At 54.5% G+C, this 57,140-nt stretch carries 52 protein-coding genes, 1 other RNA gene and 5 pseudogenes (2 of these 58 running past the window's edge); 38 read left to right on the top strand and 20 right to left on the bottom strand.

What is annotated here, in order from left to right:
• A protein-coding gene (locus tag FG166_RS06410; RefSeq protein WP_035431171.1) for an RsmF rRNA methyltransferase first C-terminal domain-containing protein crosses the window boundary here: on the top strand, positions 1-58 show its end. 1,316 nt of this gene lie to the left of the window's left edge; the window shows 58 of its 1,374 coding nt (coding positions 1,317-1,374); the start codon falls outside the window, past its left edge; it ends in the stop codon at positions 56-58.
• 50 nt (positions 59-108) lie between these two features.
• Here the strand turns inward: FG166_RS06410 and tnpA are convergent, their stop codons facing one another.
• A complete protein-coding gene (gene tnpA / locus FG166_RS06405) occupies positions 109-564 on the bottom strand; it encodes an IS200/IS605 family transposase (RefSeq protein WP_137876780.1) in 456 nt (151 codons plus the stop codon).
• A gap of 73 nt (positions 565-637) precedes the next feature.
• Between tnpA and FG166_RS06400 the strand changes: the two are divergent.
• A pseudogene (locus FG166_RS06400) lies at positions 638-1,240 on the top strand (helix-turn-helix domain-containing protein); the annotation flags it as partial.
• A 45-nt stretch (positions 1,241-1,285) separates the two neighbouring features.
• Here the strand turns inward: FG166_RS06400 and FG166_RS06395 are convergent.
• Both FG166_RS06395 and FG166_RS09720 read right to left on the bottom strand, forming a co-directional pair.
• On the bottom strand, positions 1,286-2,170 hold the full coding sequence (locus FG166_RS06395) for an IS3 family transposase (protein WP_107760586.1): 885 nt from the start codon (positions 2,168-2,170) through the stop codon (positions 1,286-1,288).
• Positions 2,158-2,514: a helix-turn-helix domain-containing protein gene (locus FG166_RS09720; RefSeq protein ID WP_021353571.1), complete on the bottom strand. Its 357-nt coding sequence runs from the start codon at positions 2,512-2,514 to the stop codon at positions 2,158-2,160. The genes FG166_RS06395 and FG166_RS09720 overlap by 13 nt, the downstream gene beginning before the upstream one ends.
• A 425-nt stretch (positions 2,515-2,939) precedes the next feature.
• Between FG166_RS09720 and FG166_RS06385 the strand changes: the two are divergent.
• A pseudogene (locus FG166_RS06385) lies at positions 2,940-3,593 on the top strand (RNA-guided endonuclease TnpB family protein); the annotation flags it as partial.
• Between the two features lie 195 nt (positions 3,594-3,788).
• Positions 3,789-4,547, top strand: a pseudogene (locus FG166_RS06380) (phosphate ABC transporter ATP-binding protein).
• Between the two features lie 156 nt (positions 4,548-4,703).
• On the opposite strand, the gene fni reads toward FG166_RS06380, so the two are convergent.
• Genes fni through mvk form a run of 4 tightly spaced genes read right to left on the bottom strand, consistent with a single transcriptional unit; the run spans position 4,704 to position 8,900 of the window.
• Complete coding sequence (fni, locus tag FG166_RS06375) at positions 4,704-5,789, bottom strand: type 2 isopentenyl-diphosphate Delta-isomerase (protein ID WP_003683262.1); 1,086 nt, start codon at positions 5,787-5,789, stop codon at positions 4,704-4,706.
• A 55-nt stretch (positions 5,790-5,844) separates the two neighbouring features.
• Positions 5,845-6,954, bottom strand: a complete 1,110-nt coding sequence (locus FG166_RS06370; protein ID WP_003683263.1) for a phosphomevalonate kinase — start codon at positions 6,952-6,954, stop codon at positions 5,845-5,847.
• A 19-nt stretch (positions 6,955-6,973) separates the two neighbouring features.
• Positions 6,974-7,963: a diphosphomevalonate decarboxylase gene (gene mvaD, locus FG166_RS06365; protein WP_003683264.1), complete on the bottom strand. Its 990-nt coding sequence runs from the start codon at positions 7,961-7,963 to the stop codon at positions 6,974-6,976.
• A 1-nt stretch (position 7,964) separates the two neighbouring features.
• Positions 7,965-8,900, bottom strand: a complete 936-nt coding sequence (gene mvk / locus FG166_RS06360; protein ID WP_003683265.1) for a mevalonate kinase — start codon at positions 8,898-8,900, stop codon at positions 7,965-7,967.
• Positions 8,901-9,129: 229 nt separating this feature from the next.
• Here mvk and FG166_RS06355 point away from each other — a divergent pair, with 229 nt between their 5' ends.
• From FG166_RS06355 to FG166_RS06335, 5 genes are all read left to right on the top strand, one after another.
• The gene (locus FG166_RS06355) at positions 9,130-11,970 is read left to right on the top strand and encodes a helicase C-terminal domain-containing protein (protein WP_003683266.1); all 2,841 of its coding nucleotides are present in this window, start codon (positions 9,130-9,132) and stop codon (positions 11,968-11,970) included.
• A gap of 50 nt (positions 11,971-12,020) precedes the next feature.
• Complete coding sequence (locus tag FG166_RS06350) at positions 12,021-12,539, top strand: cell wall elongation regulator TseB-like domain-containing protein (protein ID WP_003683267.1); 519 nt, start codon at positions 12,021-12,023, stop codon at positions 12,537-12,539.
• 26 nt (positions 12,540-12,565) lie between these two features.
• On the top strand, positions 12,566-13,861 hold the full coding sequence (gene asnS, locus FG166_RS06345) for an asparagine--tRNA ligase (RefSeq protein ID WP_004563225.1): 1,296 nt from the start codon (positions 12,566-12,568) through the stop codon (positions 13,859-13,861).
• 91 nt (positions 13,862-13,952) lie between these two features.
• Entirely contained in the window at positions 13,953-14,681 is a 729-nt protein-coding gene (locus tag FG166_RS06340; protein ID WP_003683269.1) for a DnaD domain-containing protein, read from the top strand.
• 99 nt (positions 14,682-14,780) lie between these two features.
• The gene (locus FG166_RS06335) at positions 14,781-15,788 is read left to right on the top strand and encodes a DUF1002 domain-containing protein (protein ID WP_003683271.1); all 1,008 of its coding nucleotides are present in this window, start codon (positions 14,781-14,783) and stop codon (positions 15,786-15,788) included.
• Between the two features lie 733 nt (positions 15,789-16,521).
• On the opposite strand, the gene FG166_RS06330 is transcribed toward FG166_RS06335, so the two are convergent.
• A complete protein-coding gene (locus tag FG166_RS06330) occupies positions 16,522-17,541 on the bottom strand; it encodes an aldo/keto reductase (RefSeq protein WP_003683273.1) in 1,020 nt (339 codons plus the stop codon).
• A gap of 122 nt (positions 17,542-17,663) precedes the next feature.
• On the opposite strand from FG166_RS06330, the gene FG166_RS06325 reads away from it, so the two are divergent.
• Positions 17,664-18,575: a DMT family transporter gene (locus tag FG166_RS06325; RefSeq protein WP_003683276.1), complete on the top strand. Its 912-nt coding sequence runs from the start codon at positions 17,664-17,666 to the stop codon at positions 18,573-18,575.
• 114 nt (positions 18,576-18,689) lie between these two features.
• Here the strand turns inward: FG166_RS06325 and FG166_RS06320 are convergent, their stop codons facing one another.
• Together FG166_RS06320 and recU are read right to left on the bottom strand one after the other, a co-directional pair.
• On the bottom strand, positions 18,690-20,954 hold the full coding sequence (locus tag FG166_RS06320) for a transglycosylase domain-containing protein (RefSeq protein WP_003683277.1): 2,265 nt from the start codon (positions 20,952-20,954) through the stop codon (positions 18,690-18,692).
• The gene (recU, locus tag FG166_RS06315) at positions 20,947-21,582 is read right to left on the bottom strand and encodes a Holliday junction resolvase RecU (protein WP_003683279.1); all 636 of its coding nucleotides are present in this window, start codon (positions 21,580-21,582) and stop codon (positions 20,947-20,949) included. Before recU ends, FG166_RS06320 begins: the two co-directional genes overlap by 8 nt.
• 91 nt (positions 21,583-21,673) lie before the next feature.
• Here recU and FG166_RS06310 point away from each other — a divergent pair, with 91 nt between their 5' ends.
• The 7 genes from FG166_RS06310 (at position 21,674) to FG166_RS06280 (ending at position 28,123) form a co-directional block, all read left to right on the top strand.
• Positions 21,674-22,270, top strand: coding sequence for an SLOG family protein (locus FG166_RS06310; protein WP_003683288.1), 597 nt, complete (start codon positions 21,674-21,676; stop codon positions 22,268-22,270).
• A gap of 107 nt (positions 22,271-22,377) precedes the next feature.
• Positions 22,378-22,737 (top strand): cell division regulator GpsB, encoded by a 360-nt coding sequence (gpsB, locus tag FG166_RS06305; protein ID WP_015639179.1) that lies wholly within the window; start codon positions 22,378-22,380, stop codon positions 22,735-22,737.
• 22 nt (positions 22,738-22,759) lie between these two features.
• Positions 22,760-23,133, top strand: an RNA gene (gene rnpB, locus FG166_RS06300) — RNase P RNA component class B.
• A gap of 137 nt (positions 23,134-23,270) precedes the next feature.
• The gene (locus FG166_RS06295; RefSeq protein WP_003683291.1) at positions 23,271-25,205 is read left to right on the top strand and encodes a GTP-binding protein; all 1,935 of its coding nucleotides are present in this window, start codon (positions 23,271-23,273) and stop codon (positions 25,203-25,205) included.
• A gap of 107 nt (positions 25,206-25,312) precedes the next feature.
• Positions 25,313-26,494: an ATP-binding protein gene (locus FG166_RS06290; protein ID WP_021349973.1), complete on the top strand. Its 1,182-nt coding sequence runs from the start codon at positions 25,313-25,315 to the stop codon at positions 26,492-26,494.
• A 3-nt stretch (positions 26,495-26,497) separates the two neighbouring features.
• A complete protein-coding gene (locus tag FG166_RS06285) occupies positions 26,498-26,947 on the top strand; it encodes an NUDIX hydrolase (RefSeq protein WP_003683293.1) in 450 nt (149 codons plus the stop codon).
• A 42-nt stretch (positions 26,948-26,989) separates the two neighbouring features.
• Complete coding sequence (locus tag FG166_RS06280) at positions 26,990-28,123, top strand: THUMP domain-containing class I SAM-dependent RNA methyltransferase (RefSeq protein ID WP_003683294.1); 1,134 nt, start codon at positions 26,990-26,992, stop codon at positions 28,121-28,123.
• Between the two features lie 210 nt (positions 28,124-28,333).
• Here FG166_RS06280 and FG166_RS06275 read toward each other — a convergent pair.
• Both FG166_RS06275 and FG166_RS06270 read right to left on the bottom strand, forming a co-directional pair.
• Positions 28,334-29,185: pseudogene (locus FG166_RS06275) on the bottom strand (YfcC family protein); the annotation flags it as partial.
• Between the two features lie 151 nt (positions 29,186-29,336).
• Positions 29,337-30,815: an amidase gene (locus tag FG166_RS06270; protein WP_003683297.1), complete on the bottom strand. Its 1,479-nt coding sequence runs from the start codon at positions 30,813-30,815 to the stop codon at positions 29,337-29,339.
• A gap of 796 nt (positions 30,816-31,611) precedes the next feature.
• Between FG166_RS06270 and FG166_RS06265 the strand changes: the two genes are divergently transcribed.
• The gene (locus FG166_RS06265; RefSeq protein ID WP_048340080.1) at positions 31,612-32,328 is read left to right on the top strand and encodes a KxYKxGKxW signal peptide domain-containing protein; all 717 of its coding nucleotides are present in this window, start codon (positions 31,612-31,614) and stop codon (positions 32,326-32,328) included.
• Here the strand turns inward: FG166_RS06265 and FG166_RS06260 are convergent.
• Positions 32,314-33,138, bottom strand: coding sequence for an IS3 family transposase (locus FG166_RS06260; RefSeq protein WP_421648116.1), 825 nt, complete (start codon positions 33,136-33,138; stop codon positions 32,314-32,316). The genes FG166_RS06265 and FG166_RS06260 overlap by 15 nt on opposite strands.
• Before the next feature lie 78 nt (positions 33,139-33,216).
• Complete coding sequence (locus FG166_RS06255; protein ID WP_003688751.1) at positions 33,217-33,504, bottom strand: transposase; 288 nt, start codon at positions 33,502-33,504, stop codon at positions 33,217-33,219.
• A 115-nt stretch (positions 33,505-33,619) separates the two neighbouring features.
• Between FG166_RS06255 and FG166_RS06245 the strand changes: the two are divergent.
• From FG166_RS06245 to FG166_RS06230, 4 genes and pseudogenes are all read left to right on the top strand, one after another.
• A pseudogene (locus FG166_RS06245) lies at positions 33,620-34,324 on the top strand (glycosyltransferase family 2 protein); the annotation flags it as partial.
• 86 nt (positions 34,325-34,410) lie between these two features.
• The gene (locus FG166_RS06240; protein ID WP_012391396.1) at positions 34,411-35,100 is read left to right on the top strand and encodes an amino acid ABC transporter permease; all 690 of its coding nucleotides are present in this window, start codon (positions 34,411-34,413) and stop codon (positions 35,098-35,100) included.
• Between the two features lie 213 nt (positions 35,101-35,313).
• Positions 35,314-36,177, top strand: coding sequence for a transporter substrate-binding domain-containing protein (locus FG166_RS06235; protein WP_003683304.1), 864 nt, complete (start codon positions 35,314-35,316; stop codon positions 36,175-36,177).
• 223 nt (positions 36,178-36,400) lie between these two features.
• The gene (locus tag FG166_RS06230) at positions 36,401-37,003 is read left to right on the top strand and encodes a nitroreductase family protein (protein ID WP_003683306.1); all 603 of its coding nucleotides are present in this window, start codon (positions 36,401-36,403) and stop codon (positions 37,001-37,003) included.
• Between the two features lie 155 nt (positions 37,004-37,158).
• Here the strand turns inward: FG166_RS06230 and FG166_RS06225 are convergent, their stop codons facing one another.
• Positions 37,159-37,560, bottom strand: a complete 402-nt coding sequence (locus FG166_RS06225) for a ribonuclease HI family protein (RefSeq protein WP_003683308.1) — start codon at positions 37,558-37,560, stop codon at positions 37,159-37,161.
• 12 nt (positions 37,561-37,572) lie between these two features.
• On the opposite strand from FG166_RS06225, the gene FG166_RS06220 reads away from it, so the two are divergent.
• The 5 genes from FG166_RS06220 to FG166_RS06200 are packed head-to-tail and all read left to right on the top strand — an operon-like array spanning position 37,573 to position 42,978.
• The gene (locus tag FG166_RS06220) at positions 37,573-38,007 is read left to right on the top strand and encodes an EbsA family protein (RefSeq protein WP_003683310.1); all 435 of its coding nucleotides are present in this window, start codon (positions 37,573-37,575) and stop codon (positions 38,005-38,007) included.
• Positions 38,007-38,444, top strand: coding sequence for a signal peptidase II (lspA, locus tag FG166_RS06215; RefSeq protein WP_003683312.1), 438 nt, complete (start codon positions 38,007-38,009; stop codon positions 38,442-38,444). Before FG166_RS06220 ends, lspA begins: the two co-directional genes overlap by 1 nt.
• Before the next feature lie 40 nt (positions 38,445-38,484).
• Complete coding sequence (locus FG166_RS06210; protein WP_003683314.1) at positions 38,485-39,360, top strand: RluA family pseudouridine synthase; 876 nt, start codon at positions 38,485-38,487, stop codon at positions 39,358-39,360.
• 29 nt (positions 39,361-39,389) lie between these two features.
• Positions 39,390-40,472 (top strand): carbamoyl phosphate synthase small subunit, encoded by a 1,083-nt coding sequence (locus tag FG166_RS06205; protein ID WP_003683316.1) that lies wholly within the window; start codon positions 39,390-39,392, stop codon positions 40,470-40,472.
• Position 40,473: 1 nt separating this feature from the next.
• Positions 40,474-42,978, top strand: coding sequence for an ATP-binding protein (locus tag FG166_RS06200; protein ID WP_003683319.1), 2,505 nt, complete (start codon positions 40,474-40,476; stop codon positions 42,976-42,978).
• Positions 42,979-43,170: 192 nt separating this feature from the next.
• Here the strand turns inward: FG166_RS06200 and FG166_RS06195 are convergent, their stop codons facing one another.
• Positions 43,171-43,806, bottom strand: coding sequence for a carbonic anhydrase family protein (locus FG166_RS06195; RefSeq protein ID WP_003683320.1), 636 nt, complete (start codon positions 43,804-43,806; stop codon positions 43,171-43,173).
• A gap of 228 nt (positions 43,807-44,034) precedes the next feature.
• Between FG166_RS06195 and FG166_RS09625 the strand changes: the two genes are divergently transcribed.
• The 5 genes from FG166_RS09625 to FG166_RS06175 are packed head-to-tail and all read left to right on the top strand — an operon-like array spanning position 44,035 to position 47,411.
• A complete protein-coding gene (locus FG166_RS09625) occupies positions 44,035-44,400 on the top strand; it encodes an aldo/keto reductase (RefSeq protein ID WP_003683322.1) in 366 nt (121 codons plus the stop codon).
• Positions 44,355-44,882, top strand: a complete 528-nt coding sequence (locus FG166_RS09620) for an aldo/keto reductase (protein WP_262350968.1) — start codon at positions 44,355-44,357, stop codon at positions 44,880-44,882. The genes FG166_RS09625 and FG166_RS09620 overlap by 46 nt, the downstream gene beginning before the upstream one ends.
• A gap of 1 nt (position 44,883) precedes the next feature.
• Entirely contained in the window at positions 44,884-45,429 is a 546-nt protein-coding gene (locus FG166_RS09695; RefSeq protein WP_003683325.1) for a DapH/DapD/GlmU-related protein, read from the top strand.
• Positions 45,430-45,459: 30 nt separating this feature from the next.
• Positions 45,460-46,119: a flavodoxin gene (locus FG166_RS06180; RefSeq protein ID WP_003683326.1), complete on the top strand. Its 660-nt coding sequence runs from the start codon at positions 45,460-45,462 to the stop codon at positions 46,117-46,119.
• Positions 46,116-47,411: a ferric reductase-like transmembrane domain-containing protein gene (locus FG166_RS06175; RefSeq protein ID WP_003683327.1), complete on the top strand. Its 1,296-nt coding sequence runs from the start codon at positions 46,116-46,118 to the stop codon at positions 47,409-47,411. Before FG166_RS06180 ends, FG166_RS06175 begins: the two co-directional genes overlap by 4 nt.
• Before the next feature lie 204 nt (positions 47,412-47,615).
• Here the strand turns inward: FG166_RS06175 and FG166_RS06170 are convergent, their stop codons facing one another.
• Positions 47,616-49,307 (bottom strand): NFACT RNA binding domain-containing protein, encoded by a 1,692-nt coding sequence (locus FG166_RS06170; protein WP_003683328.1) that lies wholly within the window; start codon positions 49,305-49,307, stop codon positions 47,616-47,618.
• A gap of 190 nt (positions 49,308-49,497) precedes the next feature.
• On the opposite strand from FG166_RS06170, the gene FG166_RS06165 reads away from it, so the two are divergent.
• From FG166_RS06165 to yaaA, 3 genes are all read left to right on the top strand, one after another.
• A complete protein-coding gene (locus tag FG166_RS06165; protein ID WP_004563204.1) occupies positions 49,498-50,376 on the top strand; it encodes a DegV family protein in 879 nt (292 codons plus the stop codon).
• Positions 50,373-50,984, top strand: coding sequence for a hypothetical protein (locus FG166_RS06160; protein WP_003683330.1), 612 nt, complete (start codon positions 50,373-50,375; stop codon positions 50,982-50,984). The genes FG166_RS06165 and FG166_RS06160 overlap by 4 nt, the downstream gene beginning before the upstream one ends.
• A 273-nt stretch (positions 50,985-51,257) precedes the next feature.
• Positions 51,258-52,001, top strand: coding sequence for a peroxide stress protein YaaA (gene yaaA / locus FG166_RS06155; RefSeq protein WP_003683333.1), 744 nt, complete (start codon positions 51,258-51,260; stop codon positions 51,999-52,001).
• On the opposite strand, the gene FG166_RS06150 is transcribed toward yaaA, so the two are convergent.
• Positions 51,998-52,654 (bottom strand): HD domain-containing protein, encoded by a 657-nt coding sequence (locus tag FG166_RS06150; RefSeq protein ID WP_003683335.1) that lies wholly within the window; start codon positions 52,652-52,654, stop codon positions 51,998-52,000. The two genes, yaaA and FG166_RS06150, sit on opposite strands and share 4 nt — an antisense overlap.
• A gap of 122 nt (positions 52,655-52,776) precedes the next feature.
• On the opposite strand from FG166_RS06150, the gene FG166_RS06145 reads away from it, so the two are divergent.
• Together FG166_RS06145 and FG166_RS06140 are read left to right on the top strand one after the other, a co-directional pair.
• Complete coding sequence (locus tag FG166_RS06145) at positions 52,777-53,418, top strand: NAD(P)H-binding protein (protein ID WP_003683336.1); 642 nt, start codon at positions 52,777-52,779, stop codon at positions 53,416-53,418.
• A gap of 100 nt (positions 53,419-53,518) precedes the next feature.
• Positions 53,519-54,043, top strand: a complete 525-nt coding sequence (locus tag FG166_RS06140; protein WP_004563200.1) for a GNAT family N-acetyltransferase — start codon at positions 53,519-53,521, stop codon at positions 54,041-54,043.
• Positions 54,044-54,274: 231 nt separating this feature from the next.
• Here FG166_RS06140 and thrB read toward each other — a convergent pair whose 3' ends face one another.
• Both thrB and FG166_RS06130 read right to left on the bottom strand, forming a co-directional pair.
• Positions 54,275-55,135, bottom strand: a complete 861-nt coding sequence (gene thrB / locus FG166_RS06135; RefSeq protein WP_003683341.1) for a homoserine kinase — start codon at positions 55,133-55,135, stop codon at positions 54,275-54,277.
• A 9-nt stretch (positions 55,136-55,144) separates the two neighbouring features.
• Positions 55,145-56,422: a homoserine dehydrogenase gene (locus FG166_RS06130; protein WP_003683342.1), complete on the bottom strand. Its 1,278-nt coding sequence runs from the start codon at positions 56,420-56,422 to the stop codon at positions 55,145-55,147.
• A 113-nt stretch (positions 56,423-56,535) separates the two neighbouring features.
• On the opposite strand from FG166_RS06130, the gene thrC reads away from it, so the two are divergent.
• A protein-coding gene (gene thrC, locus FG166_RS06125; RefSeq protein ID WP_035431068.1) for a threonine synthase crosses the window boundary here: on the top strand, positions 56,536-57,140 show its 5' end (the start). The gene runs 904 nt beyond the window's last position; the window shows 605 of its 1,509 coding nt (coding positions 1-605); it begins with the start codon at positions 56,536-56,538; the stop codon falls past the right edge of the window.

Raw genomic sequence — 57,140 nt, 5'->3', positions numbered from 1 at the left:
GGGCAAGTTGGTCAACGGGACCCTGAAGAACTTCTTCCCCAAGGGCTTGCGGTTTTAATTAATATTAGCCGGGAATCCCGTGACTTTAGTCATGGGATGGATAGGCCACTATTGAGCCCCTTTATGGGGCTTTTTGTTTGTTTCTGTATATTTTTGGTTATTGATATATTTCTCGACAACTTCTTTGCTCATATTGCCCAATGTACTCATATAGTAACTCGGCGACCAAAGATGACCGCCCCAATATTGGCTACATCGTATTTCTGGATGATTCTGTAAAAAAATATAGGCACTACGTCCTTTGAGCGCCTTAATGGCACTAGCCGGAGCTTTGCTTGGCGGAAAACTGATCAGCATATGAATGTGATCCGGCATGACTTCCATCTTTTCGATTACGATGTCATTGTCATCTGCAACTTGCTGCAAGATAGCTTTCATTTCGTTAGATAAGACCTCGGTTGTAAAAGTCTGATTGCGATACTTAGTTACCCAGATCAAATGATAATGGAAATTATAGATATAACGACGAGTATAAATGGCATCTTTGATTTTTTCTTTAGTCATAATATGCTCTCCTTTGTTAATACATTGACATCATGATATAATGTTATCATGTCAATAAAGGAGGTGAAATCAAATGAAGTCAATGGCAAAAATGGAATATCATTATGGCCTAAAAATGCGCTGCTATCCTAGTGACCAACAAAAGCAGTTGATTAAAATCAACAGTGACGCTAGTCGCTTTATCTATAACGAAATGGTTGCGATCAATAAGGAACTGATGCAGCTTCGCAGAGTTAAGCTACCGATTGACATAGTTCAGGATCGTATTAAGCAACTAACTATGCGCCAAAACGCTAAGCAAATGTCTAATCACTATCAATTCTTAGAAGATAAACGAATTGATAGTTTGACGAAAGCTAATGCCATTCAGAACTATCGAAAAGCTTGGAATGCTTTTCGGAAGGTTCACGCCACTGGCGTTCCCAAATTTCATCGAAAGAGTTATCACTGGCGGTATCAAACCAATTGTCAATACCCGGGGCAAAAAACTGCGTTACTAACTAACGGTACAGTCTGTTTTCTAGATAATAGTCATGTCAAAGTACCTAAAATAGGACTGTTACGTGTTGCCGGTTCGCAAGCACGGCTTTTGAAAAGAATATGCGAGACTAGAATTGGTACCGTGACGTTGACTAAAGATTCAGCGGATCGCTTCTTTTTATCAATGCAGTTGGCACTGCCCCCTGTCAAGGTAACACTTTAGAAATCTAAAATTATTAAGTTATGCAATCTCACTTCTGTAGTAATCTACAGCGGTGAGATTCTTTCTTTTACCGGATATTTCAACGGTGTTGAAGTACTTAACGCCTTCTGCCACTAACTTTAAGAGTTGGTCATACGTTTGAGGCGCTGGCTGGTGTGCCAGCCACAGATGTTTGAAGTCACACCACCAGCGCTCAATTACCGCATTATCAGCCGGGGTCCCCGGCGCTGACATACTGTGGACGCATTGGTTTTGGATAAGGTAATTACTGAATTCCCTTGAAGTGTAGGCAGATCCACGATCTGTATGAATTAACGGAGCCAACCTACTGGTCTTCTGTTTAGCCAATTCAAAAGCTTTAATTACGTCCTTGGCGGTTTCGGTTGGAGATATGAAGTAACTAAGCGCATAGTTCCCATACAAATCTATGATTGCGTGCAGTCGTACCTTGTTTCCACGACCGTAAGTAAGTTCCGTAGTATCAGTCACCCAGACCTTATTAGGCTGGTCAGGGGCAAATTGGCGATGTAATACATTGTCTTCAAGGTACTGTTGTTGTTCTTTAACCCGGTTACGACGCGGTTGGCGAATGTCAGCTTTGATCCCGTGCTCACGCATAATCCGCCGGACCCGTTTAATGTTAATCGGGAAGTCGAAGCTAAAAGTGTACTCTTTAATCTTGCTGGTATCGCTATTAAGAATGGCCGTGACCTTCCGGTAACCCGCACAGTTCAAATGGCGTTTCTCGATTTGACGAATCGCCGCCAAAATCTTCGCATTCTCGATTTCTTGCTGGGTCTTGATCTGCCTTTTCTTGAGCCAAATGTAATATGACTTACGCGACGTGTTTGCTACCGCCGCCAACTCGGTCACTGTGTAACCTTCCTTAACTAGTTCCTGAATCGCTTCGTATTTTGCGGATCGTCCACCTCCCGATTGCGTATTTCTCTCAATTTTTTTGCGAAAGCTCGCTCCACTTCTAAGCGCCGAACTTTTGCCTTGAGTTGTCGGTTCTCTTCTTCTAACTGTTCTTCGCGCGTTAAAGCGTCACCTTTGGGACGCGGCTTTTTACCTCGCCGGTCCTTTAAGACTTCCCAGTTACCGGTGGCCTGATATTTTCGAACCCAGTCATACACTCGGTTATACGAAACGTCGAACTCCTTAGCTGTTACTTGGTAATCACTGTCATGATCAAGTGCCCACTGGACAATCTTAATCTTTTCGTCGTAACTGACTTTCCGTCCCATTTTCCTAACCCGCTTTCCTGCGCCTTTCGGTGCTAGTAGTTTGCCACTATTGTACCGAATAACCCAGTCGGTTAGTTGAGAATTACTGCGAATATTGTACTTATGAAGCACTTCCTGGCGTGATAAGCCGTTATCTTGATAGTCGACAACCGCTGCCACTTTTAGGTCAATTGAATACCGGCGGTTGGTCGCGCTCCGCCTAACCCCCAGTACTCCTTCCTGAAGGAATCCTTTAATCCAACGACGTAATGAACCATCGTGGATCCCGTTGTAATCAGCGAAAACCTTGATCGAAAGATCCGAATCCTGATAACAACTTAGAAAATATAGCCGATCTAGTGTCGAATAGCTTGGCAAATAAAAATCCCCCTAGCGATAATAAGTCTTGGGTTTCATACTTGTTACCTTTAAGGGGATTATAGCCGTTAGCTTCAGATGAATCTTTTGTTAAAGTGTCCAAAGCTACTCATGGACATGTTGGAATTGATCTTAATACTGATAACTTCTTAACCGACAGTGAAGGCAACATAGTTCCTAATCCACGATATTACCGCACTATTAAAGGCAAATTAGCCAAAGAACAGCGCATTTTATCTAGACGGCAACAACGTGCAAAAAAAGAACATCGTTCTTTACGAGATAGTAAAAATTATCAAAAACAGCGCTTGTTAGTCGCTAAACTCCATGCCAAGGTAATGAACCAAAGGCATAATTTTCTCCAACAAATTTCTACCGCATTAATCAAGAACCACGATTTAGTAGTAGCCGAGGAGTTGCGTAGCAAGAATTTGCTTAAAAATCATGCTTTGGCACTTAGTATTTCTGACGTTGGCTGGCGAACATTTCTTGGCATGTTGGCTTATAAAGCAAAGCTTTATGGGCGTCAATTTATCACAATCAACCCAAGAAATACTACCCAAACATGTCGCGATTGTGGCTTTGTAATGGGCACTAATGGGACGGACAAACTAACATTAGATGATAGAAACTGGACTTGTCCTAATTGTGGTATTCACCATATTCGTGACTGGAACGCAGCTAAAAACATTCTTGATAAGGGAATAGCTAAACTAGCCTAGCTTATCTGTCCCTATGGCAACCTGGGGACATAAAAGGCGTTGGTAATTAGACGACCGCTGTTTGATTACAATTTCAGTTGGTCAAATAAGTTGTCCCTATCTACGCAAATTGTGGTTCGAAATCCGTGATGATATTCGGCTCACAAGCCACTGACTTTAGTCAGTGGTGGTTGACACGAAACCTACACCGTTGCCGTGGCGGGACCCAGCATCTTTCACACCGAAAAGGTTTGCGTCTACTACCGCCCGGACAAACCGTCGCTGGTGGAGACCAGCCTGATCTTTCCCAAGAACCAAATTGCGGCCTTAATTGGCCCCTCCGGCTCGGGGAAGTCGACCTACTTGCGGTGCTTAAACCGGATGAACGATGAGGTGGCCAAGGTGACCGGCAAGATCATCTATGACGATGTCGATATCAATACCGCCACCACCGACGTTTACCGGGTGCGCCAAAAGATTGGGATGGTCTTTCAACACCCCAACCCCTTTGCCCGCTCGATCAGGGAAAACCTCTTGTTGGCGCCCAAGCAGTACGGGATGAAGGATAAGCAGGAAATGGATGCGACCGTTGAACGGGTCTTAAAAGACGTCGCCCTTTGGGATGAGGTCAAAGACGACCTGGATAAAAGCGCCCTCGCCCTCTCGGGGGGCTAGCAACAACGGCTCTGCATTGCCAGGACCCTCGCGGTCGACCCGGACATCTTACTCTTGGATGAGCCGGCCAGCGCCTTGGACCCGCTGTCGACCGCTAAGCTGGAAGAAACCTTGGCCCGCCTAAAGGAGGGGCGCACGATCATCATCGTCACCCACAACCTGGAACAGGCCTCGCGGATCAGCGACTACTGCGCCTTTTTCCACATGGGCCACATGCTGGAATATAATGAAACCGCCACTATGTTTGCTAAACCCCACCTCCAAGCGACCGAGGACTACCTAACCGGGAGCTTTGGGTAAAAGAGGGTGGCCAATCCACAAAAAAGAAGCTGGGAGAAAACACGGTTTTCTTCCAGCTTCTTGCTGTATATCCGAATGTTAGGTAAAAAGGGGGACAATCACCGTTCGTCCAAGTTTACTTACGGCCTGTCGGGAAGGTTGTTTGCCAAGCTCTCTTTAGCCAAGCGGGTTAATGAGGTGGGCGGTATTCCCCATCCCCCGTCGGTTGACTAAGCCGCGTTGCCGGGTGAACGATTCCAGTTCTGGGCTCAACAGGTAGTCAACTAGGTAGAGGTCATCCCAGTTGCGGACCCCCACCAAGGTCATTAACCGGGGTAGTTCAACTTGCCAGCGGTGCAGTTCCTTGGCTAACCCTTCTTCGCCCTCTTTGATCAGGAGGTGGAGGAAGTAACCAGCCACCCCAACCGCCTTGGCGCCCAGTACCCCGGCCTTGATTACGTCCAGTGGGCAGGTGATGCCACCACTAGCAATCAAGTGGGTGGAAGGCGACTTTTGCTGGGCTTCCAGGAGGCTTTCGGGGGTGGACAGCCCCCAGTTAACCAGGTCACTCAGGTCGAGTTCGTGGTTACGCCGGTCCTCAATCCGGGCGAAGTTGGTTCCCCCGGTGCCGGCCACGTTGATCCACCGCACGCCAATTTGTTCTAATTGAGAGATGGTTTGTTGGCTCATGCCGAAGCCGACTTCCTTGACGATCACCGGGATGTGGAGGCGGCTAACTAAGCCGGCCAATGCTTCCAACCAGTAAAATTCGCGGTCGCCCTCCTTCATGATTAGTTCTTGAGCGGGGTTTAAGTGGATCTCCAAGGCGTCGGCGTCAATGAAGTTAATCACTTGACGGGCCTTTTTAAAATCGGCGCCCGCCCCCAGGTTGGCCATTAAAAAGCCGTCCGGGTTTTCCTCGCGAAGGACGGCAAATGATTCCTTGGCCGCCTCGTCGTTAAACATCACCGACATCGAACCGGTAGCCATCGCCAAGTTAAATTGCTTGGCTAAGCGGGCGAGGGAGGCGTTGACGGCGGTGGTCCGTTGGCTCCCCCCGGTCATGGCCTCAATGTAAAAGGGCCACTCAAAGGGCAGGGCCAAGCCCGCTGGCTTGAGCTTGACTTCTTTAACCGCCATTTCGGGGAGGGCATTCGGTATTAAGCGCACCTGATCAAAGGGGTGAACCTGGTGATTGAGCGCAAAGTCTTTTTCGGCGAGGGAAAGGTGTTCATTTTTACGTTGGGCGTGAGCAGATTCCATTGCAAAAACCTCCTAAAAAAGGCGGGTCATTATCGACGCCCGCCTCGTGGTTGGATTAGCGTTGCTTAACTTGTAGGGTGTAGCGGCGGATGTTGTTGACGAAGTAGACCGACAGCGGTAGGTGTTCGATGCGACTCTTAGCCCAGGAATCGAGGACGGCGGGCAGGTCGGCGTGACCATCGATGGCCACGATCCCACAGTCACCACCCCCAGCCCCGGAGGTCTTAGCGGCGCCGCCAAATTCTTCGGCGATTTGGCACAGCTTCTTTAATAACGGGGTTTCAATTTGGACCCCGGAACGGTGGGCCAATTCCTGCAAGAGGTTACGGTTGTAGCGGATTTCTTCTTTGATCTTATCGAGGTCACCGGTGTGAAAACCGTCGATCATCCGGTGAATGCAGGCCTTGCTACGGTCCAAGAAACGGTGGTACTCGTCTTGTTGCTTGGCCTTAAAGAGTGAAATCTTATCAACCAGGCGTGAGGTGGAGGCTGGTTTGCCGGTCCACCCAATCAGCAGGGCTAGGTTGGCCGGGGCATCGAGTGGTTCGATCTTGAGGTCCGGCCACGGCAGTGAAAGCAGGGCCGGTAAGTCGAGGTAGTGGCGCTGTTCGGACAGCCACTGGCGGTCAAAGGACCGGTAGGCGATCCAACCGCCGTAAACGGAGGCGGCCACGTCACCCAGCGAGCCGTTTCCCTGCACGTCGAAGTGGGCGATCGAAGACAGCTTAAAGATCATTTCCTTGTTGACCGGCAGTTGGTAGTATTCGCACAGGGCCTTAACGGTCGCCACCGTGACCGCCGCCGAAGAGCCCAGGCCGTACTTCTTGCCGCTTTGGGAATCGAGCTGGCTGTCGATGCGGATGTTGTAAATCCCCAGGCGCTGGTTGAGGCTGCGGGCAAATTCTTCGGTCACGTTAATCGCCGACAGGATGTAGGAGAAGGGGTTGTCGCGCTTGTCAACCACCATCTGATCGCCACGGCGGCGCCACTGCAAGGAGTTATCGTGGTACTGGCGGCTAATGATTTGGCCAACCTCATCCTTGGCTTCGGTAATCGTGCAGGTAACAAACTGGTTTAAAGCAACCAAAATTGCGGGGTAGCCATTTTCAACCACCGCATATTCGCCGGCAATGTAGAGCTTGCCGGGAGCTTTTGCAGTAATCAACTTAGTTAGATCCTCTCATTTAAAATTTCATTACCGGTTCTGTGAGGAATTCAATCCCCGGGCCCGGTTTGGCAACCACCAGTCGCTCGGCCCCAAAGAGCGGGGTGAGGGCGTTTAAGAGGTCGTCTTGGTCCTTCGGGTCAAAGATCACCTTGACGTTGGGACCGGCATCCATCGTATAGTAACAGTTTAAGCCTTCCTCACGCAAGCGATCAATGGTTTGCATGGCCAGGATCGTTTGGCCGTCGAAGTAGGTAAAGCCCGGGTCGGCGGCCAAATTGAGGGCGTGCATCCGCAGGGCGTTTTCCTGGGCGATGTGGCCAATCGTTGGTAGGTCACGGTTGGCAATCGCCTCTTTAATCGCCACCATGTCACGCTTAACGACTTCGCGCCAGGCCGGGTAATACGGTGAGGTTTCCACTACCAGTTGCATGCCGCCGCGCGAGGAGACCTTTTTTTGGCTGGTATCAACGAGGATCGCCAACATGGCAATGTCAAAGTCGGGGACTTCTTGCACCGGTTCGGCAAAGGAAGTGGCGTCATCGACCCCGCGGTGCCATTCTACCAGGCCCCCGTAAACGGAACGGGTGGCCGAGCCTGACCCGCGCCGGGCCAAGCGGCTTAGGTCTTTTAAGGAGAGGTCCAGGCCGGCATCCTTAGCGGCGGCCCCGGCCAAGGCGGCAAAGGCCGAGGCCGAAGAAGCCAGCCCGGCCGCCATCGGGACGTTGTTGACCGAGGCAATCTGGGCGTATTCGGTTCGTCCGCTCAGCTGGCGCACCAGGTCCATGAACTTGACGACCTTTTGGGCCTTGTTGGCGCTCACCAACTCACCGTCGAGGTAAAACTGGTCCTCGTTAAGGGCCTGGTTGAAGTTGACGGTGGTGGTGGTGTAAAACTCGTCGAGGGTCAAGGATAGCGAGTCGGTTTGCGGAAGCATCAGGGCGGCGTCGCGCTTGCCCCAGTACTTGACCAGGGCAATGTTGGTGTGGGCGCGGGCGGTGGTGGTCATGTTAATGGTCTCCTTTCAGGGGTTGAATCCAGGTCGCGGTGGCGCCGTTTTCCTTTAGGACGGCGGCTAGCTTGCGGGCCCCCATGGCGGTAGCGGTGAGGGCGATCATGCAACCGCCCCTGCCACCCCCGGTCAGCTTGGCGCCGCGGGCCCCGTTTTGCTTGGCCACGGCAACCAGGTGATCGAGGGCCGGCGAAGAAACGCCAAGGGCCACCAGGTCTTGTTGGCACTCGTCCATCGCCGTGCCGAGGCGGGTAATGTCATCGGTGGCTAGGGCCACCTTGGTTTCTTCGACCAGGTGCCCCATGTGGGCGAAACGGGCCTTGGTTTGAGCCGGGTTGGTTGTTAGTTGTTCTTTAACGGCGGCGATCGCTTCTTTGGTCGCCCCCTTGATGCCGGTATCGGCGATTACCAGGGTGGCGGACAGCTCCATGTCAATGGCTTGGCCGGTTTGCCCCTTCACGTACCAAAGCGGGGTGCTGGAGGAAACGGTGGCGGCGTCTAGGCCGCTGGGGCTCCGGTGGGTAACTTCTTCTTCAATGTCGGCCCACTCAAGCAGCTGCGCGTGGCTCAGTTCCTCGTGATAAGCGGCGAAGAAGGCCCGGATAATGGCGATCGCCGTGGCGGCTGACGAGCCCATCCCGCGTTCGGCGGGGAGGTCGCTTTCGATCGTCAGTTCCCAATTATCGTCCGGGCTGAAGCGGTCGGTCAGGGCGTTGAGCAGTTTCAACACCCCGGTCATTGAGGCGGGAAGTTCCTCGATTGGCCCCTGAAAATAGCGTGACGTCAGGCGCTTTCCCACGCCACCCCGGGTTAATGTTGCCACCGTGGCAACGCTGGGTAGCGGTAGGGCAATGGCGGGTTCTCCGTAGACAACGCTGTGTTCGCCCATCAAAATAATTTTTGCGTGGCTCTCACCACTGACGCTTGCTTGCATGAAGTCAAACCTGCTTTCTATTGAGATGCCGTTTTTTTTCGGGTGGTGTCATTACACCTGCAAAACTACATTTTACCACTAACTAGGGGCGGTGGGGCAAGGTTGACTTAGTTGACCAGTAGAATTAGGCAAAGCCCTCACTTTTTATCCACAGGTAAAATCTAAACATTTGTCCTGTCGCCTGGGCAAAGTGTAGTACAATCGATAGAAGAATTTTAGAAACGAAGGGATGGTTAGTTTGGCAAAGAAAAAACGACGGGGACCAGTGTACGCGGTGGTCGACTTAGAAACGACCGGCACCAGCGTTAAGACCGGTTCACGGATCATCCAGATTGGTTGCGTCCTGGTCCAAGACGGCCAGGTCATCAACGAATTTGAAACCAAGATCAATCCCCGTACGGTGGTTCCCTTAACCATTGAACAACTGACCGGAATTAAAAATAACGACGTCAAGGGCGCCCCCCTGTTTGAAGACGTGGCGCCGACCTTAAAGAGCCTCTTAGATGACACTATTTTCGTCGCCCACAACGTCAACTTCGACTTTCCCTTTTTAAACGCCGAATTTGAACGGGCGGGGGAAGCGCCATTGACGATCCCGGCGATCGATACGGTTACCTTGAGTCAGATTTTAATGCCCACGGCGCCCAGCTTCCGGCTCCGGGATCTGACCAGTTACCTGGCGATTGACCACGATCAACCGCACAGCGCTGTTTCCGACGCAGTCGCGACCGCCCACCTCCTAATTGAGCTCTTAAAGCGGCTGGCTGACCTGCCGACCATCACCCTGCAAAGCATCGTTGACTTGCAGTTGACCCTGCCGCAGAAGACGGCCTGGCTCTTTGAACGGGAACTGGCCAAGCGGGCGGTGGAACCTCAGCCGCTCAAAGAGGAGCTGTACGTTTCAAACGGCCTGGTCCTCCACAAGGTCCGCCCGGTTAGCGTGCCGACCGCCCAGGTGGCGGGGAAGTACCCGGCCACCAAGCGCCAAAAGAAGTATTTGTTTGGTGATGACCTCGCCTACCGCCCGCTCCAGTCCAAAATGATGAACGCCATCTATAACCAGTTCTCCCAAGACGAGCCGGTCCGCCAGTTGGTCTTAGAGGCCGGCACCGGGACGGGGAAGACGCTGGGGTACTTGTTGCCGCTGGCCTATTTGACCTACCCGGACCACCGGATCGTGGTTTCAACGGCCACCAACCTCTTGCAACAGCAGGTGGCTAAGCAAACGGTCGCCATCTTAAACGACCACCTGCCCTTCCAGTTGACGGCGGTGGTGGTGAAGGGCAACGATCACTACTTAAGTATTGACCGCTTCGCCCACTCGCTGGCCGTGCACGAGGATTCCCAGCTGGCCCAGGCGCTCAAGGCCCGGATGCTGGTGTGGCTGTTAGAGACGACGACCGGCGACCTCGACGAGTTGAACCTAAACGCCCAGCAGGCGGCCTACTTCATTGAGGTTCGCCACCGCGGGGTACGGACCCTCAACAAGCAGTCGCCCTTTTACCAGGATGACTTTCTGGTTCGCCGGGCGCGCCAGGTGGCCACGGCTAACCTAATCATCACCAACCACGCCTACTTGGTTGCCCACCCCGCTGAACTGGGTGGCGACGATCGGGGCGCCTTTTTGGTCGTTGACGAGGCCCAGCACCTGAGTCGGGCGGTCCTCCGTCAATCGCGGCAGACCCTGACCTTCGCGCGGGTGATGATGATCCTCCACCAGCTCCAAAACCTGGTCAACCAGACCGGGGAGCAGAACCTGGTAACCCTGTTTGAAAACCTTCCCCTGGGTGCTTACAACGTCGAGTTACTAGCGAGCGATCTGCGCGAACTCGAGGGGCGCCTGGTGGACTTTCAACAGGCTCTCTATGGCCTGGTAAAGGGGGGCCAAGATGGGGAATTGGTTGAACAGGCCATCGACAACCGCCAGTTAGCCGGGATGCTAGCCCCGACCAACCCGCTAATGGTCGGGCTAGAGCAGGCCCTGTCGGCGATTAACCTCCACTTCACCGCCCTAAACCACCTCTTTTCCTCCCGCAGCGAAACTTGGTTGGCGACCGATCGTTACCTAATGACCCAGTTTGCGAGCCAGCTGGCCGGGTTGAAGGAAGCCACCAGGATGATTAAGGAGGCTGGTCAGCTCCTGGCTAGCCAACCGGAGGCCTGCGTCTTCTGGTTGACGATTCGTCAGGGGGACGAGCAAAGCACCCTCAAGCTGTCCGGGGGCCTCTTGGTAGCTAACCACTACCTGAGCCGCGAGGTTTACCCCCACTTTTTGAACCACCTCTTCGTCGGGGCGACCCTCTTTACCTCGGGGCGGTCGGCCTACATTTTTAACCAGCTCGACCTCGATCGCAAGCAGGTCCGGGTGAAACGCTTCGCATCACCCTTTGACTACGGGCAAAACGCCCGCCTCTTCGTGGCCAAGGATGCGCCAGCGCCGGGCGCCACGGCGGGCGAGGATTACATTGATTACCTGGCCAAGATGATTTACCAACTGGCCACCAAGACCCAGTGCCAAACGATGGTCTTGTTCAACTCCCTTCTAACGATCGAACAGGTCTACGCCAAGTTGCGTAACACCGACCTCTTTAACCAACGCGACATCTTGGCCCAGGGGATCTCGGGTAACCGGGAAAAGCTTTTGAAGCAGTTTGCCACCGGCACCAATTCACTGTTGATGGGGGCGGCTAGTTTTTGGGAGGGGATTGACCTGCCTAAGGAACAACTGGAGCTCTTGGTCGTCACCCGGCTCCCCTTTGACTCCCCTAACGATGTGATTAACCGGGCCCAAAGCGCCCTCTTGAAGGCGGCCGGCAAGAATCCGTTTTACCAAGTGGAACTGCCGAAGGCCACCACGCGCTTACGCCAGGGGCTGGGGCGGCTCTTGCGGACCCCGCAGGACCGGGGGGTAGCGGTTGTCTTGGACCCCCGCCTCGTCACCAAGCGTTACGGTAAAACCATCCAGGCAGCCTTGCCGAGTGATCTGCCGGTGATCGCCGAAAGTAGCGATTTGATCGTGGTAAAAACCAAAAAATTCCTAAAAGGTCCGGAATCGGCCACGAACGAGTGAGAAATTTGCTATAATAATAAAGATATTGATTTTTAGGAAGGAAGGCTTCTATGCAAAGTCGGCGAGACGTTCAGCGTCAGCAAAGTCGGCGGTTGTTTAAAAAGACGGTCCGCAACATTGTCGTGACGCTTTTGCTAGTCATCTTGGTCACTTGGAGCGTGTACGCCATTGCTAACCACCCGCGGGCGGCCGCCCAAAAGCAGGCTACGGCAATGGCGAAAAAGTACGCGGGGTTAAAGTCCACGAGCGGTTTTTACATCTACAATCGGGACCAAACCTACTACACGGTGGCGGGGAAAAATGCGAAGGGCCAAACTATTTTGGTGGTGGTGCCTCAAAAGGGGGGCGACATCCGGGTCCTCAAGCAGTCCGCCGGATTAACGGCTAGTCAGGCCAAAAGTGAGGTTAAAACGGCCGATAACCCCAAGCGGGTGTTGAAGGTGGCCATGGGCATCTTTAACAACAAGCCGGTTTGGGAAGTGACCTACTTGAACCAAAAGGGCAACCTGTGTTATGACCTGATTAGTTTCACCAGTGGCAAGAGCATCCAACAAATCAACAACTTATAATCAACCACTATTTGGAGGGAATTATTGTGCAAACCATCAACATCATTGATGCGCCCAAGCACGTCAACGAACGCGTGCGCATTGGGGTATGGTTAACCGATAAGCGGTCCAGCGGGAAGATTGCCTTCCTGCAACTGCGTGACGGGACGGCCTTTTTCCAAGGGGTCTTGTTAAAAAACAAGGTCGACGAAGAGACCTTTGAAATGGCGCGCCACCTACGCCAAGAAGTTAGCCTGTGGGTGACCGGGGAAATCCACGAAGACACCCGTTCTAAGTTCGGTTACGAAATCCAAATCGAAGAACTCGAACTGATCGGCGACTCCGATGAATACCCGATTGGTAACAAGGAACACGGGATCGACTTCTTGCTCGATCACCGCCACCTGTGGCTGCGTTCCAGCAAGCCCCAAGCAATGATGCGGATTCGTGACCGGGTCATCCGGGCTAACTACGAATTCTTCGGTGAACACGGCTTCACCAAGATCGACCCGCCGATTCTGACCGGGAACGCACCGGAAGGGACGACCGACTTATTCCACACCGAATACTTCGACCAAGACGCCTACCTGTCCCAATCCGGTCAGCTCTACGAAGAAGCCGGGGCGATGGCCTTAAACCGGGTCTACTCCTTTGGGCCGGTCTTCCGGGCCGAAAAGTCCAAGACCCGCCGTCACCTGATCGAGTTCTGGATGATCGAACCGGAAATGGCCTTCATGCACCAAGAAGAAAGCTTGGAACTGCAAGAACAATACGTGGCCTACCTGATCCAAAAGGTAATTGACGACTGCAGCCGCGAATTAGAAGTGCTCGGCCGCGATCCGGAAACCTTAAAGCCGTTCACCCAGCTGCCGTACCCGCGGATTAGCTATGATGAAGCCATCGAAATGCTGCAAAAGGCCGGGATGGACATCAAGTGGGGTGAAGACTTCGGTTCTCCGGAGGAAACCTACTTAGCCGACCAATTCTCTAAGCCGGTCTTCGTGCTCAATTACCCGAAGGCGATCAAGCCGTTCTACATGAAGGGCCACCCGACTCGCGACGACGTTTACGTCTGTGCCGACCTCTTGGCCCCAGAAGGCTACGGGGAAATCATCGGTGGTTCCGAACGGGAAACTGACTACGAAACCCTGCGCCAAGCCATTGCTGACGCCGGCTTAGACGAAAAGGATTACCAATGGTACTTAGACCTGCGGAAGTACGGTTCCGTGCCGCACTCCGGTTACGGGCTCGGGCTGGAACGCTTCTTAACGTGGATTGCCCTGCAAGACCACGTCCGGGAGACGATTCCGTTCCCACGGCTCTTAAACCGTCTGTACCCGTAATAAATAGCGATAGTTAAAAATTCAAGAGGAGGCTGGGAAAACTGCGGTTATTCCCGGCCTCCTCTTGTTAGCACCTAGTGGGGGAGGAAAAATGGCGGAAAATCAATTCTTGATGACGATGCTGGAGGCAGGGAGCACCAACGTTTCCAACCTCTTGTTGCATCACTACCACGACATCGACATGACCACCGGGGAATTAATGGTCTACTTAGAGCTGAAGTCTTACATTGACCGGGGGAACCCGACCCCCGACCTCGAGCTGGTTGCCGATCACCTGGGGACCAGTTCCAAGCAGGTGTTTGAGCTAGTCCACCAAATGACCAAGAAAAACCTGGTTGAACAGCGCTTGCGCCGCCAACCGGATGGCAAGGAGGACGCCTACTACGACTTCACCCCCCTCTACGACCGTTTGGCCCGGGCCGTAAACCACGAGCGGGTGGTCAACGAACAAAAGCAGGCTGACCTCAGCCGGTCCGAACTCTTCAACCAGATCCAAGTCGAGTTTGGCCGCACGATTTCGCCGATGGAGATGCAAACGGTCAACCAGTGGCTGGATGAGGACCACTACCAGTTAGATTTGGTTCAGCTGGCCCTAAAAGAAGCGGTGCTGGCCGGTAAGTACAACTTGAAGTACATTGAAGGGATCTTGCGGCGCTGGCGCCAGAGCCGCTTGACGACGCCACAACAAGTGATGGCCGATAAGCACCAGTACGAGCTGGCGCGGGAACAACGGGGGGAAGGGCGCCCGGGTTCAACCAGTGATAAACCATTAGTTTTAAAGGCGTCGCTTAAAAAACTGCACCCCGACCAAACTGAGTAGCCGGCAACCATTAATTAATCACTAAATCGTGCTGAAAAAGCCCCCGGTGCTTAGCTAAACGGGTATAATAAGGGTACTTTCATTAACGGAGGAATTACGATGAAAAAAAGAACCCTAATGACGACGCTGATGGTAGCGGCACTCCTCTGTGGCGGGGCCGTGGTCCCCGCCGTGCAGGCCCACGCCGACACGACGACCCAGGCAAGTTCATCATCATCCAGTACCACGTCAACGACCCACACGATCTCCAAATCCTACGTGGTGTACGGTGCGGGGGCGCCGGAGAGTGCCTACTCCACCCTGAATTCGACGATGGGGGTCGACTCCTCGTTTGAAAAGCTGACCGCCACGGCGAGTGACTATGAGAAGTACATCGGCAACGGGACGACCACCAACGCCGCCATGATTTCATCGGTTGCGATCGCCCCGTCCGACCCGGGTTCCGGGGTGCGGGTTAACATCAAGAAGTACGACGGCGAGTCCAACATCACCCAGGTGACGGCCCAACAGTACGCCATGGTGGCCCAGATGGCCGGGGTAACCGACGTTACGATCGTCGTGACCGCCAACCGGGCCGTGTCCGGTGAATCTGCTTTGACCGGGGTTTACAAGGCCCTGGCCGCTGACGGGCAGAACCTGGACAGCCAAAACACCAGCGCCGCCAACCAGGTCCTGGACGCCACCCAGGGGGCAATTAACGAAAACTCGGGCGACTCCTCGTACCCGGGTAAGCTAATGGCCGCCGTCGGGAACGTTTCTAAGCAAGTCGCCCAAGACAAGCAGGACGGCCAAACTGACGATTCCGCCCAGATCCAGGCCATCTTAACCAAGGCCCTGGAGAACCAGGGGATTGCCTCCAAGACCAGTTCTAGCGCCCAAACGACGATCGTCAACGCCCTGATTACCTTCCGGGATTCGCCGATCTCTAGTTCCAAGACCTACGTTAATAACGTGACTAACACGATCAATAACGTTAAAAACTCGACCGGGGATCTGATGAACAAGTCCAAGAACTGGGCCAACTCCGAAGCCGCTAAGACGGCGGTCAAGGACGCCCAAAACTGGTTCCAAAAGCTGATCGCCTGGATCCAAAACTTGTTTAACTAAGAAAGAAAAATAGAGGCTGGGAGAAAACACAGTTTTCTCCCAGCCTCTTGTTGTATTCCCGAATGTTAGACAGAAAACGTGGTAAATAACCGCAGGCCTAGTGCCTAAGCAGGCTGAAGAACAGTGCGTTCCGCACTAACCGTTCGTCCGAGCTTAGTCATACGACCTGCCGAGAAGGTTATTTCCCACTTTCCTAAGATAACGTGCTCCCCACCCGCAGGCCTAGTGGCTAAGTCAGACCACAGAACACCACTGACGCGCTAACCTGTGTCCGAGCCTTAGCCCACGGCCTGCCTTACTGGTGGGTCATCACTGACGCGCTAACCTGTGTCCGAGCCTTAGCCCACGGCCTGCCTTACTGGTGGGTCACACTTCCAATAACGTGCTCCCCACCCGCAGGCCTAGTGGCTAAGTCAGACCACAGAACACCACTGACGCGCTAACCTGTGTCCGAGCCTTAGCCCACGGCCTGCCTTACTGGTGGGTCACACTTCCAATAACGTGCTCCCCACCCGCAGGCCTAGTGGCTAAGTCAGACCACAGAACACCACTGACGCGCTAACCTGTGTCCGAGCCTTAGCCCACGGCCTGCCTTACTGGTGGGTCACACTTCCAATAACGTGCTCCCCACCCGCAGGCCTAGTGGCTAAGTCAGGCCACAGAACACCGCTGACGCGCTAACCTGTGTCCGAGCCTTAGCCCACGGCCTGCCTTACCGGTGGGTCACACTTCCCTATTCCCTTGACCAATCAACCTCCGCCTGGGCCGCCAGAGCAGCGTCAATCGCCGTCAGTTCATCAGCGGTGAAGGCGGGGGCGTTGAGCGCCATGACGTTGGCGACAAGTTGTTCTGGCCGCGACGCCCCGGCGATCACGGAGGCCACCAGGTCACTCCTCAGGTCCCAGGAAAGGGCCATTTCGGCCAGGGTTTGTCCCCGGTCGCTGGCAATTTGGTTAAGCCTTTTGACCGTGGCGAGGGTCTGTTCCACTTGGCTTGGGTGCAAGAAGGGGCTGGTCGTCTTGGCCGCCCGTGAGTCCGCCGGGATGCCGTTGAGGTACTTGTTGGTTAACAGGCCCTGGCAAAGCGGTGAGAAGGCGACCATGGCCTTGCCAGCCCGCTTGAGCTCAGGGAAGAGGTCGCTTTCGACCTGGCGGTTAAAGAGGTTATAGCGATTTTGGCAGACGATGTAGGGGGTCTTCAAGTCGTCAAAAATCGTCGCCATTTCCTTAGCTTGGGCGCCGGAGTAGTTAGAAATCCCGATGTACAGGGCCTTCCCTTGGTGGACCAGCTGGTCGAGGGCCAGGGCGGTTTCTTCAAACGGGGTCTCTGGGTCGGGGCGGTGGGAATAAAAGATGTCAACGTAGTCTAACCCCAGCCGCGTCAGGCTCTGGTCGGCGCTCGCAATGATGCTCTTTTTGGATCCCCACTCACCGTAAGGTCCCTCCCACATGTGGTAGCCGGCCTTGGTGGCGATCACCAGTTCATCGCGGTAGGGCTTTAGGTCGGTCCTCAACAGCCGGCCGAGGTTTTCTTCGGCGCTACCCGGGGTCGGGCCGTAGTTGTTGGCGAGGTCGAAGTAGGTAATCCCTAGGTCGAGGGCGGCCTTGATGATCGCCCGTTGTTGATCGAACGGGTCAACGGAGCCGAAGTTGTGCCAAAAGCCCAGTCCAATGGCCGAAAGCTTGAGGCCGCTCTTGCCGACCCGCCGGTAAGTCATGTTTTGATAACGATCTACTTTTAGTTGCATAATCATTCCTCCGCAAGCGTTTTCTTTTAATAATAGCCCCGCAGGCCGCCCTTGCCAACCAAAGAAATGGCGCCGGCTATTCGTTTATGATAGGATGGTACTCGTAACTAATTTTAGGGGGAACGAACATGAATAACTATCGTCGGATCAGCCGCGGGATCCTGCTGGCGGCCTTGGCATCGGGGAGCTGGGGGATTTCCGGCACGGTTTTGCAACTAATCTCGCAAAACCTGGCCATCCCAGCCCCGTGGATGCTGTCAATGCGGACCTTTTCCGCCGGCGTCTTACTGCTTGCCATTTCACTGGTTTTGTACGGTAAGAAGACCTTTGCTATTTTTGCTGACAAGCGCAGCGCCCTTTCGGTGATCACATACGCCATCTTCGGGCTGATGGCCAACCTCTTAACCTTTTACTACGCCATCCAGACCGGGAACGCCTCGATGGCGACGATTTTACAATACCTGGCGCCCCTCTTTATTGTGTTGGGCAGCGTGGTTAGGGGGCAACGGCCAATCCGCAGCGACGTTTTGGCCTTTGTGATTGCCCTGGTCGGGGTGGTCCTTTGCATCACCCGGGGTGACTTCGCCCACTTGGCGATTCCGCTGGTTTCGCTGTTGTGGGGGATCGGTTCCGGGATCACCGCCGCCTTTTACGTCGTCTTGCCGCGCAAGGCTAACGAAACGAACCCGCCGCTGGTGGTGTTAGGGTGGGGGACGATGATCGCCGGGATCTTATTTAACCTCTACCACCCGTTTTGGGTTAACCCGCCTCACGTCACCGTCACCCTGGTTGGTTCGGTGGCGACGGTCGTCTTGTTCGGGACGGCGATCCCGTTTGGCCTCTTGTTAGAAGCCATTCACTTCGCCCCGTCCGACGTTGTTTCGATCATGGACGCGGTGCAACCAATCGTGACGACGATCTTATCGGTGATCTTTTTCAGCCTCAACCTAAACTGGGTGGAAGCGCTCGGGATTGTCATCGTCATCATCGCCATTTACATCCTACAACGGGGACGCCAACGCTTGGCGTATCGGGAATAGGGTGGATGTTATTGGCCACGTTTTCCGTTTGACATTCGAATAGACAACAAGAGGCCTGGAGAAAGCTGCTTTCTCCAGGCCTCTTGTTTTGTATTCAGCTAGTGCTTTATTGCTTTATTGCGTTGGTGTCGTTGGCGTTGTCGTAGGGGTGGAACTAGCAGGAGTTGGCGTCGAAGCAGAGTTGCTTGAGGAACTCGAACTAGACGGGGTGGAACTAGAACTCGAACTAGAGCTGGAGCTCGAACTGGAACTGGAGCTTTCACTCGAGGAACTAGAAGAACTCGATCTTGAAGAACTAGAACTGGAACTCGTTGAACTAGAGGAGTTGGAACTAGAGCTCGAGGTGGAAGAGGTAACCGTCAGGGCCCACTTGGAGTCCTTGATTACCAACTGCCGGACCCCGTTAACTTGAACGGCTTCGACCGTGCTTGGCATCGTCCAATCGCTGGCGTGGTTTTCGGCGTCCAGGTACTGCATGACGTCCCGGTAGAGGTACTGAGCCGCCTTGGTGTACGAGGAGGAAATCGAGGTCTTGGCGTTGTCAAAACCAGTCCAAACCGCAATTGAGTAGTTCTTGGTGTAACCAGCCATCCAAGAGTCCATGACCCCGGAGTTGGTGTTGGAAGTTGTTCCGGTGGCTGCCGAGTATGCCGAGGTCGTCCCGGTCTTACCGGCTTGGTTAACCCCGGAGAGCTTGGCGGCCGTTCCGGAACCATCGGAAGAGTTGATGACCCCTTTGAGCATGTCGGTGATCATGTAAGCCGTCGCCTTATTCATCGCCGTTTTACCGCTCTTGTTGTAGTTGATGGTGTTGCCATCCTGAGTGGTAATGGAAGTGATGTAGTACGGCTTGTAGTAAGTTCCCCCGTTGGCAAAGGCGGCGTAAGAAGCGGCGATTTGCAGTGGGGAGACGTAGAGGCCGATCCCGTTAGCCAGGGTGTAGGCCGACTTTTGTGAGATCCCTAAGCCCTTTAAGAACTTAGTGGCCCGGGAAATCCCCACGGCTTGCAGGGTCCGGACGGCCGGCACGTTCCGTGATTCAACCAGGGCGGTCCGCATCGTCATCGTGCCCTTGTACTGGTTATCAAAGTCGTGCAAGACGGTGTTGGTGCCCGGGAAGGTGAACTTGGTGTCGGACAGGGCGTAGTAGGTTGGCCACTTCAGGTACTGGATGGCCGGCCCGTAGTCCATGATCGGCTTGGCCGTTGACCCGGAGGAACGGTCGGTTTGCACGGCCCGGTTAAGCCCGTACACCACGTCCCCGGTCTTGCGGCCCCCAAGCATGGCGACCACTTGACCGTTGTGCGGGTTGACGACGGCGACCCCGGTCTGCATCTTATCGCTTTGGAAGGGAACCGTGTTGTTAGCGGCGTTGTACAGTTCTTCTTGGGCCCCCAGGTCTAAGGAGGTGTGCACTTGCAAGCCGTCAGTGTTCGGGTTGTATCCCTTGGCTTCCAGCTGGGTCAGGACTTCCTTGACATAGGAGTCCACCACCTTTTCGTCAACGCTAGAATCGTTGGAACTGGTGTTACCGTGGGTGGAATCGAGCCCGTCGGTGACGCTTTCCTTCATGGCGGCGTTGGCCTGGGCCTGGGTAATGTACTTAGCCCGGACCATGGCGGCCAAGACCTCGTTGCGCCGCTGGGTGGCCGGCTTAGTGTCGGTGTTGGCCGGGTTGTAGTAGGTTGGTGACTGCGGAATCCCGGCTAACAGGGCCAGTTGGGAGAGGTCCAATTCCTTTAGGCTCTTACCGTAGTAGTACTGGGCGGCCGTCTTCATCCCGTAAACCCCGTTCCCCATGTAGACCTTATTGATGTAAAAGTCGAGGATCTGGTTTTTGGTGAAGTGGCGTTCCACGTTGATGGCCAGCCAGGCTTCTTGGGCCTTGCGCTTGAAGGTTTGGTCCGAAGCGGCCGTCGAAAAGACCGACAACTTGACTAACTGCTGGGTAATCGTGGACCCCCCTTGCATCCCGTTCGAACGGTGTAAGACGTTGTCGATCGCCGCTTCCACGATCCGGACCGGGTCCACCCCGTGGCCTTGGTAAAAGCGGCGGTCTTCGATGGCAACGACCCCGTGCTTTAAGAGGGTTGGAATCTCCGAGTTCGAGGCGTATTCACGCTTCTGGGCCCCCAACCGCGAGATGACCTTGTTGTTGGCATCGTAAATCGTGGTGGTGGTTTGACTCTTGAGGTCGTTTTCGGTGATCGTGGGGGCGCTGGAGGCGTAGTAGAAAAACAGGGCCGCCAGTGCCACGAAGGCGAGGACGAAGAGACTAAGGGCCCACAAGAAGATTCGTTTTAGAATCGAGCCCCGTCCCCGGCCGCCGCGATCCTTGTGGGGGCGTTGGCTTCGCCGAGAAACTTCTTCATTATTCATGATCTGCTCCTTTAGCTTGGTTTGCGGCGATCAGTTGGTCAAGAGCTGGCAGGTAATCCAGCACCGGGTTGAGCCCGGTCTTGACCCGAAAGCCGCGATCTTTAATGGTGGTTAAGGGGACTGACTTACGCCCGCCCCGTCCTTGCTGATCCCAAAATGCGATCAGGTCGGAGGCGGGGAGTAGGTAAGTTAGGTCAAGGGTGGTAAAACGGATGAAGGCAAAACAGACGCCCCCCTGGGCCAGGCACCGCCGAAAGTGGTCAACCTGGTGTTGGTGGAAGTTCTTGAGTGGAAAAGAAAGTTTCCCCCGGGTCTCCTTGGCGTCAAAATCGACGTAGTAACCCTGGTAGACACCGTTATAATCAGTGGTCGAGGGGCGCTTGAAGTAGGCCTCCTTGACCACGGCGGCACTGCGCTTGGGGTAGTCGACCTTCACCAGTTGGATCGGGGTCGGCTTTTTGTAGATCACCGCCTGCTCAGTGGCCAGGTAATAACGGTTAGCGTCGTTGATTTCTTTTTCCAGGGACATCCCCCGCTTGGCAAAACTCGAGGAGTGGGGCGCCACGATTGGCTGCCCCGCCCGACCAGCGTTTGGCGGTTGTTGCCCACTGGGGTATCTGATCGTCATCTCGATTTACCTCCTTAACTACACGTGTTACATTATACCAGAGAAAGCGGTCTAGCAATCTTTGTCAACTTAAAGATGGGGGAGTTTTTTTATGCAACGAATTTGGGTGAGTGGTTACCGGGCCTTTGAATTAGCCGTCTTTGACCCCAAAGACCCCAAGAAAACGGTCATTGAACGGGTGTTAAAAGAGTTTTTGACCCAGTGGCTGAACCAAAACGAGGAAGAAAGCTGGCTAATTACCGGCCCCCAGCTGGGGGTGGAACAGTGGTCGGCCGAAGCGGGGCTGTCCTTAAAGGAAGATTACCCCCGTTTAAAGGTCGCCATGATGTTGCCCTTCGCCGACTTTGCCAACCGGTGGAACGAGGCCAACCAGGCCCAGTTAGCCAGCTTAAAGGCGAACGTCGACTTTAGTGCCGAGGTCTCCCCCCAACCCTACCAGTCACCCGAGCAGCTACGGATGTACCAGCGCTTCATGTTTGAGCACTCCGACCGGCTCCTCTTGGTTTACGATCCCGACCAGGAAAACAACCCGGACCAAAAGAGCAAGCCCTACTGGTTATACCGCGCGGCCAAGCGCTACCAAGAGGACTTTCCCGACTACCAAGTCGACTTAATTGATATGCCAGCCTTGGAGGAGGCGGCCAACGAGTGGGCGGCCGAGCAAAACGAGGGGGAAATGACGGACTGATCATTAAGAAATGGTCAAGATGAAAAGTTACCCTTGAGTTTTAGACAGATTTTGGTAGAATAATAAAGTATTGACCAGTCATAACTTAGTGAGATGAGGTGTTGAGATTGGATAACATTAAATTCACTCCCCAAGACATTCTGCACAAGCAGTTTAAGGAGAAGAGTATCGGGAAGGGGTACGATGTCGATGACGTAGATTCCTTCTTAGACGATGTTATTAAGGATTACGATGCCTTCAACAAGGAAGTAACCCGGCTGCAAGACGAAAATGATCGTTTGAAGGCCAAGGTGGACGAATTAAACCGCCAAGTCGAAGTCGGTTCTTCCATTAGTTCCCGGTCGGCGGCGAGCCAACCGGTTTCGTCAGCTACCAACATGGATATCTTAAAGCGGCTGTCCAACCTGGAACGGCGCGTCTTTGGTTCTCAACTGGGTAACGACGAAAACGATTCTCACTTGCTATAATTGACCACAGGTTTTCGATGCAGGCTTTGGGTAATTGAGCACGGCAACGGTCGTGTTAGGAAGGTCCATGCTCGCACGGGCTGCGATGCCCGTAGTGTTTGTGCTCGCTGAAAAAATAAGGCGGGGCACCGGCTTGCCCGGTGACGGCGGAAAAACGGGCTACGGTTTTACTATGCCTCAGTATTCCTGAAAAGTGCCACAGTGACGAAGCGTTAAGGGAAACCTTAACGGTGGAACGCGGTAAACCCCTCAAGCGGTAAACCCAAACTACGGTAGGGGAGCTTTGGATAGCGAATTGAAGCGATTCCAGGGGAGCGCATCTTGCGCTGAGATAGATGATTACCACGGTTCGGTCTTGCCTGAGGACCGGACTTTGACAAAACATGGCCTACAGAAGTCTGCATCCAGGCACCCGGGATAAATCCCGGGTTTTTTTGTACATAGAAAAGAGGCGCTAACCTTCACCCTAGCTTAGCCCACGGCCTGCTTAACGGTTGGGTCGTACTCACTTACTATAGAAAGGCGGTAGCATCATGTCACAAATCGTCGCCGGGCTGGTCGCCCACGTTGACGCCGGGAAGACGACCCTATCCGAAGCCCTCTTGTACCACGCCGGGGTCACCCGTCAACTGGGCCGGGTCGATAAGGGGTCGGCCTTTTTGGACCCCGATCAATTAGAACAACAGCGGGGGATCACGATCTTCCCCCACCAGGCCGAGCTCAGCTTTGGTGACTTAAAACTCACCCTCCTAGATACGCCCGGGCACATCGATTTCTTGGCGGCCACCGAGCGGGTTTTAGCGGTGCTCGATTACGCCATCCTGGTGGTGTCCGCTCCCGCCGGGGTGCAAGCGACGACCCGGATCCTGTGGGACCTCCTGGACAAGTACCAGGTGCCGACCTTCGTTTTCGTCAATAAGATGGACGCCCCCGGGGTGGACCAGGCGGCGGTCTTAGCGCAGTTGCAAGACGAGTTAGACCCCGGTTGCCTGCCCTTTAAAGACCCCGCTGCCCAGTTCGAGGAGCTCGCCCTCCTGGATGAAGGGGTGATGGACGATTATCTGACGAACGGTGAAATCACTCCCGCCCAGCTCCGGAGCTTGATCAAAAACCGGCGCGCCTTCCCGGTTTACTTTGGCGCCGCCCTCAAGGACGAGGGAGTGGCGGACCTGATTAAGGGGTTAACGGAGTGGACTCAAACGCCCACCCCGACGCCCGATTTTGGCGCCCGGGTTTTTAAGGTTTCCCACGACGAGCGGGGCAACCGGCTCACCTGGCTGCGGGTGACCGGCGGCAACTTGCGGGCCAAAGCGGAGTTGCTGCCGGGGCAAAAGGCCGATCAGCTCCGGGTCTACAATGGCGCTAAGGCCACCGTGGTGCAGGAGGTCGGCCCAGGGCAGGTTTGTACGGTGGCGGGGCCCACTAGCACCGTGCTGGGCCAGGGAATCGGGGCGGTTGAAGAGCAGGCCCAGCCCCGCTTTCGGCCTGTCTTGACCTACGGGTTGGATCAACGGGGAGCGCCCTTTGACCAATATTTAGCCGCCCTCCGTCAATTGGAAGACGAGGAACCACTGTTGGGCGTCGTGGACGACCCGGCGACCCAGCGCCTTTACGTCCAGGTGATGGGGGAGGTCCAACTAGAAATCCTGACCCAGCGCTTAGAAGAGGAATTTGGCCTAACGGTGGGCTTTGACGAGGGGCGGATCCGCTACCAAGAAACCCTGACCACCCCGATAGAAGGGGTCGGCCACTTCGAACCCCTGCGCCATTACGCCGAGGTTCACCTCTTGCTTGAACCGGGAGCCCGTGGGAGTGGCTTGACCTTCGCCAGCCAGTGCCACGTCGACGTCTTATCAAACGCCTGGCAGGGCCAGATTTTGACCGCCCTCAAGCAAAGGGCCCACCGGGGGATCCTAGTCGGCGCCCCGCTAACCGACGTCAAGGTTACCTTGGTCGGTGGTAAGGGCAGCATCGTTCACACCGTCGGCGGCGACTTCCGCCAGGCGGCTTGGCGGGCCCTGCGCCAGGGGCTAATGGAAGCTGGCCGGGCGGGCAACCAACTGCTAGAACCCTGGTATAACTTTCAGTTACTGGTCCCCACCGAGGCAGTCGGCCACGCTTTGACGGACCTGCAACGCTTTGGCGGTGAAGTTAGCCAACCCCAAGCCGGGCCTGGCGACTTGGTGCGCTTGGAGGGGAGTGGCCCGGTCACTAAGTTGCGCGATTACGCGGCGACGGTGCGGGCCTACACCCACGGCCAGGGGCAATTAACCCTGACCCCGGCAGGTAGCCGACCGGTAGCGGACCCAACCCCACTGATCGAGGCTGCCAATTACGATCCGGTGGGCGACTTGGCTAACACGCCGGACTCGGTCTTTTGCGCCCACGGGGCTGGTTACCCGGTCGCCTGGGATCAGGTCCCCCAAACGATGCACGTGCCCTACCAGACGACGGCCCAGCCGCGGTAGTAGGGGTGGGCCCTCTTAATTTTCAGGCCGGGGAATAATAATCCAATTAGATTTTAATTAAAATGTTAATAATAAGGTTACTTGCGTGGCCCGGCTGGGGTGCTACAATGGGGAAAATGATAGAACGGGGGAAGACTATGACGGAATTAATGACGGAACAAACCGGGGGGCGGGTCACCGCTACCGAGCTGACGAAGCGGCACCTGCTGGTGGTGGGCCAGACCGGCAGTGGCAAGACAACCACCACCCTGGCCCTCTTGTCGCAGTTGCAACAAACCAGCCAGACGGCGATCATCCTGGACCCGACCGGCGAGTACGCCAAGCTCCCCAACACGATCACCTACCGGCTGGGGGTTAACGCCTACTTGGAGGCCGGGGCCTTAACGGCGCCGCAGTTATTGCGGGTGCTGGAACTGCCGGCGGACCCGTGGTTGGTGACCAAGCTCGAAGCCGCAATCACCGCGCTACGGATCCAAAAGAACCTGCTCGCCACCCCCGGCGTCTACCAAAAGCGGGGGCGCCTGGCGAGTGAGTTTGAAGACCAGGTGGCTAGGTTGGGGGAGTGGACCAGCGATTACGACCTCGGTTGCCTGGTCGATCAGGTGGTTGAAGAAACGGTGCACCCCTACCCAGACGAGCGGGCCGACTACCGGCTCCTCGGCCAGGAGTACGACCGGGCGGCGCTGAACGCCCACTGGGACCAGCTGTTGGCCCTGCGTGAGCGCCTTAACGCCCCGGCGATGCGAACCCTCTTTGGCACGGTTCCCACCCCCGGCGCCGTTCAAACCGAGCTCAACTTCGTCTTGAAAATGTTCATGACCCAGCGTAGCAACCACAAGACCCTGGTGCTCGACCTGGCGGCCCTCAAGCGGTACGGCCAGGGGCAAACGACGGTAATCTCGGTCCTCTTGGAGCGGCTGTTGGCCTTCCGGTTGGCTAAGCCGGGGCAGTTTGCGGTCAAGCTGGTGATTGACGAGGCTCACCGCTACTTGCCAAGCAACGGGGCGGCCCTAGCCCGTAACGGGATCTTCCAGGTCCTGCGCGAGGGGCGCAAACTGGGGTTATCCATGATCATGACCACCCAGTCACCGCTCGACTTACCGGCCGAGTTGCGCTCCCAGTTCCCCAACGTCTTGGTCCACCGCCTGACGACTCCGGAAGAGCAAACCGCCCTGGGCCTAGGAAGCAGCCAAGAGCAGCTGGCCACCGGACAGGTCCTGGTTTACCAAGACGGCCAGGAAGTTGCCGAAGGACAAGTTAACCTACCGGACTGGTGGGGAAAGGAGTAGACAATGGCATACATTCACGACCTACGCCAAAAGGTGGGCCACACCCCCCTGATCATGACTAGCGCTTCGGGCGCCCTGGTCGAAGACGGCCGGATCCTCTTGCAGGAGCGGGCCGATACGGGCGACTGGGGCTTTCCCGGCGGCTACATGGAGTACGGCGATACCTTCAAGCAAACCGTCGTGCGGGAGTTTTTAGAGGACGCTGGCATCGCCGTGACTCCGGTCAAGTTGCTGGCAATCCAAGACGACGACTTTTACACCTACCCGAACGGGGATGCGGTCCAACCGGTCAACGCTTTTTACCTAGTTGAAAGGGTGCACGACCGTCAACAAACGCCCAAACCAAGCGAAACTTTAACCACTAAGTTCTTCGCCCCCACCGAGGCGCCCCACTTTTTTAACCAACAGCACGCCAAAATGTGGCAACTGGTGGTAGCGACCCTGGCCCAATAGTGTGGTAAGATAAAAGGCAGACTGAAAAACGAGGTAATTAACGTGCAAAAATATCAACTGCTGGCGACCGCCGCGGCCGGCATCGAGGCCCTGGTCGGCAGGGAACTGCGGGACCTGGGTTACCAGGGACAAGTCGAAAACGGCCGGGTGCGCTTTGAGGGAACGATCGAAGACGTCATCAAGACCAACCTGTGGCTGCGCTGCGCCGACCGGATCAAAATCGTGGTCGGCGAGTTTGACGCCTACACCTTTGACGACCTGTTTGAAGGCACCAAGGCCCTGGCCTGGGAGGACCTGTTGCCCCTAGACGCCAACTTCCCGGTCGAGGGGCGGAGCCGCAACTCTAAGCTCCACAACGTCCCGTCCGCCCAGGCGATCGTCAAAAAGGCGATTGTCGAAAAGCTCTCCCAGGTTTACCACCGGCGGACCCGGTTGGCCGAAACCGGGAGCCGCTACCCCTTAGAAGTGGTCATCAATAAGGACCACGTGATGATCCTCCTGGACACGACCGGCAGCTCCCTGTTCAAGCGGGGCTACCGCAAGGCCAAGGGGGGCGCCCCACTTAAGGAAAACATGGCCGCCGCCCTGGTCATGTTGGCCCACTGGTTCCCGGACAACCCCTTCGTGGACCCGGTTTGCGGGTCGGGGACGATCCCGATTGAAGCGGCCCTGTTAGCCCACAACATTGCCCCGGGGCTCAACCGCGACTTTGCTTGCGAGAGCTGGGTTAACTTGGTGCCGGAGGGCTTATCGGATGCGGTGCGCGATGCCGCCGAAGACGCCGCCGATTACGACGTCGAATTGGACATCCACGGCTACGACATCGACCAAAACATGATCGACATCGCCAAGGAAAACGCCCGGGCGGCCGGTTTGAGCCAGGAAATCACCTTCAAGCAACTAGCCGTTAAGGACTGGCACACCGACCAAATTAACGGGGTCATCGTTGCCAACCCGCCGTACGGGGAGCGCTTGTCTGACCAGGAGTCGGTACGCGAGCTTTACCGTCAGATGGGGGAACTCTACCGGCCGCTGACCACCTGGTCTAAGTACATCTTGACCGCCGACCTGGAGTTTGAAAAGTTCTACGGGGCGCCGGCCACGAAGAAACGCAAGCTCTATAACGGGGCCTTGCGGACCGACCTGTTCCAGTACTGGGGTAAGAAGATTAGGTAGAGAGAAGTGAGTGCGACCCAACCTCCTCGGCAGGCCGTATGACTAAGGATAGGGCGCAGGTTAGCGCGCCAGCGGTGTTCTGCGACCAGACTTAGGCACTAGGCCTGTGGTTGGGAGCACGTTATCTGTGTAATCGTCAAAAAGAGATCTTTATAAACCAATAAAACCCGGTAATTCGCAACCAGTTTTGCGAGTTACCGGGTTTTAACACGGCACCAGGCCGATGATCATGATCACGAAGGCGGCCATGAAGAGCCAAATAACTGCCTTTTGGCGCCCAGTCATGGGTTCGACGTCGTTGGTTCGTTCGTCGATGTTAAAGGACTTCCAGTCTTCCTCGCGTTGGGCGTAGACGTAGGACTTGGTCGGGTCCTTTTGAATCTTAGTGGCGTAGCGCATGACAAAGGCAATCGCGATCACGTCGACGATTACGAAGAAGATGATCCGCGAGACCAGGCCGTCCCCCGGTGAGATCCCCAGCGTTTGGGAAGCCACCCCGGTGGCAAAGGGGTTAACCGTCGAGGCCATGTTACCGACCGAGGTGCCAACCAGGGCCAGGGCGACGGCGACGATTGAGTCAAAGCCACAGGCCATCATCACCGGGATCAAGAGCGGGTAAAAGGCGACCGTTTCTTCGGCCATCCCGTAGGTGGAACCACCGAGGGCGAAGAGGGTCATCAAAATCGGGATCAGGACCTTTTCGCGCCCCTTGTAGCGGTTGACGATTGACGAGATCCCGGCGTCCAGCGCCTTGGCCTTGTTGACGACGCCCAAAAAGCCCCCGATAACCAGGATGAAGAGCGAAACCGAGATCGCCCCGTCGGTGTTCTTGTCACCGACCATACCGTACACCGGCGACATCACGACGTCCCAGAGTCCCTGGGGGTTGGACTTGACGGTGTGGTAGGTGTTAGCGATCAAGTTCCCGCTGGAATCGGTCGAATACTTCCCGGCCGGAATGAACCAGCTTAAAACGGCAATGATAATGATGATAATAAACAAGATTGTGAAGGCGGACGGCATCTTAAAACGGTGTCGCTTCTTCTCCGGTTGTGCTTGCATTATCGCCACCTCCTTTATTCATGAATATGCTTACATGTCTAATTATACACAAACCAAGGAGGGGAACCAGGCGCCCCAAAAGCCCCCTTACCGAAGAATGAGGGGGCGCTGAGAGTCGATGGGAAATTGATGAGGAAAATTATATGGATGGTTAGTCTTTCAACAGCAGTCGCCCCTGCGTTTCAAAGAGCTTGGTGACCTGTAATAAGAGCCCCTCTTGCCCCTTGCCGGCGACCAACTGGATGCCGAGCGGCAATCCAGCTTTGGTGAGGTGGGTGGGCAAGCTAATCGCCGGCTCGCCGGTCAAGTTGGCCTGCTGGGTGAACGGGGAGCGGGTTAACGACGGTAACCACTGGTCGAAGATGAACCGTTGCTGGGCGGCGGGGGTGAGGGCGTCGATGTCTCTCATCTGGTCAAGCTGGGCTTCAGAGACCATCGTTTGATCAATGCGCGGCGCCGTCATGGCCGTCGTCGGTGTCAACACCAGCGGGTAGGCTTCGTGCAGGGTGGCCATCTGATAGCCAGCCTGGTCCCAGGCGGCCAGGGCGTTGCTGTAAGTCGCCGCCGAGATGTGACGACCGGTGCGGTACAGCGCCCAGGTCAGCGGTTCCATGTCGTCAACGGTGACGGCCCGGCCCAGGCTAGCTTCGACCTGGTCAAACATGGCCGCCGTTTCGCCTTCGTTCATTAAATAGTAGGAATCGATTAGGGCCCGCCCGTCCGTGGGCACCTCAATTTCCTCAACTTCAAAGCCGTTCTGTTCTAAGAAGGTGGCCGCTTGGTGAACGGCGGCCACGGCTTCCGGGTCCACCGGGGTGCCGACCGGCGATTCGGTGGTAAAGCCCACCCGCACCGGCTTGACCGTTTGCTTGAGTAGGTCGGCAAAGGACGGCTTTTGCAGGGGCACCTGGAAGACGGCGGCGGGTTGGAGGGCCTGTAAAACGTCGAGCAGGCGGGCGGTGTCCTCAACGTCTTTGGTGATCGCGAAGCTGCCGGCCGCCCCCTGCCAGGAGCGCCAGTCACTCGGCCCGGTGATTACCCGGCCCCGGGTCGGCTTGAGGCCAATCGTGCTGGTCCAAGAGGCCGGGATCCGGATGGAACCACCGCCGTCACTGGCCCCGGCGATCGGGACCATCTTGCTGGCGACGGCCGCCCCGGCCCCCCCGGAGGAGCCGCCGGGGTAGTAAGCCAGGTTCCAGGGGTTGTGGGCGTCACCGTACATTTTAGAATCGGTGATGTTTTTAAAGCCAAACTCCGGGTAGTTGGTTTGACCGAGGACGATGAAGCCGGCGTTGGTCAGTGCCCGGGCAAAGTTGCTACTCGATTGCGCCACCTGACCTTGAAACAAGCGGTTCCCGTTGGTGGCGGGCAGGCCCCGAAAGGTTTGGCCAAGCCCCTTTAACAAGAAGGGCACCCCTAAGAAGGGTTGGCCCCGATCGATAAGTTGATCCGCTTCATTTAGAGCTGCTTTTTCCCGCAACGAAATCACGGCGTTGAGCGCCGGGTTTTCTTCCTTAATCTTTGCCAAGCTAGCAGAGACCAGCTCCGTAGCGCTAACCTTGCCTTCCCGAACGGCCTGGGCCATCTCAGTCCCGCTCAGCGATAACAAATCAGTTGTCACAACAATCATCTCCCAATCATTTTTCCATAAGTATAGGAAAGAACCGGTGGGAAATCAAAACGGAAGAAAAACAAAAGATTGTTAAGGTGACCGATACCTTTTAAAGCGACAATGTGAATTAGGCGTGAAAAGATAAAGAAAGGAGGTGCGAAAATGCCGTTACAACGGCACTTGACGCGTATTAAGAATATAAATCTCGGTGGTCAATTTATAAAAATGGTAAGTTGACCAATTGTGAATTGCGGGAAAGGGGGAGGTGACGAGTGGCCAGGGGAGCAAAAGAAAAAGAAGCTTGATTTTAGATTGGTCTAACTAGCGTTAATGTTAAATAAACAAATGCCAGGCTAAGTTTATATAATTGGTATAGATGAAATTAGGGGATTAGAAAAATCGCTTAAGGAGTGAGCGTTAAGTTAATAAGTTGCTAAATCATCGATAACTTAAAGTGATTGGTTTGCGTGTTGTATACATAGGCTTATCAACGAACTTTTTTCGGAATGTTAACGAAAATATAACAACTGTTGCACACTTGAAGCGTTGATAAATAGGGCTTTTATCGCCTTTTATATGTAGTATATCGATAGATAACCGAAACTTGAAAGAATGGCTGTTCAACTATAAAATAATTTTTAATAGATAACTGTAAGGCTTGCTGTGCTCACAGGCCGTCTCCCGTGTAATTCATTTAGAGGATTGCATGAAGGCATCTAACAAGTGGAGCACGCAACTGCAACCACACGTTTATGGGTTACTGGGGGAGCTTTTCAGGGATCTAAGAAACTATTTTTAGGAGGAGTTAAGGCCTATGAGAAGGAACAAGTTTGGTAAGGGCTACGAAGAAAACGACCGGACAACCCACGTCAAGCTTTATAAGTCAGGTAAGAAGTGGGTTCAGTCTTTAATGTCCAAGATTGGACTGATCAGCTTCTCTGCCAAGGACGTTGAAGCCAACCTGGTAGAAAAAGACGAGGAGCACCAAAAGAAGGGGCGTGCCCTGATTGATGCCACCTTAATTACCGGGGCAGTGCTAGGTGGGGTCTCAGTTCTGGGTAACCAAAACGCGATGGCCGATACCAAGTCCGTTGATACAACCACGACGGACGCCTTGGCTACCACCAACGAAGCAACGCTGACTTCAGCAAGCACGAGCACGACGACGTCCACGAGCAACAGCGGGTCTGATTCAGCTTCAACGAGCACTAACTCAACTTCCGCCAGTCAATTATCATCAACCAGCGTTGCTAGTGCCGCCACTTCCGTAAGTGCCAGCACCTCGACTAGCACCGCTTCTTTGGTAAGCTCATTATCACTGAGCGAAAGTCAGCAAAGCGCTAGTGACAGTGCAACCCAATTGACAGCAACTAACGCCGCAGCAACTAACGTTATCAGCGCTAACCAACTAGCCAAATTTAAGACGCTGTTTTCACGTTATGGGGCAGTGCCTTTTGTGGCGACTAGTTGGTTCCCTGTCAATAAAACAGACAATTTAAATAGAGACTTTTTTGTCCTATGCCACGACTAAATTTTGAATTTGAGTTTGATACTCATCTTCAAGTTGCTTTGGTGATTTGAATCCACAGTGACTGTGAATTCTAACTGTGTTGTAAAACGTTTCAATGTACTGAAAAACCAGTCGTTTAGCTTCGGAGTATGAATGGATTTTAAACCGATTTATCCATTCACGCTTAATCAAGGCATGAAACGACTCAATGCAGTCATTATCCCAAGGATAAGCTTTCTTTGAATAGCTTAATGTCATGTTAGCTGTAACTTGATTGTAAGCTTCAGACGTAAACTGACTACCACGATCACTGTGCATGATTAATGGCTTGCTAATATGGCGACTGTGCTTAGTCTTTTCAATAAGTGGGATGACATTCGATACCTCCAAGGTTTCAGATAAGTCCCAACCAATGATCCGTCGGGAGTACAAGTCCATAATACTGGTTAAATAAACGAATCCGTCATGAACTGGAATATAAGTGGTGTCAATGCACCAAACGGCGTTTGGTCGCAATGGATTGAACTGCTCGTCTAAAATATTTATTAGCTGTTTATCAAACTTAGAATTGCGAGTGGTAGTCGTCCAAGGGGTTAGGTAAACGGCGTGAATGCCAAGTTCACGCATATACTTACCAACAGTTCGTTCAGCGATCTTATATCCTTTTGAGCGAAGTTCTTGGGTGATTTTCGCCGGCACCGTAAATACAAAGGCTTTTGAGCCAAATTGCTTTAATTTCACCTTGAATAAACTTCTTCCGAAGCTTTTGCGGTGATTGGTGATTATGACGCTTTTCTCGTTGATAGTAACCACTTCTTGAGATTCCAACATAATCACACATACCATTGATGGAAGGGTGGGATTCCAAAGCGTGCTGAACGTCAATTTCTTGGTATACCTTTTCGGTAGTTACTTGCTCAGAATCCCGATTGATTTTTTTAATACTTCGATCGCTCCTTCAGCGTCACGAAGTTGACGCTTTAGTCGTGCAATCTCCTTGTCCTTATCGCTGGCAAAATTACCGGAGCCACGGCCAAACTCCCCAGTCTCAGTAAACAGCTTAATCCATTTATGTAATGTACTAGCCCCAATACCTAGATTCTTACTTATTTCATTCATGGTCATGTGATCCTTGTTATCTAAGTAATACTGAACGGCCTGTTCCTTAAATTCCTTGTCATAACTGTGCTTCGTCATTATTTGATCCTCCAATTTACTTCCTTAATTATACTAAATCAGAGTCTCTATTTAACTTGTACACTTTTTATTCTAGGCCCAGTGTGAGGAGTTTGCCAAATAAGATTCCCGGGTTCGCCTAATTGTTCAGAGAAATGGTGGGGCGGCCGCAGCAAGAAACACGGGGATCTTAAACGCTAAGGGAGAATATCTTACCTTTGTTGACAGCGACGATTGTTTAGATGCTGACTACCTTCAAGTCCTTTATGATGCGATGGTTGAAAATGAAGCTGATATGTCGATGGTTAATTACAGATTATTTGAGCCCACGGAAAGAGGAGTTAAGTTTGTAAATTATATAACGGCAGATGACGTTGAAACGATGGTCTTAGATCCTCGAAAAGCGGTTAGTTTAGAGAGTGGCTGGCACCTGAATGGATCTGTCTTTATGATGATCTGGGGGAAGTTGTTCAAAAAAGAGTGCCTAGAGGGCTTTACTTTTCCTGAAGGGATGATGTATGAGGATGAAGCGGCAACCCACCGGATGATTTTACGATCTCACAAAGTAGCTTTTGTAAACGATCCTCACTATTCTTACCGTCTCCGAAGTGGAAGTGTTTCAAGAGACATTATTGATGATAAAAATCTACAGGATCTTGTTCGTGCTTACAAAATGAAGATTGCAGATTTTACCACGGCAGGGATCCCAACTAAAAATGTTTGGGGACGCTATTTAGCTGCAATTAAAGAAAAACTTGAACAAACCCGTGATCAAGGCCCCCAATTTCCAGGCTACCGCGAATGCCAAGAGGTGCTCCGTTTGGCGGACTTGAATCAATAACAAAGAAAATGCTTACAATTAAGTATTGAAAAAGCCTGGCGCCCCTCCTATCATGAAGGTATTTGACGAGAGGGGACGGACCCAAATTGAATACCTTACTAAACAACATCTCGATTCCCGGCTTTTTTGATGCTAAGCTAGCCTTTGATTCGCTGCCCACCATTTTGAGTGGCCTACCGATGTCGTTGTTTTTGCTGGTGGTCTGCTTTGCCTTGGCCAACGTGCTCGGGATTTTGATCATGTTAATGCGAACCTCTTCACACCGCTTCTTGTCCTGGCCGGCCCGCTTTTACATTTCCTTTTTGCGGGGGATCCCGATGCTGGTGATTTTATTTATCACCTACTTTGGCTTCAACATGGCGGCCCTGCCGGCGGCGATTTTATCCTTCACGATTGCGCCAGCCGCCTTTATCGCCGAGTACTACCGGTCCGCCTTCTTGGGGGTCGACGAGGGGCAATTTGAGGCTGCCCGTTCGCTGGGGTTGCCCTACCACAACATCATCTTAAACGTGATCTTGCCCCAGGCCTTCCGGATCGCCCTGCCGTCACTGGGCAACGTGATGCTCGACCTCTTTAAGGGTACTTCACTAGCGGCCATGATCACCGTGTCGGAAATGTTTATGGAGGCTAAGGTGGTGGCCGGGGCCGCCCAGGATTACATGTCGATTTACATCGTCGTCGCCGTGATTTACTGGCTGGTTTGTTGCCTCCTCTCCTTTGGTCAGAGCTTCTTAGAGGGGCACTTAGCCACCTGGTCGAAGGAAAAAGCTGGCTAGTAAATTATGTGCAAACTGACACAGTTGACCAGATTGTCATTGATTGAAAAAAGTACGAATTCGATTAACCCGTTATAAGCCCGGTTTGGCGCCTTTTGCGTCCCGGGCTTTTCTTATTTTTGATTATTTTGTGAATTCCGCCTTGTGAAACCGCTTTACCGGTGCTATCTTGTGATTAGCAATTATTTAAAGTAATCTACACGAGGTTAAAAAATGAACTCTAAGTTAAAGAAATTAATCGGTTTGAGTTTAGTTGCCCTGGTCGGGGTCGGCCTGACCGCCTGCGGTAAGAGCCAGGATCAAAAGGTTGCCGACCAAAAGACCTGGACGGTGGCCACGTCGGGAACCTTGTACCCAACTTCCTACCACGACCCCAAAACCAAGAAGTTGACCGGTTACGACATCGAGGTCATCCGCGCCGTTGCCAAGGGGCTCCACAAGAAGGTGGTCTTTAAGGAATACAACGTTGATGGTCAATTAACCGCCGTCAAGACCGGCAAGGCCCAAATGGCGGTTAACGACTTTGCCATCTCCCCGGAACGCAAAAACCAGTTCCTAATGTCTTCGCCGATCAAGCACAGCTTTAACTCGCTGTTGGTCCGTAAAGACGATCAATCCGGGATCCACTCCTGGGCCGACATCAAGGGGAAAAAGGCGGCTGGGGAAGCCGGGACTAACTACCAACGCCTGGCCCAACAATTAGGGGCGAAGTTGGTTAATTACGACAACGTCTCCAACGACGTCTACTTAAAGGGCGTCCAAAGTGGCAAGACCGACTTGATCATGAACGACTACTACCTGCAAAAGCTAGCCTTAGCCACCTACCCGAACTCCGGGCTGGAAATCGATCCGGACATGTACTTCGTGACCAACGAAGACGGTAAGGGTGAAGGGATTGTCATCAATAAAAAGGACAAGGCCCTCCAAAAGGAAGTTAACGAGGAGCTAGCCAAGTTAAAGAAGGACGGCACCCTGACCAAGTTGGCCAAGAAGTTCTACGGCGCCGACGTTACCAAGAAGCCAAACGTCAAGAACCTCAAGTACTTCAAGATCTCAAGCAAGTATAAGGGAGAATAGCGACCACGTTCTCCAGCAAATAACATCAGGGGTGGGAGAAAACGCACGGTTCTCTCAACCCCTTTTTTCGTTGAAAGAACAAGATTGATGTGATAACACGCTTAATAAAGCGGGGCGCCATGATTTTAACTTTCAAAAAGTTAGCTAAAATAGTTGCTTATCTTTAGTTAGTAGTGTAAAGTAAATGTATCAAAAAATGTAACAGCAAAAAGGAGATTGACACATGAAGGAAGAATTACTGAATTTAGCTAAGCAACGCCGCTCCATTTACGCCCTGGGCAAGCAGGTGGACCAAGACAACAACGAAATTGCCACTTTGATCAAGGAAACGATGAAGGCCGTACCGTCCGCCTTCAACTCCCAAACTACCCGCGCCGTGATTGCCTTTGGTGATGGTCACGACCAAGTGTGGGAAATCGTGCGTGCCGCCCTGCGGAAGGTAGTTGAAGATGACGATGCCTTTGCCAAGACGAGCGCTAAGATTGACTCCTTTAAGGCTGCTTACGGGACCGTGCTGTACTTTACCGACATGGACATCGTGCACAACTTAGAGGAACAATTCCCGTCCTACGCTGACAACTTCTACGACTGGTCCGAACAAGCCATCGGGAACGCCAACTTCGCCGTCTGGACGGCCCTGGCCGAAAACGGCCTTGGCGCTAGCCTCCAACACTACAACCCGCTGATCGACGACGCCATTCGCGAAGCCTTTGGCGTCCCAGCTTCCTGGCGTCTGCGGGCCGAAATGCCGTTCGGCTCGATCGAAGCCCCAGCTGGCGAAAAGGAATTCATGGACGACGCAGACCGCTTTAAGGTTGTCGACTAATCACAACAAAATTAGGCTCCCATTTCCCGGGAAATAGCTACGGGAAGGGGAGCCTTTTTTGGTGCGCTGACAAATTGTTAAAATACTTTTGAAAATCTACTGACATCCCTGGAGAATCCACCCGTGGCCGGGTGAATTTGGTATAATAGACCTGCTTAATGTTCCGTTTTCAACAAGCGCTGCAAAGCCTGGTTGGCCAAGGAATGGGCGCCGTGATTTTGACTCTCGGACACCCACTGGGTGACCACGGTTGGCAGGGCGTCGATCCGCTCAAGCAATTGATCCAGTTCGGGTTGGTAATGCTTGGCGTAGCCCTTACCGATTGCGTCGGCCAAGAGGCGGCTATCGGTGTAAAACATCACCACTTGGTCGTGACCGTAGTTGGCTAACAGGTCGTCAAAGGCGGCCGTGGCGGCGGCAAATTCACCGTGGTGGTTATCGGCCCGGTTCAGGGTGGCGGATTGCTGGCGCTGCTTGCCACCGGCGACAATTAGCCAGCCCAGCCCAGTGGGCCCCGGATTACCCTTGGTGGCGGCGTCGGAATATAATTTAATCATAAACTACCTCACATGAAAGAAGAGAAGACTTTGGAAGAACAAAAACGCTACTTTTACCAGCAGGACCCGACCACGGCGGTGATTTCGTGGTCATGGACCTTCATCATTTTAATCATCGGCGTGGTGATCTGGCTAGAAATTACCCACTTTCAGTGGATCACGGCGGCCTTTTTGGTGGCCTTTTTCGCGGTGGCGGCCCTGGCCGTTTTCCGCCGAACGATGACGGTCAAAAAAGACGAGATCGTCTTCAACCGGATCCTGCAAAAGGAGTACATGGTGGTGCCGCTTGACGAGATTCGCCAGCCCCGCTTTACCCGCCACACCCTGTCGATCACGGTTCGCGGCGAGGTGATGACCTTCACCTTTAGCCACCGCTCGATCACTTCGCTTAGGGCCATCTTAACCGATGCAACCGCCCAGGGGCAAATGGAAAGCGAGGAAGCTTAGTGGCTTACTATCTTTTGTTCATCGTTGCCTTAGTTGGTCTGGACCAGTTCGTTAAGTACTGGGTCAGCGCTAACATCGCCCTGGGGACCAGCCACGGCTTTATTCCCGGCCTAATGAATTTAACCAACCTGCACAACGACGGGGCGGCCTGGAGCATTTTAGAGGGGCAGCAGTGGTTCTTTTACCTGATTACCTTAGCGGCCGTAGTGGTGCTGGCTTACCTGATGAGGCAATGGCGCACCAACCGGTGGAAAATGATCGCCCTGTCCTTGATCATGGCCGGGGCGCTGGGGAACTTCATCGATCGGGTCCACCAGCATTACGTGGTTGACATGTTTGAACTACTACCGATCAACTTTCCGGTCTTTAACGTCGCCGATTCGTGCTTGACCGTCGGGGTGATCGCTTTAATCATCATCATTTTAAAGGAGGACTAACGTGGACCAAACAACGCAAACTTTAACCGTCACGGACGGGATGACCGGGCGGATCGACAAGGAATTAGGTCACCACTTTCCCCAGTTCTCCCGCTCCCAGCTCAAGCGCTGGATCGATGATGGCACCGTGACCGTTAACGGCCAAACCGTCAAAGCCAAGTACCAACTCCAAGCGGGGGATCGGGTGGTGATTAAACCGGAAACGCCGGTCGAAATTGACCTGGAGCCGGAAAACATCCCCCTCGACATTGTTTACGAAGACGATGACGTCCTCGTCGTCAATAAGCCCCAGGGGATGGTGGTGCACCCGGCCCCCGGCCACCCCAACCACACGCTGGTCAACGCCCTGATGTACTACGCCCCCTTGTCGTCGATCAACGGCGAGTTGCGGCCCGGCATCGTTCACCGGATTGATAAGGATACTTCCGGGCTCTTGATGGTTGCCAAGACCGACCGGGCTCACCGCAGCCTGACCGCCCAGCTCAAGGAAAAGAGTAACCTGCGCGAGTACGTTGCCCTGGTCCACGGGGTGATCAAGGAAAACGAGGGGACGATTGACGCCCCGCTGGCCCGCTCGCCCAAGGACCGTAAGAAGCAGGCGGTGGTGGTTGGCGGGCGCCACGCCGTTACCCACTTTCGGGTCCTCAAGCGCTACCAGCACTACACCCTGGTGGCCTGCCGGCTCGAAACCGGGCGGACCCACCAAATTCGGGTGCACATGAAATACATCAACCACCCACTGGCCGGCGACCCCCTGTACGGGCCCCGCAAGACCTTGCCGGGCCACGGTCAGTACCTGCACGCCCGCTTACTGGGCTTTGAGCACCCGGTCACGGGCGAGGAAATGGTTTTCACGGCCCCCTTGCCGGATTACTTTGAACAAATGTTAAGTTACTTAGATCGCACGGACGCATAGTAAAATGATGAGATGAGGGAGGGATCCTGATGGTAAAGCGGTATTTAATCCTGGAGGACGGGACGGTGTTTGAGGGAGAGGGGTTTGGCGCCCCGGCCGTTACCTTTGGCGAGGTGGTCTTTAACACCGCGATGACGGGGTACCAAGAAATCATCACCAACCCGATCTACCATAACCAGATCGTGATCTTCACCCAGCCCAACGTCGGCAATTCCCTGATCCACTCCAACGTCTATGAATCGATCGAACCGCCGATCAAGGGGGTGATCGTCCGCCACCTAGCTAACATAACCGCACAAAAGGGCCGTCACCGGATGACCTTAGATCAGTACCTCAATTTGATCAACGTGCCCGGGATCACCAACGTCGATACCCGGGCCTTGATCCGTAAGTTGCGCGAGATTGGGGGCGCCGTCCGGGGGTCGATCGTCCCAGTCCCCGACGCCCACGCCTTCGACCAACTGCACGCCACCGTGTTGACGAGCCAACAAGTGGCTCAGGTGGCCACCCCCAAGCCCTACCCCAACCCGGGGGTCGGCCGTTCCATCGTGGTGGTCGACTTTGGCCTTAAAAACGGGATCCTGCGCGAACTGTCGCGACGCAAGTGTAACATCACCGTGCTGCCCTACACGGCGACGGTCGATCAGATCATGCGGCTCGATCCGGACGGGGTCGTCTTGTCGTCTGGGCCGGGCGACCCGCACAGCTTGAAAAAATCGGTGCTCAAGATGATCCAAGAGCTCCAGGAACGGGTACCGCTGTTTGGAATTGGTCTGGGCCACGAACTATTTGCGATGGCCAACGGGGTTCAAGTGGACCGGGTACCGGTGGAAATTCACGGTATGAACCACCCGATCAAAGAAATCATCACCGACCACGTGGTCTACGCTAACCAGGGGGCCGGCTTTCAAATTCAGCGCGAGTCGGTCAATCGCGAGAACCTGTTTGTGACCTACGTGGACATGCTGACGGGGGCAGTCCAGGGCCTGCGCCACCGGCGTTATCCGGCCTTTTCGGTCCAGTTCTTCCCGGACGGGTCACCAGGCCCTGATGAAACCGACCCGCTCTTTGATGAATTCATGGAAATGACGCGGGGTACAGAGGAGGATTAAGATGACGGCAGTATTAATCATTGGTGCGGGGGCCGACGACTTACAACATGGTAGCGAGCTGGATCAAGCCACCGTGGAAGTCGCCAGTGCCCTCAAAAAGCACGGCTTAGAAACAATCCTCTTGAGCGACAACCCCTTTTCATACGCCCTCGATGACGACCGGGTGATTGACCACCCGGTGGTGGCGCCGTTAGGGGTTAAACAGGTGGTCGACTTGATCAACCGGTTTGAGCCGACCATGATCATCCCGACCCTGGGGAGTCGCCACTCCTTTGAGTTGGTGCAGGCGGTCAGCGAAACGGGGATTTTTCAGGAACGCGGGATCCATTACTGCGGGGTGCCCGAGGCAACGGTTCGCCAGGTCAACAACCCGGTCCTCTTATCCCAGACCCTCAAGCAGCTGGGGGCCTCAACCAAGCTGATCCGGACGGTGAGCGATTTTCAGGGCGCCGCCGATTTAGTCGCCCAGGTTGGTTACCCGGTGATCGTACGGGCGGCCCTACCTAAAAAGCAGGCGCCGCGCCGGATTGTCCACGACAGCCGGGAGTTGCAAAACGCCGTGGCCGCCGGGATCCAGGAGTCACGAGCGGGCCAAGTGATGGTCCAACAATCCCTGGCCGGCTTAAAGGAAATTGAGGTCCTGGTGATGCGCGATAGTTCGGGGACGATGATGAACCTGGCGATGGTGGAAAACCTGGACCCGATTGGGATTCACGCCGGCGATTCCGTCGCCGTGACCCCGGCCCAAACCTTGATGGACCGGGAAATCCAAGACATTCGCAACGTCGCCTTTGCGATCACCCGGCGCCTGCGCATCGTCGGGGTCAACCACGTTCAGTTTGCCCTCGACCAGGAGCATCAACGCTTTTACGTGATCAAAAACTCACCTTACTTCGACCGGATCGCTAGCTTTGTCGAGGTGGCGACCGGGTACCCGGTGGCGACCGTTTGCGGCCACCTGTACGCCGGCCAGTTGTTACGGAACATCAAGTTAGGGCCCAACTACTCGCGCCACTTGGCCCTGACCGAACCGGTGATGGACCGGACGGCGGTTCGCCTCCCGACCTTCCCGATTGAAAGCCTGCCGGGGCAGCGCTGGGAGTTGCAGACGGAAAAGCAGTCGGTTGGTTCGGTGATCGGGATCGGCCGTTCCTTTTTAGAGGCGATTATTAAGGGTGCCGCCGCTTATTACACACCGACCAACGAGCAAATCATCAAAGCAATTGCCACCTTCTCCGATGACCGCTTGGATGAGCGGCTAATTCACCCCCGGCCGCACCGTTTACTGACCCTGTTAGAAGCCCTCGCGCGCGGGTATTCCTCGGATGAATTGACCGAGTTGACCAAGATCGACCGCTACTACTTCGACCAGCTCAAGCGGGGGACCGACTTGGTCCGGCGCCTAAACGAAAACCAGGGTTCACTGGACATCCTTCGGGAGGCCAAGTACTGGGGGCTGTCCGACGACCAAATTGCCCAGTCCTGGGCGATCAGCCCGCAAAAGGTGGCGGACCTGCGCGAAGAAAACCAGCTCCACCGCGTTTATAAGGAGGTGGACCCCTCGGCGGGGGAATTTGATGAGCACCCCCACCGCTTTTACGCCACCTTTGAAACCGAAAACGAGAGCGACGCCACCGCCGGCCCCCGGGCCCTGATCGTTGGCGATGGGCCCCGCAAGCTGGGGAACAGTACCGCTAACGATTACGTGTTGGCGATGATTGCCCGCGAACTAAAGCACCACCAGTACCAGGTGGTTAGCCACTCTAATAACCCCAATTCGTTGTTAATGACCCAGTGGTTGAGCGACAAGGTTTACCTCGAGCCGATGACCGAAGAGGCGGTCGCTTCGGTCGCCCGGCTCGAGCGGCCTGACTACGCCTTCGTCCCCGCCGGTAAACAGGAGCTGGGGCGGGCAATTGAGCGGGTCAGCCCCACGACGAAGGTGGTGGTGATTGAAGCCACCCAGATCCCCAAAAACGTGGTTTCCTCAATCCCGACCCTCGAGTTTAACGGCCTCTTTGACGGCCAGGTAGTCTACCAACTGGGGGTTACCGGCGAACTGAAGGACCAGGGAGTTGGTAAGTATCAAACCCTGGCCAAGCGTTACCCGGCCCACTTAGAGTCGGACCTGGCCACCAAGGTGACGGCCACCAGTGAACGGGCGATTAGCCAACAGGAAACGCCCGGTTTGTATCAGGTCCTCTACCAAGTCGATGGGGACGCCGAGGGGGTCCACGAAGACGTCTCACCCCTGACGGCCCCAGACATCGCCTTTATGACCAAGGTCTTGGGAATGAACCTGACTGCCATTTGGGTCCGCTTAATGATTGGGCGCTTCTCCGGCCAGGCCTTGGTCAAGGCTAGTCACGAGGGAACCACCTACCACGACGCCATCTACCGGGCCCACTTCCCCTACGCCGATTACCACTTAACCAACCAAAAGTCGGCGCCGGCCACCGTGATCGGGGCGCAGATTGAACGCGCCAACAAAGGGAGTGAACAATAACCCTCTCGCACACATTACCAAACCAAAAGGGGTCGGGAAAAACTCTGTTTTTCCCGACCCCTTGTTGTATTCACGAGGGTTAGACAGAAAACGTGGTAAATAACCGCAGGTCTAGTGTCTAAGCAGGCCGAAGAACGGTGCGTTCCGCACCAACCGTTCGTCCTAGCTTAGTCATACGATCTGCCGAGAAGGTTATTTTCCACTCTCGTAGTAATGGTAAACCGGGACCGTGATGGGTTGTGGTGCCCGGTAGTTGTTGGCAAACAAGTCGTGAATTAGTGCCAGTGAACCGGAAGAAAAGGGGTGCACGGCGTCAAGCACCACCCAAGTCACGTCCGGAGACAGTGGTGGGGTCGTCAAAGAACCGGTGTAATTAAAGTAGCCCTGGTTGTTAGCAAAGAACTGGTTTAAGTAGGCGGCACCGGCCTGACCGTTAATGACGGGAGCGAAGTCAAAGCCGGCTTCACCATCGGCGGCCCTTATCCCCAGCATGGCTAAGACCAGGGTTTGCCCCTGGTCGTCTTGGTAGACAAAGTGGACCTCGGCGTCTTGCCGCTGGCCATCAAACAGGTGCTCGCTGTGGTCGTGGAAGTGGAGGCGCAAGAAGTGGTAATGGTGGTTCCCTAGCGTTAAAGTGCCAGCGCCGATAAACTGGTCCCCAGACGAACGGGGGTCGCGGGTCAGCGCCTGGTCGCCGACAAAGGAGACGGTTAAGGGCTGGTTGGCGAGGGGGCGTGGGGTAGTTTGCTCTAAAACGATGTCGATGGGTGACTGTTGGCTAGCGGGACCTTGCCACTGGTCCTGGGTCTGGTAATTGATGTATTCCATGAAAAGACACCTCCAAATAATTACCCTTATTATAACGGGTTGTACAACCGCTTTCTAGGAAATTGGGGAGGGCGAAAGAAAATTAACTGGCCAGTGGGTGGAAAACAACCTCTTTATGACACCCACTTTTTAATCAGGGCTTCTCGATGGTCATCAATATGATGAAAAATTATACGGGTGAAGGACAGTCAACCAACAAGCAGTGAAGCAAACAGAGGGGGGGTTAAGATGGAATACGCAACCTTAAGTAACGGAATGAAGATGCCCATGCTAGGAATGGGGGTCTTTCAAGTGCCGGAAGCAGAGTGCGAGCGCTTGGTGACGGAAGCCTTAGAAATGGGCTACCGACTGATCGACACCGCCCAGGCCTACGGAAACGAAGCCGCGGTCGGTCGTGCCATCCGCCAGAGTGGCCTAGCGCGCGAAGACGTCTTCGTCACTTCCAAGTTGAGCAGTATTATCAACGAAGGCCAGGCGGTGCAGGCAATCGAAGGGTCACTGGACAAACTGGATATCGACTACGTGGACCTCTTCTTGCTTCACGCCCCCTGGGGGATAGTTATGCGGCCTGGCGGGCCCTGGAGCGGGTCCTAGAAACGGGGCGCGTTAAGGCGATTGGGGTTTCCAACTTTAACGCCGGCGCCGTAGCCGACTTGACCGTCTTTAACCGAGTGATGCCGGTGCTAGACCAAATTGAAATTGACCCCTTCAACCAAAAGAAAACAGACGTTGCCTACCTACGTTCCCAGGGAATCGTCCCGGAGGCGTGGGGGCCGCTGGGGCAGGGGCGAGCCGACTTGTATACCAACCCGGTATTAAAGGGGCTTGCCGACCAGCATCAAAAGACGGTCGCCCAGGTCGTCTTGTGCTGGAACATTCAACGGGGAGTGGTGGTGATCCCCAAGACAACCCACCGGGAACGGATGGCCGAAAATCTGGCCGTCTTTGATTTCACCCTAACCAAAGAAGAGATGGCAGCAATTAGCCAACTCGATGAGGCCCCGGCCGACTTCATTTACGACCCCGATTACATTCAACAGACGGTGGCCGGGTTCGTCAAGAATTGGTCAAAATAAAATGATTAGCAATAGTGAACCGGTCGACATGCGAACAGCGACCTACCAACCGGCCAGGGAAGAAATGGCCCGGACTGGGGCGATCAACTACGAAATCAACCAAAGCTGGCTCCCGATGATGACGGACGTCCGCCTGCAAGAAAAGCTAACGGAAATGCTGAATGGTTTGGGTGCGGGCTCCTCAATCCTGCCGCCGCTACAAATTGACTTTGGCCGCCAGGTGACCCTGGCTAACAACGTCTTTATCAACCACAGCGTCATGATGAGCGCCGCGGGGGGGATTGAGATTGAAGAGGGGGTTCAGATCGCCCCACGAGCCAACTTGATCACCGTCAACCACGACCTAAAGGATAAGATGATCGTCATTTGCAAGCCCGTCCACATCAAGAAAAACGCTTGGATTGGGGCGGCCGCCACGATCCTACCGGGGGTGACGATTGGTGAAAACGCGGTTGTTGGGGCCGCTAGCTTTGTGACTAAGGATGTCCCGGATAATGCGGTGGTGGTTGGAAACCCGGCCAAGGTGATTCGCACGATTGAGATGTAAGCTTGGAGAGGTAAGTAAGGGGGAAAGAGCATGAATAAACGTGTGGTGGCCTTCATCGTGGGGGTGGTCGCCGTCTTAGCCGTGATTGTCCTTGGCAACCTAGCTCGTAGCGGTGCCACACCTTCCACCAACTCGAGCAACCAAGCAACCAGTTCCACCAAGAAGGTGGCGACCGGCAAAAGCCTGATTGTTTACTTTTCGCGGACCAAGGGGGTGTACGGCGGTGACGTCAAGGTCGGTCACACGGCGCAAGTCGCCCAGGACATTCAAAAATATACCGGCGCCGACATGTATGAAATTGTCCCCAAGGTGGATTATTCGTCAAACTACGAGCAGGTTACCAAACAGGCCCAAACAGAGATTGATGAAAACGCCCGGCCGGCGATTAAAAACCCGCTCCCGGACGTTAGCAAGTACGACACGATTTACATTGGGTCGCCAATTTGGTGGGGCCAGTACCCGATGATTATGTTCACCTTTTTTGATAAGGAAAACCTAAACGGCAAAACAATCATCCCCTTCACCACCCACGCCGGTTCAGGCCTAGCTAACACGGTTGAAACGTTAAAGCAAACCTACCCGAAGGCCACGGTCCTGGAGGGCTTGGCGGTCCGGGGGACGGATTCCAGTAAGGCGGCGCCCAAGGTTAACGCCTGGTTAGCAAGGCTGGGGGTGCAAAGGGCAAAATGAATAAACGACTTGTCAGGCCAACCTTAGTGTGGCTAATCATTTTGGTCATCCTCCCGCTGCCGTTGCTTTGGTTACTTAATGCCGGCTTAACCGACAGTTTCCACAACCTGCTGATTTATGATTTAGGACTACTCGCCTATACCTACTGGCTGACCATTGTGTACCTCTCAACGCGGCCTAAGTGGTTAGAACGGTGGCTGGGCCTGCCGAAGATGTACTTAGTCCACGGCCTCTTGGGGGTGTGCGCCCTTGCGTTGGCCCTGCTACACTCCCAGTTGTCCTTTAGCATGCAGCGGTGGGTCGTTTTAACCGGCTGGCTCGCCTTGTACTTAGCCATTGGTGGGGTCTTTTACGCCGCCTTTTTCTTGAGCGGGTGGCTGGTCGACTATTCGCCCCGGGCCGCGAAGCTTAAGAAACGGTTGCAACGCCCCTTCAACCACCGGGTCTCGCTGTGGCTGCACCGGCTCAACTTCGTGGCAATTGCGTTGATCTGGTTTCATGTTCACTTGATTCCCCGGCTCTACCAGCTGACGGGATTTATCATCTTCTTTGACTGCTACACCCTGGTCGCCGTGGCCGCTTATTGTTGGCAGCATTTCGTGGCGACCAACCTGGCGAAAAATAAGGGACGGGTGATTGGTAACCGTCCCCTTAGCCCGCGCGTGCAGGAGGTCACCGTCAAATTAAGCAGTCAAGCGTCCCCGTACCAAGCGGGGGCCGTGTACTTTCTCTCCTTTCGGGGGCGGGGAATCCCCGCGGAATGGCACCCCTTTTCGGTCGCTTCTGCTAGTCAAGCGGCGCCACCTGAGGTGAAGTTGGTAATCGACCGGGTGGGGGACTTTACCAAGCGGATCGGTCAAGTTCCCCCGGGTTGCCCGGTCGTTTTGCAGGGCCCCTTTGGTCGCTTCGAGCAAGAAATTGAGGCGACGGCCCCCCAAACGCCGCTCGTTTTGATTGCGATGGGAGTGGGGATCGCCCCGTTACGGAGCCTTATGCAACGCTACGTTGGTAAGCGTCCCATCACGTTATTATGGAGCGTTCACGCACCAACCGAGCGTTATTTTGAAGGTGAATTTAAGGATTTAGCGAAGCGAGAAGCCACCTTTGCTTACCACAGTCAGGTGGGGCGTTTAACCAAGGAGCGGCTCGCCACCTTATTAACAGAGTCCGAACGAGTAAGGGCCAAGGTCATCGTGGTGGGCTCGGCCCAAGGCGTCTTGGCCATTGAAGGCGCCCTCTCGGGGCTCGGTTTTAAAAAGAGGCAGTTTATTGATGAACGATTGACAATATAAAAGTTTGGGTGGTAAATAACCTCCTTGGCAGGCCGTATGACTAAGCTAGGGCGAACGGTTGGTGCGGAACGCACCGTTCTTCGCCCGTACTTAGACACTAGGCCTGCGGTTATTTACCACATTTTCTGTCCAACATTCGGGCAGACAGTAAGAGGCCGGGAAAACGGAGCTTTTCCCGGCCTCTTTCGTTAAATTCACTAGGTTTTAATTGGGCAGTCGCTTCGGCGTTACCGAGAGCGTCTTTTGGCCGCGGAAGGTCACGAAGCCGGGCTTGGCGCCGTTTGGTTTGTGGAGGCGCTTGACCGGCAGGTAGTCGACCGGCACGTTGTCCGAGTCGCGGCCCTTGGAGAAGTAGGCGGCCAACTGGGCGACTTCTAAGATTGTTTCGTCACTGGGCGCCGGGTTACGTAAGACGACGTGGGAACCCGGGATGTCCTTGACGTGGAACCAGAGGTCGTTTTTGTTGGCGAGTTTAAAGCTCAATCGGTCGTTTTGCAGGTTGTTTTTGCCGACCAGGACCTCGGAACCGTCACTGGTGTGGAAGATCTCGGGCTTAGCCGGTTGGACTTTGCGTTGTTTCTTTCCCTTTTGGCGCCGTACCCGCAAGTAGCCCTGTTGCTCAAGTTCCAAGCGAATTTCTTGGACGTCGGCCGGCGAGGCGATGTTGATCTGGCTGACGATGTTTTCAAAGTAGTTGATCTCTTCGTTAGCCAGGGCCAGTTGTTCCTGGTCGTAAGCGACACTGGCCTTGAGCTTGTTGTAGCGGGTGAAGTAGCGCTGGGCGTTTTTCGACGGCGACAGTTCCGGGGCCAGTTGGATCTGGAGCGGCCGGTTTTCGTCGTAGAAGTTGGGCAGTTCGATTTCGGTCATCCCGGCCTTGAGTTGCCCTAGGTAGGTGGTCAGCAGTTCACCGCGGATCCGGTAGTCGTCGGCACTTTCGGCGTCGGCCAGTTCCTGGTTTAACTTCTTGACCTTCCGCTTGTCCTTTTTAAGCTCGTTGTTAACGACCTTTAAGACCTGGCCGGCCAGTTCCTTGGTCCGGTCGTGTTCGGCCTTGGCGGCGTAGTAGCCGTCCAAAAGCTCGGACAGGGTGGCAAAGTGGGTGATGGTGAGCCCGGTCGGGTCGAGTGGCGGAAAGGCTTCAAAGCGCTGCTTGCCCCGTTGGTCTTCAATCAGGACTGGTTCGGGGTGTTCGAAGTGACGCAAGAAGCCCTCGTAAGCCGTCGGCAGGTTGTCAGCCGCCAGCAGTTCGGCCGCCAATTCCGCGGCGCTATCCTTGCCAAAGCCTTGGTATTGGTGCTGCAAAGCTTTGGCCAAACCAGCCTGGTCACCCTGGAACTGGCTAAAGAGCTTGGGGTAGTGTTGGTTAGGCAGGTAGGGGTTGGTGCGTTCTTGCTTGGGCGGCATCCGGAAGAGCGCCCCCGGCAAGAGGAGGCGGACCCGGTTTTGGTCGGAGCCGACGTGCTTAATCGTGTCGATGATCTTGCCGGTTTCCTGGTTGACCAAGGAAACGTTGCTGTGGCGGGCCATGATTTCGACGATTAACTTGAGGTGCTGGGTGTCACCGAGTTCGTCGCGGGTCGTGAAGGTAAACTCAACGATCCGGTCGTTATCGACTTGGCTGATTGAATCGATCAGCGCCCCTTCCAAGTACTTGCGCAGCGTCATGGTAAAGTTAGACGGCACCGCCGGGTTCTTGTAGGGAACGGCGGTGATTTGGAGCCGCGGGTAGGTGGGGTTCGCCGAGATCAAAAGTGGGTGATTCTTCCGGTTAGCACGGACCACCATTACCATTTCGGCCGGGTAGGGTTGGTTAATCCGGGCGATCCGGCCCCCGGTAAGTAGTTGACTAAGTTCGTGCACCATGGCGTGGGTGAAAAGACCGTCAAATGACATATAAAATTCCTCGCTTCCGAATCAAATTATTCTAATTTAATAGTATACCTTTCTCGTCCCCTAAATGCGAATTGGGGGGCCGCAATGATTGTATTTAGGGGGTATCTATGGTATTTTGATATTTACGGGATTGAACAGATCCCCCGCAATTATTCAATTAATTTTATTTACGACGATGGAGGACCCAACCATGAAAATTGCTGTTGTTACCGACAGCACCGCTTACCTCTCTGAAGAAGAGGTCAAGGCGAATAATATTTTTGTGGTGCCAATTCCCTTGATCATTGACGGGCAGAGTTACCGTGAGGGCGTTGACATCACCAACGATGAGTTTTACCAGCAACTGGCAACCTCAACCTCGTTTCCGTCAACCTCCCAGCCACCGCTGGGTGAGCTGATGGAGCTGTACCAATCCCTGGCCGACCAGGGCTACGACACGGTGATTTCCATTCACTTAACCAGCGCCATTTCGGGCTTAATGAATACGGTCACCCAGCTGGCCGAAGAGATGAAGGACACGATTCAAATTGTGCCCTTTGACTCCCACCTGACGATCCGGATGATGGGCTACCTAGCTCTAGAAGCCGCTAAGTTAGCTAAGCAGGGCGATGACTTAGACGACGTAATGAAGAAGCTCCGCGAGTACCGCGAAACCTTCAACAACGTCTTCGTGGTTGATGACTTACAAAACCTGGTCCGGGGTGGGCGCCTGTCCAACGCCTCGGCCTTTGTCGGGTCGATTTTAAAGATTAAGCCCCTCCTGACGATGCACACCGCCAACTACGCAATTGAGGCCTTTGAAAAGGTGCGCTCGATGAAAAAGGCGAAGTTACGTTGCGAACAGATCTTTGACCAAGACATCGCCAAGCTCGACTACCCGGTCCGGGCGATGGTCGTTCACGCCAACGCCAAGGAGGCCGGTCAAGAGTGGCTAGCTAAGTTGCAACAAGATCACCCCAACGTGTCCTTTGAGCTGAGCTACTTTGGCCCCGTCATCGGGACTCACCTTGGTCAGGGCGCCTTGGCCATCACCTGGATGCAAGATACACGAAAGAAGCCGTTAGCATGACCAATGAAGTCCGCGAATGGTTAATTTCTTTGGCCTGCCTAGTCGTGATGGTGATCGTCTCCCTTGTCCAATGGCGCTTCGCCCTCCCAATGGGGACGATTGGCATCATTGAAGTGGGAGGTGCCTTCGGTTTGGCGGCGATGATCGGCGTTGGCCTGTTCAAGGGCGGAATCGTCCTAGTCGCCGGTGCCTTGATCATGATGCTGACCGAAACGGCCGACTGGATTTTGGCCCTGACCCTGCTAGTGGTCGCCTTAGCCATTGCCGCCGTGGTTGGTTGGCGGATGCCCTTAGACATTCACATGAGCGCCAGCCAAGGGATTACCCTGGGTCTAATCGTCGGGTTGGTCTACTTACTGACCCGGCTGGTGTTGACGGTGCTGTACGCCTACTTGTTGACGGCCAACTGGACGGTCTCCTTTGGCTTCGGTAAGATCGCTTTGGCCCCCGTCCTCTTGGCAGCCCTGCTGTACGCGGCGATCGTCCCCCTGGCTGGCCTGGGGGTACGTCACTTCACCGAGCACTTGAGCTCGGGGGGGCCGACCAAGCCGACCGGGTCAGTGGAAATTAACCTTAGTGCAGATAAAGACAAGCAACAGAAGAAATAGGGAGCGTGCTCTAACTCTGTAGGGCCTAGGCCTAGGGTGGAGCACACATTACGTCAGTAGTGAAAAGACAAATTGGGGGCTGGGAAAACACGTTTTTCCCAGCCTCTTGCTGTATTCACGAATGTTAGACAGAAAATGTGGCAAATAACCGCAGGTCTAGTGTCCAAGCAGGCCGAAGAACGGTGCGTACCGCACCAACCGTTCATCCCAGCTTAGTCATACGACCTGCCGAGAAGGTTATTTCCCACCCACCTTTCAGATCGGAGGAGCAAAATGAAGATGATCATCTCACCGGCTAAGCAAATGGTTAGCGATGACGAACCACTGGTTAGCCCAACCCCCATCCGCTTTCCCGACCAGGTGACGGAGTTGATGGCGGATTTAAAGTCGCGCACCCCCGCCGAGTTACAAGAACTCTGGCGGTGCAGCGATAAGCTGGCCCGGGAAAACGTCGCCCGGGTGCAGGCCTTCGATTTAAAGCGGGTCGGGACCCCGGCTGTCTTTGCTTACGCGGGAATTCAATACCAATCACTAGGGGCGGGAGTGTTGACCGACCGGGGTTTGCAAAACCTTGGGCAACGCTTATACATCTTGTCCGGGCTGTACGGGCTCTTAGGGGCCTTCGACGGCATCTTGCCCTACCGACTAGAAATGGGGGCTAAGGGCGAAATTGCCGGTGCCAAGAACCTCTACCAATATTGGGGTGCCCGCCTTTACCAAGCACTCTTTGCGAGCGGTGACCTAGTGGTTAACCTGGCCTCAAAGGAATACAGCAAGGCGATCACCCCCTACCTCACCCCCGCTGACCGGTGGGTAACCGTTTTGTTTAAGCAAGAAAAAAACGGCCGCCTGGTTCAACAAGCGACCGCGGCTAAGAAGGCCCGGGGGTCGCTGGTCCGATACCTAGCCTTAGAAAACGAACCTACCTTAGCCACCATTAAGGCCTTCACGGTCGGCGGCTACCGCTACCGAGCGGACCTTTCGACGGAAGCGGAGTACGTCTTCGTCAAAGACTAGCGTTGGGCTTGCCACTCGGCATCAAACTCAGCCAAAAAGTCGATCATCACTTGCTGGCGGTGCGCAGCGATTTCTTTGGCGACCGGGGTGTTGAGCATCCCGGCTAACTTGAGAAGTTTTTCGTGGAAGTGGTTGATGATCGTTTCGTGGTCCAAGTTACGGTATTCGTCCTTAGTCAGGTTTTCCCGCGGGGGCATGGCCGGGTCGTAAATGACTTGGTGGTGCTTGCCGCCGTAATAAATTGCCCGGGTGATCCCGATCGCCCCGATGGCGTCGAGCCAGTCGGCGTCCTGAACGATTTGGCCGGCCAGGGGCAGGGCGGGACGGTTACCGTCTAAGGTGCTAGCAAAGGACATCTGGCTGATGATCGACATGATTAGTTCAACCTGGTCTGCTGTAAGGCCCAGCCCAGTCAAAAAGGTGGCGACCTCTTCTTTAGCGGCGTCGACGTTATCGACTAGCTTATCATCGATCGTGTCGTGTAAGTAGGCGGCCACCACCGGAACAAAGGGATCCTGATCCATTGCGGTGGCAATCCGGCGGGCCATCTTAACCACCCGGCTTAGGTGGTCAAAGCCGTGACCGCTCTTATCTTGCCCCAGTTTTTGTTTGGCAAACTTGGCGATTGCCATTAGTTGTGCTTGTGAGTCCATGAGAACCTCCTGAAAATTGATACTCTCACCTTAAGCCCTTGCGTGTGCGGACGCAAGGGCTTTCGTTTGGAAGCGGTGGGCAAAGGGCGGTAAGATAGATAAAACTAGAAAGGGTGATTTGAATGAGTAAAATTTTTGTCGCTGGAGCAACTGGCCGGGTTGGCCAAGAGGTCGTTAAACAACTAGCCGCTGCTGGTCAAGAAGTCTTAGCCGCTGGCCGCAAGCTCGATCGCTTACCAAAGGGGGAGTTGATTACCCCGGTCGCATTTGACTTTACCTGGCTTCCCGACCAAATGGCCAAGTTGCTGACCGGCGTGGACGCAATCGTCTTTACCGCCGGCTCGCGGGGGAAAAATCTTTTACAGGTTGACCTCAACGGGGCGGTGAAGTTAATGCAGGCCGCCAACTTAGCCGGGATCAAACGCTTCGTCATGCTCAGTTCGGCCTATTCAATGGACCAAGCGATGTGGGGGAAGGTAAAGACCTTGAGGGACATCACTGATTACAACATCGCCCGCTACTTTGCCGACAAGTGGCTGGTCGATGAATCAGGCTTAGATTACACCCTAGTTCAGGCTGGGATCTTAACGGAAGAACCGGGGACGGGGAAGATTGAACTTAACCCCGCCCAAAGTGACAGCAACGCAATCCCCGACGTGGCACATACCATTGTGGCCGCTCTGGCTGAACCGGCGACTGTCAAGAAAGTCTTCATCATTAAAAACGGTTCGACACCGATCGAAGAAGCCCTCAAGACTTGCTAGGCATGTAAGCGGCGCCAATCGTTTGGTTTGAATTTTCGGTAACAAATATGCTAATGTGGTAGACGTTATCTTAAAATTTAGAATGAAAGAAGGTTCCAGCATGCACTTGACGAAGGCAACGATGGACGACCTTGACCGGGTCATTGAAATTTTAAAGGACGGCCGCAACCAACTGGCCGAACGGGGAATTGACCAGTGGCAAGGCGACTACCCTAATCCCAAGCAAGTTGAAGAAGACATCAACAAGGGGGTTGCTTACCTAGTTCACTCCGACGATCACGAAACGGTGGGCGCCTTTTCAATCGTTCCGGCCCCGGATCCCGTGTACGATGCCATGGACGGGAAGTGGCAGCTCAACACGGACCAGTACCTGGTGATCCACCGGGTTGCCATCCACTCCGCTCACGCCGGCAAAGGCTACGCGTCCGGTTTGTTTAACAACGTGATTGACTACATCAAGCAAAACCGGCCAGACATCCTGTCGCTGCGGATCGACACCCACGAAGACAACGTGCCGATGCAGCACCTGATTGAAAAGAACGGCTTTACCCGGGTGGGAACCTTATTTGGGGTTTACCGGCCGGAAGAAAATTCCTACGTCTACGAATTATTAACCCAAGGGTAGGCACAGTGACCTTAGTACTACAATCCAAAAGGTGGGTGGGAAATAACCTCCTCGGCAGGTCGTATGACTAAGCTAGGACGAACGGTTGGTGCGGCACGCACCGTTCTTCGGCCTGCTTAGACACTAGGCCTGCGGTTATTTGCCACATTTTCTGTCTAATATTTGTGAATACAGCAGGAGGCTGGGAGAAAACACGGTTTTCTCCCAGCCTCCTTTTTTGCATTCGGATCGTTAGCTAACGGTGACCCCCGTTGGATGGGGGGTTAAGGGAACCAGCCGTCCCGGCAAGCCCGCCTGGGTAATGGCGGCCTGAAAGGCGGGGAAGTCGGCTTCTTTGAGCAGGGTCATCACGGTCGGCCCGGCCCCGCTGAGGTAGGTAGCCAGGGCCCCACACCGGTGGCCGAGCTCCCGCAGTTGGGTTAGCTCGGGGACCAGGTGGGCCCGGGCTTGCTCGTGGAAGCGATCCTGTTCGATCAGTTGCCCGACCAGTTGGTAGTCACCGGTAAATAGGGCCGCGACGAGGGTGTTGGCCGTGGCACTGGCCGCCACCGCCTCCTTGAAGGGGAGGGTCGTTGGTAGGGCGGCCCGGGCCTCCTTGGTCTTAACGTTATAGGCGGGAATGTAGGCGGCAAATAAATAGGGCGGTAGGGGTGCTTTGACGGCTGCAAACCCACCGTTAACTTCAGTGCCGATCACCAATCCGCCCAAGATGGTGGGGGCGACGTTGTCGGGGTGCCCCTCCAGTTGGCAGGCGAAGGCCACCTTTTGTTCGTTTGACAGGTGCAACGCCCCTAGTTGGTTGGCCAACTCGATCCCGGCGACGATCGCACTGGAACTGGAACCCAGGCCGTGGGCCACCGGGATGTCACTTTGCACGGCGAGGTGGTGTGGTGTGAGGTCGGGTACAAGCTGACGGGCGGTTTGAACGATCAGGTTACTCTCGTCGTGGGGCAAGTCGGCCAGTTGGTGGTCGACTTGCCAGCTAGTGGCCGGCCCGAGGACGTCGACGGTTAAAAGAAGCGACAGGGCGACGCCGATTGAATCAAACCCAGGGCCTAAGTTAGCACTGGATGCGGGAACAATAATCTGCATGGCCGCCTCCTAATCTAAAACCTTGTAGGCCGCCTGTAAGGACAGGGTTGGTGACTGGTCAAGCAGTTCCTTAAGTTGGGCCAGTTGGGCCTGGTTAATGGCGTGGGTGATCACGACCACGTGGGCGTGCCCCTGGTGGGCGGCGGTTTGCACCAGCTGCTGGAAGCTAGCGCCCACCTGGGTCATCAAGCCGGCTAGCTGCTGCATTTGCCCCGGCACGTCCGGCATCTTCAAGGACAGGTAGTAAGGGAAACTAACCGCCTTGGGGTCGGCGGGGCCTAACTCCTGGGCGAAGTTATTAAAGGAGTTCCCAGTCGTCTTTAACACCAGGTTTTTGGTGGTGGAGGTAATGTCGCTCAAGACGCTGTTAGCGGTGGGTAAGCCCCCGGCACCGGGCCCGTAAAAGAGGGTGTCGCCGACCGCTTGGCCCGTCACCATCACGGCGTTGTTTTCGTTGTTAATTGAAGCCAGTGGGTGGGACTGGTTGACCAAAGTGGGCGCCACCTCGACGAAGAGACCGTGGTTGACCACCTTGGCTAACCCAACCAGCTTGACAACGTAGCCGAGCTTTGATGCTTGGGCGACGTCTTCTTTGGTCAATTGATCGATCCCAACGATTTCTAACTCATCGACGGCGACCTCGGTCCCGAAGGCAAAGTGGCTCAAGATGACCATCTTAAAGGCGGCGTCCTTTCCCTTAACGTCGTTGGTCGGGTCAGCCTCGGCAAAGCCGAGCTCCTGGGCCTGTTTGAGGGCAGTATCGTAATCGAGCCCCTGCTTAGCCATTTGGGTGAGGATGTAGTTGGTCGTCCCGTTGACGATCCCCTTGACCTCCAAGATCTGGTCGGCCGAAAAACTATTGGCAATCGTGCGCAGGATTGGGATCCCCCCGGCCACGCTGGCCTCATACATTAGGTCGCAGTGGTTATCGTGAGCCAACTGGGCCAAGCGGGGACCAACGGCGGCGATTAAATCCTTGTTGGCGGTAACGACGTGCTTGTGCTGTTTTAAAAGGGCGGTGATGTATTCTTCAGCCGGGTGCAACCCGCCCAGTAATTCAACGGCGATGTCGATTTCCTCGTCATTTAAGATCTCGGCGAAGTCGGTCGTTAAGGTAACCGAGTCGGCCACGGCCTCGTGCTTGGCCGGATTACGGACCAGCGCCGTTTTCACGGTGATCCGCTGTCCGGTGACGTTCGTAATTTTATCCCCGTTTTCTTGAATCATTTTTAACACTCCGGACCCGACCGTGCCGAGCCCCAGTAAGCCAACTTTGATTTCTCTCATTAACTCCACCTCTCTTTAATCTTTTTTTCATTTTAGTGATTGTAACACGGGCGTAAATTAGGCTACAATAGAAAAAATTTATGAGATCATTTTTTATACGGGAGGGAGATCACATGCAATACCGAAGCACCCGCGACCAAGCGGCTAAGCAAATGACGGCGCCCGAGGCGATTTTACAGGGGTTAGCCCCGGACGGGGGCCTCTTTGTGCCCCAGTCGTTTCCCCAACCAGACTACGACCTGGGGGCCCTCGTTAACGCCCCCTATCAAGAGGTCGCCACCACCATTTGGGGCTGGTTTTTTGACGACTTTTCGCTGGCGAGCCGTCAAGCAATTGTCCGGGGGGCCTATGGTGAGCAGTGGGATGATTCCCAGATTGCACCCCTAAGCGAGCGGGTGGCGGGGAATTATTACTTAGAACTCTTCCACGGCCCAACGCTGGCTTTTAAGGACGTTGCCTTACAAGCCCTTCCCCGGTTGATGAAGGAGGCGGTCACGGTGACCGGTGATGATAAACAAATCATCATTTTGACGGCCACTTCCGGTGACACTGGCTCGGCGGCGATGCGGGGCTTTAGTGACGTTACCGGGACCCAAGTAGTTGTTTTTTACCCGGACGGTGGGGTGAGCCCAGTCCAACTGCGTCAAATGCTAGCGATGAAGGGGGATAACCTGGCGGCCGTAGCGGTGGCCGGCAATTTCGATGACGCCCAAACCGA

The sequence above is a fragment of the Limosilactobacillus fermentum genome, from assembly GCF_013394085.1.
Classification (GTDB): domain Bacteria; phylum Bacillota; class Bacilli; order Lactobacillales; family Lactobacillaceae; genus Limosilactobacillus; species Limosilactobacillus fermentum.
This window is presented reverse-complemented; position numbering and strand designations above follow the sequence as displayed.

Coding starts and splice junctions, on each gene's coding strand:
- FG166_RS06325 (WP_003683276.1), top strand. CDS start 17,664: ATGAATAACTATCGTCGGATCAGCCGCGGGATCCTGCTGGCGGCCTTG.
- FG166_RS06225 (WP_003683308.1), bottom strand. CDS start 37,560: ATGATTAAATTATATTCCGACGCCGCCACCAAGGGTAATCCGGGGCCC.
- fni (WP_003683262.1), bottom strand. CDS start 5,789: ATGGAATCTGCTCACGCCCAACGTAAAAATGAACACCTTTCCCTCGCC.
- FG166_RS06355 (WP_003683266.1), top strand. CDS start 9,130: ATGGTTAGTTTGGCAAAGAAAAAACGACGGGGACCAGTGTACGCGGTG.
- FG166_RS06160 (WP_003683330.1), top strand. CDS start 50,373: ATGACCAATGAAGTCCGCGAATGGTTAATTTCTTTGGCCTGCCTAGTC.
- FG166_RS06230 (WP_003683306.1), top strand. CDS start 36,401: ATGAAGGAAGAATTACTGAATTTAGCTAAGCAACGCCGCTCCATTTAC.
- FG166_RS06170 (WP_003683328.1), bottom strand. CDS start 49,307: ATGTCATTTGACGGTCTTTTCACCCACGCCATGGTGCACGAACTTAGT.
- FG166_RS06145 (WP_003683336.1), top strand. CDS start 52,777: ATGAGTAAAATTTTTGTCGCTGGAGCAACTGGCCGGGTTGGCCAAGAG.
- mvk (WP_003683265.1), bottom strand. CDS start 8,900: ATGCAAGCAAGCGTCAGTGGTGAGAGCCACGCAAAAATTATTTTGATG.
- mvaD (WP_003683264.1), bottom strand. CDS start 7,963: ATGACCACCACCGCCCGCGCCCACACCAACATTGCCCTGGTCAAGTAC.
- FG166_RS06195 (WP_003683320.1), bottom strand. CDS start 43,806: ATGGAATACATCAATTACCAGACCCAGGACCAGTGGCAAGGTCCCGCT.
- FG166_RS06350 (WP_003683267.1), top strand. CDS start 12,021: ATGCAAAGTCGGCGAGACGTTCAGCGTCAGCAAAGTCGGCGGTTGTTT.
- FG166_RS06150 (WP_003683335.1), bottom strand. CDS start 52,654: ATGGACTCACAAGCACAACTAATGGCAATCGCCAAGTTTGCCAAACAA.
- FG166_RS06290 (WP_021349973.1), top strand. CDS start 25,313: ATGGGGAAAATGATAGAACGGGGGAAGACTATGACGGAATTAATGACG.
- FG166_RS09625 (WP_003683322.1), top strand. CDS start 44,035: ATGGAATACGCAACCTTAAGTAACGGAATGAAGATGCCCATGCTAGGA.
- FG166_RS06295 (WP_003683291.1), top strand. CDS start 23,271: ATGTCACAAATCGTCGCCGGGCTGGTCGCCCACGTTGACGCCGGGAAG.
- FG166_RS06320 (WP_003683277.1), bottom strand. CDS start 20,954: ATGAATAATGAAGAAGTTTCTCGGCGAAGCCAACGCCCCCACAAGGAT.
- FG166_RS06340 (WP_003683269.1), top strand. CDS start 13,953: ATGGCGGAAAATCAATTCTTGATGACGATGCTGGAGGCAGGGAGCACC.
- thrB (WP_003683341.1), bottom strand. CDS start 55,135: ATGCAGATTATTGTTCCCGCATCCAGTGCTAACTTAGGCCCTGGGTTT.
- FG166_RS06285 (WP_003683293.1), top strand. CDS start 26,498: ATGGCATACATTCACGACCTACGCCAAAAGGTGGGCCACACCCCCCTG.
- FG166_RS06175 (WP_003683327.1), top strand. CDS start 46,116: ATGAATAAACGACTTGTCAGGCCAACCTTAGTGTGGCTAATCATTTTG.
- tnpA (WP_137876780.1), bottom strand. CDS start 564: ATGACTAAAGAAAAAATCAAAGATGCCATTTATACTCGTCGTTATATC.
- FG166_RS06205 (WP_003683316.1), top strand. CDS start 39,390: ATGGTAAAGCGGTATTTAATCCTGGAGGACGGGACGGTGTTTGAGGGA.
- FG166_RS06255 (WP_003688751.1), bottom strand. CDS start 33,504: ATGACGAAGCACAGTTATGACAAGGAATTTAAGGAACAGGCCGTTCAG.
- FG166_RS06165 (WP_004563204.1), top strand. CDS start 49,498: ATGAAAATTGCTGTTGTTACCGACAGCACCGCTTACCTCTCTGAAGAA.
- FG166_RS09720 (WP_021353571.1), bottom strand. CDS start 2,514: ATGGGACGGAAAGTCAGTTACGACGAAAAGATTAAGATTGTCCAGTGG.
- FG166_RS06265 (WP_048340080.1), top strand. CDS start 31,612: ATGAGAAGGAACAAGTTTGGTAAGGGCTACGAAGAAAACGACCGGACA.
- FG166_RS06200 (WP_003683319.1), top strand. CDS start 40,474: ATGACGGCAGTATTAATCATTGGTGCGGGGGCCGACGACTTACAACAT.
- FG166_RS06235 (WP_003683304.1), top strand. CDS start 35,314: ATGAACTCTAAGTTAAAGAAATTAATCGGTTTGAGTTTAGTTGCCCTG.
- FG166_RS06130 (WP_003683342.1), bottom strand. CDS start 56,422: ATGAGAGAAATCAAAGTTGGCTTACTGGGGCTCGGCACGGTCGGGTCC.
- FG166_RS06310 (WP_003683288.1), top strand. CDS start 21,674: ATGCAACGAATTTGGGTGAGTGGTTACCGGGCCTTTGAATTAGCCGTC.
- recU (WP_003683279.1), bottom strand. CDS start 21,582: ATGACGATCAGATACCCCAGTGGGCAACAACCGCCAAACGCTGGTCGG.
- FG166_RS06180 (WP_003683326.1), top strand. CDS start 45,460: ATGAATAAACGTGTGGTGGCCTTCATCGTGGGGGTGGTCGCCGTCTTA.
- FG166_RS06140 (WP_004563200.1), top strand. CDS start 53,519: ATGCACTTGACGAAGGCAACGATGGACGACCTTGACCGGGTCATTGAA.
- FG166_RS06220 (WP_003683310.1), top strand. CDS start 37,573: ATGAAAGAAGAGAAGACTTTGGAAGAACAAAAACGCTACTTTTACCAG.
- yaaA (WP_003683333.1), top strand. CDS start 51,258: ATGAAGATGATCATCTCACCGGCTAAGCAAATGGTTAGCGATGACGAA.
- FG166_RS06260 (WP_421648116.1), bottom strand. CDS start 33,138: ATGTTGGAATCTCAAGAAGTGGTTACTATCAACGAGAAAAGCGTCATA.
- FG166_RS06270 (WP_003683297.1), bottom strand. CDS start 30,815: ATGATTGTTGTGACAACTGATTTGTTATCGCTGAGCGGGACTGAGATG.
- FG166_RS06335 (WP_003683271.1), top strand. CDS start 14,781: ATGAAAAAAAGAACCCTAATGACGACGCTGATGGTAGCGGCACTCCTC.
- FG166_RS06330 (WP_003683273.1), bottom strand. CDS start 17,541: ATGATTATGCAACTAAAAGTAGATCGTTATCAAAACATGACTTACCGG.
- FG166_RS06210 (WP_003683314.1), top strand. CDS start 38,485: ATGACCGGGCGGATCGACAAGGAATTAGGTCACCACTTTCCCCAGTTC.
- FG166_RS09695 (WP_003683325.1), top strand. CDS start 44,884: ATGATTAGCAATAGTGAACCGGTCGACATGCGAACAGCGACCTACCAA.